This window comes from Actinomycetota bacterium, from assembly GCA_030682655.1.
In the GTDB taxonomy this organism is placed as follows: domain Bacteria; phylum Actinomycetota; class Coriobacteriia; order Anaerosomatales; family JAUXNU01; genus JAUXNU01.
The window spans coordinates 1-57,509 of sequence record JAUXNU010000205.1; the positions used below are offsets into that span (position 1 = coordinate 1).

A 57,509-nucleotide genomic window follows, 5' to 3' on the forward strand; every position below is an offset into this window, starting at 1 on the left:
GCACAGCGTGTCCAATATCTTGCCCTTCTCCTTCTTCATCGCCCGCCGGTACTCCTCGGCGAGCTTCCGTGTCACCGCATGCTTCTCCGCCATCGTCAAAGGCACCTTGCTTGCGCCTCCTCGTCGTCGATCGGCCTGACGACTGCGACGCTACACTTTTCGACGACATCTTTACGTGAGGCAACGAATCGGCTTGGACGACATTTCTGGTGAGGCAACTCGCCCCATCCCAAAATCCCGCAAACTCAGGTACTCTTGACTTGCCGCCACTGTGAGCAATCGAGCGCCTAGCGCTTCTTGAAACGACGCTTCAGACTCCTCGAACGCCGAGGGCATCACGGAAGGATGACCGACTTGAGTCCCACTCCCAACCCCCGCGCCGCACAGCGAAAGACCAAAGCCACCGCGGCTGATGACGCGACACTGGCCCGTTGGAGCCGCCTGGCCGAGGCCAGCAGCAGCCTCGACCCCGAGCTCTACTCCAAACACGACGTCAAGCGCGGGCTGCGCGACGTCAGTGGCCGGGGCGTGCTCGCCGGCCTGACGCAAATCGGCGACGTCGTCGGCTCTGCCCCCGGCCCTGACGGACAGCCCGCGCCCGTTCCCGGACAGTTGATCTACCGCGGTATCAACATCACCGATCTCGTCGACGGCTTCGTTGCCGAAGAACGCCTCGGCTACGAAGAGACGTGCTACCTGGTCCTCTTTGGCAAACTGCCCAACCGCAAGGAGCTGCAGCTCTTCCAGGAACACCTCGCTTCCCAGCGCAAGCTGCCGCGCAGCTTCGTCTACGACGCGATTCTCAGGATGCCGAGCCGCGACATCATGAACGCGATGGCACGCAGCGTCCTGTCGCTGTACGTCCTGGACAAGCGTCCCGACGACACGTCCGTCGAGAACATCCTGCGCCAGAGCATCCAGTTGATCTCAACCTTCCCCATGCTCGCCGTCTACGCCTACCAGACCTACGCGGACGAGTACCTGCGCAAGGGCCTCGTCATCCATCGCCCGGTCGCGCACCTTTCGACAGCCGAGAACATCCTGCACATGCTCCGGCCCAACAGCCGCTACACGCCTCTGGAAGCCCAGGTGCTCGACCTGGCCCTCGTGCTGCAGGCAGAGCACGGCGGCGGCAACAACTCGTCGTTCACGGCGCACGTCGTATCGTCGAGCGGCACCGACACCTATGCCACCGTCGCCGCAGCGCTCGGCTCGCTGAAGGGCCCCCGCCACGGCGGCGCCAACCTCAAAGTCGTCCAGATGTTCGAAGACATCCAGGCAACGGTACAGGACTGGAAGGACGACGACGAGATTGAAGACTACCTGGTCAGGCTCTTGAACAAGCAGGCCTTCGACCAGACCGGTCTCGTCTACGGCATGGGTCATCCGGTCTATTCGATCTCCGACCCACGCACGCTCATCCTCCGCGAGTTCGCCGAGGTCCTCGCCAAAGAGAAGGGCCTGTCCGAGGAATTCCAGCTGCAGGCGAAGGTAGAGATGCTGGCCCCGGCCGTCATCGGCAAGAAGCGGACGGTCTACAAAGGCGTCAGCGCGAACGTGGACTTCTACTCCGGGTTCGTCTACCGGATGCTGGGAATCCCGCAGGAGCTGTTCACGCCGCTGTTCGCGATCTCACGCATCGTAGGCTGGAGTGCGCACCGCATCGAGGAGATGTCGAACGCCAGCAAGATCATCCGGCCGGCGTACAAGAGCGTGGCATCCAAGAGCGAGTACGTCGCCTTGAAGAACCGCCGCTAGGTCCCGACGGATCGGGGGAACCGGGATGAAGGCCGTCGTCGTGTACGAGTCGCTGTGGGGCAATACCGCCGCGGTAGCACGTGCGATCGCCGAAGGCATAGGACCCGACGCGCGTGCCCTCTCTACGGCAGAGGGCACACCCGAGACGATGTCCGATGCCGACCTGGTCGTGGCGGGCGCGCCTATCCTTGGCTTCAACCTGCCCACGGAAAGCATGCGCTCGAGCATCGGCAAGGATCCCCGACACGCAGCCCAGTCCCCGCCAGACCTTTCGCATCCCTCGATGCGCGCATGGCTTGGCAGTCTTCCCGCGGGCCATGGTCTAGGAGCCGCATTCGAGACGCGCATCTGGTGGTCACCCGGCAGCTCGGCGAGGAGGATCGACGCCTCGCTGACGCGAGCCGGCTACTCACGGGCCACCGCCCCTCAACGATTCATCGTCACGGGTGCCTACGGGCCCCTGAAGGACGGCGAGATCGAGCGCGCTCGCTCGTGGGGAAGGGACCTCGCTGCGGCCGTCACCCCTGAGGCATCGACCGCTTAGGACCCCATGTCACCGTCTGGCGATTGCGTTGTGCCCAGGAACGCCTTCTCTCGCCCGTTGGTCGGGTACTTGCTACCTCACGGACGGTTCGATGCCGAACTGACTAGTGGAACAGAATCGCAGCACATCCCGACCCGACGGAGCTCAGAACAGGCCCACCATGCCCCACTCAACGGAGTCTCCTGCAACTGATGAGTTCTCCTCTCACCCCAATCCCCGTATGGCCGCTGAGTCGAGGGTGCAAGCCACGAAACGTCGGCTCACGGCCTGGGTCGCAGGCGGAATGGCGATTGCAGGCCTTGCCGCGATGCCGCTCCTCATCTTCGGTCCTTCAGTCGGCCTGCCGCCGAGTCCCATCGGGGTGCTTTGGACGGTGGCACTCTTCATCTTCGCGCAGGCATGTGCATTCGTGCTGGCAAGCGTCCCGGGGCGCATTGTGGCAGCCACGCTGCTGTCGGCCGGACTCCTCACCGCCGTTCCCGTGGCCTTCCCCTTTCTCATGCCCGACAACCAGACATTCGCGGTCCCCACGCTCATGTTCGCGTCGATTCCCGTGCTCCTCGTGGCCATTGTCCTTGGCTCGAAGTGGGCGCTCGCCGCAGCGTCGCTCGCTGCAGTTGGCCTGCTGGCTCTCGCGCCGTGGCTGGTTGCGAAGGGAGCTGCGGAGCACCTTGTCGCACCTACAGTCATGCTCGTCATCCTGACGATCATCTCGGTCTCCGTGGCTCAGACCGAGTCGCGCCTGCAGACACTGACCGATCAGCGGGCCCGGGAGCTTGAAGACACCAACGCCGAGCTGGTACGAGCGGCACGGGTCAAGAGCGAGTTCCTTTCGAACATGAGCCACGAGCTGCGAACCCCGCTCAACTCGATCATCGGGTTCTCGGGAACGCTCTTTGGCGAACTCGCGGGACCCATAACCGAGGAACAGCGCATCCAGCTCTCGATGATCGACAACTCCGGTCGCCATTTGCTCGAGCTCATCAACGGCCTGCTCGATTTCTCGCGCATCGAGGCGGAAGCGCCGGAGCTCACGATCGACGACGTGGATCTTCAAGCGCTGTGCCAGAATGCGCTGAACATGGTGCGCCCGATGGCCGACGCGAAGGGCCTGACCCTCGAGTCCTCGTACTCCGACTCGGTCGCGCGAGTACGGACCGACCCGACGCGGCTCACCCAAATTCTCCTGAACCTTCTCGCCAACGCGGTCAAGTTCACGGACAGCGGATCGGTTCGCCTGGACGTCTCCAGATTAGGTCCCGAGTGCGTGTTGTCCGTGAGCGATACCGGCTGCGGCTTCCCGGAGGTCGAACGCGAGCGCATCTTCGAGCCCTTCTACCAGGTGAGGCCACTCGAAGGCGGCAAGACCAGCGGCACGGGGCTCGGGCTCAGCGTGTCGCACCAACTCGCCGGGGCACTCGGCGCGCGGCTTGAGGCAGAAAGCACCCCCGACGAAGGCTCGACATTCCGCCTCCTTCTTCCCGTAGAGGGCCCTCCCCGGTAGCCCGTGCTTCGCGTTGCCCGTCGCGACCGAGCCCACAGACTACCCCTGCGAATCACGCGCGAAACCGCTAGGATAGGCGGGGAAGTCCTACTGGGAGGGGCACCGTCAGATGCGCGCCAACATCGTGTTCACGCTCACCGGCCCGGACAGGGTCGGCATCGTCGAAGAGGTCACCGGCGCTCTCCTGGAAGCAGACGCCAATGTGGAGACAAGCCGCATGGCCCGCCTGGGCGGTGAGTTCGCGATTCTCATGTTGCTCACTGTGCCCGAAGCAAGACGAGACGAGGTGGAATCCGCCCTCGCCTACCTTGGCGAGCAGGGGTACACGATCACGACCAGGCCTGCCGGCAAGGCGGTAGGTCAGATCCCGGCGGATCGACACACCCACAAGATCCTGGTCGAGGGAGCTGATCACGAGGGCATCATCCATGAGATCGCCCAGGGTCTGTCCCAACGTGGAATCAACATCGAGTCCATGGAAACAGGAACCACACGCGCGCCCGTGAGCGGAACGCCGCTGTTCACGATGACCGCACTCGTGGCTGTCCCTCCGGAGGTCGACGCCACAGATTGGTGCGATGCGGTGGTATCTGCCGGTCAGTTGGCCAACGTGGACGTCACCATCTCGCCCGCGGACTCTCCGGGTCAGGGGTAGCGCGCCGACTCCGGTCGCTACGCACCCACGGCAGCTGCAAGAGCAGCTGCCACTATCTCACCCTCACCCGGCAGCAGTGTGCGCGCATCTAGCAGCAGGCGGTCCTCGGCGATGCGCGCGACCACGCAGGGCTCGCCGAGACGCAACCGCGACTCGAGCTCCACGACACCGATCTCGCGCGGCGTGATTGCGACGACGACCGTGGGGATGTCGGCGGTCGGCAGTGCTCCCCCGCCTGCGCGCGAGGCGCCATCGGCGAGCTCGACCCCAAGCCGCTCGCCGCATGCCGCCGCGATGGCGCCCGCGAGCGCGCCCGCGCGCTCGCGGACCTCGGACACCGGCGCGGAGAGCATCGCCAGCGTCGGAATGTCTCGGGCCGCCCGCGCCGGGTCCAGGTACGCGCGCAGCGTAACCTCGAGGGCAGCGAGCGTCATCTTGTCGAGCCGCAGCGCGCGCGCCATCGGGTGCGCCTTCAGCCGCGAGATGATGTCGTGGCGTCCCGCGAGAAGGCCGGCCTGCGGCCCGCCCAGCAGCTTGTCGCCAGAGCACGACACGAGTGCCGCCCCCTGCGCGATCGACTCGCCCACCGTGGGCTCGTAGGGAAGCCCCCACTTGCGCAAATCGACGAGCACGCCGCTCCCCTGGTCCTCGAATACCGGAATGCCGTGCGGAGCGCCGAGCTCCACGAGCTGGCCGAGCGTGACCTCCTCAGTGAAGCCGACCACTCGGAAGTTGCTGGAATGCACTTTGAGAAGCAGGCGCGTCTCGGGCGTGATCGCCACTTCGTAGTCGCGCAGGTGCGTCTTGTTCGTGGTCCCGACCTCGACCATCTTCGCTCCGGACTCCGCCATGATGTCGGGGATACGGAACGACCCGCCGATCTCCACGAGCTGCCCGCGGGAAACGATCGCCTCTCCCCCGCGCGCGAGCGCCGCGATGCCGAGCATGACGGCGGCGGCGTTGTTGTTGACGGCCATGGCAGCCTCAGCGCCGGTGAGTCTGCAGATGAGCCCCTCCACATGCACGTGGCGCGACCCCCGCTCCCCGCCCTCGATGTCGTACTCGAGCGTCGAGTAGCCCGAGGCTATCTCGGCGACCGCGGCGGTAGCCTCGGCGGAAAGCACCGACCGGCCAAGGTTAGTGTGCACGATGACCCCGGTCGCATTCACCACGCGCCGCAGCGACCTCTGCGCCTTGAGCGCGAGCAGCGCGATCGCCTCGCGCACGAGGGTCTCCTCGGCCAGGTCGATCTCGTGTCCGGCGAGTACGCGGGCGCGCGCGGACTCAATCGTCTCGCGCAGCGCATCGAGCACGAGTTGGCGCGGATGCGCCTCAAGTGCGGCTGTGACCAGCGGGTGTTTGAGCGCCTCGTCGACCTTGGGCAGACGGCGCAGGGTTTCCTGGATGTCCATGGTGCGATTCTACCGCGTACGTCGGGGTCGGCGCATCGCCGGTCAGGCGGCCACGACTAGCCGATCGTCACGATGTCGTCATCGCCGAGCACGGCCTCGACCGTGCCGGGCATCGTACCCACCTCGCCGACAGCGAGCCTGTCGGCGAGGCCCAGGAAGTCAAGGCACGTCCCGCAAGCTTCGACAACGACGCCGTTCTCGGCCAGAAGGCGCAGGTCGTCAAGTGATTCCGAGTCCTCGCACGCGAGGCGCACGCCGCCGTTGGCGAGCGTGACCGCCGCAGGCCTGTCGGCGCTGCGCGCGACCGAGTAGATGAAGTTGCGCATCAGCGCGCGACCGAGTTCGTCGTCGCCGCAGCCGATGGTGTCGCTCGTGATGAGCAGCCGCTTCGCCACGTCAGTCCCCCTCTACTACGACGATCCGGCCCGGATCGCCCGCTTCCATCCGTCCCACGCACGAACCCGTCTCCCCGCGCGACGCCAGCTCGCCAAGGAGCGCCTCGACCCGCTCGGGCGCGACGGCCATGAGCAGTCCACCGCTCGTCTGCGGGTCGGCGAGCACGCCCTTCCACGCATCGTCGGCCGGGCCCCAGTCAACGTCAGCGTCGAGCGACGCTATCACGTCCTCGGTCCGCCCCGGTCGAACGCCCTGCCGCGAGTACTCGAGCGAGCCCTCGAACACGGGCACCTCGCGCAGTATGACGCGCGCCGACACACCCGACCCGCGCGCCATCTCGCGCAAATGGCCAAGGAGCCCGAACCCGGTCACATCGGTTGCCGCGTTCACGCCTACCGCGAGCATGGCATCGGCGGCGGCCAGGTTGAGACGCGCCATCGACTCGATGACCTCGCGGAGCGAGTCCTCGGTCTCGAGATCTCGCTTGAGCGCCGTGTTCAGCACGCCCACGCCGATGCTCTTCGTGAGCACGAGCTCATCCCCCGCCTGCGCGCCCACGTTGCGCACCACGCGATCGGGATCAGCGGTCCCCATCACCGAAAGGCCGTACTTGGGCTCCACATCGTCGATCGTGTGCCCCCCCACGATGACGACTCCCGCCTCGGCACATGTATCCGCGCCCCCGCGCAGGACCTCGGCGATGACCGCCGCGTCCATGTTGCACGGCCAGGCGAGAAGGTTCATCGCCGTGAGGGGTTTGCCGCCCATCGCATAGATGTCGGACAGCGCGTTGGCCGCCGTGATGCGTCCGAAGTCATACGGGTCGTCCACCATGGGCGTGAAGAAGTCCACAGTGAGCAGAACGGCAGTGTCGCCAAGGAGATACACCGCGGCGTCGTCGGACGTCTCGAAGCCCACCATCAGGGCATCAGACTCTCCGGGTTTCAGCGTACCGAGAACGGCCTTGAGGTCCTCCGGACCCCATTTGGCCGCTCAACCGGCTTTGCTGGACAGCTGTGTGAGACGCACGTGGTCCACTGCGCGGCCGGCCTTTCTCGAAGATCGGGGGTCTAGAGTGACTTCAGGTGCTCGAACGACTCATCGGACGGGAACGGGTCGACGGGCAGGCTGAAGAGGAAGCCTTGCCCGTACTGCACACCCATCTCTCGCAGGGTCTTCAGCTCCTCGACTGTCTCGATTCCCTCGGCGACGAGGTTCACGCCTATCTTGTCAGCGAAGCTCACGAGACTCCCCATGAGACTCGCTCGAACCTCGTCGCTGTCGCACCCACGAACGAGTGAGAGATCGATCTTGAGCCACTCGGGGTGCACTTCGGCAAGGCACTGGAGCGAGCCGTATCCGGCGCCCGCATCATCGACGGCGACATGGAACCCGAGCGCCCGAAGATACTCAAGGGTCGAGCGGAACGCGGGGAAATCGGTGATCGCGCTTCGCTCTGTGATCTCGAGGACGATCCGGTCCGGAGTGATGTGAGACTGCGCGAGCAGCGAGGTCGTCATGATCTCGCGCAGTTCGGGGTCGGCGACCGCGTCGGGCTCGATGTTGAGGAAGAGCAGCCGTCCGGCAGGCATGCTTTCGGCAGCCTCAAGCGCCTTCTTGCGGCACAGCCGCTCGAGCCGCAAGACGAGGTCGGCATCGTAGGCGATCTTGAAGAGCTTGTCGGGGCGTTCGAACTCGCTGCCCTCGGGCCCGCGAGAGAGGGCCTCGTAGCCGATGATCTCCATCGTGTGGATATCGAGCAGCGGGTGCACCACGGTGCGAACCGCCCCGTCGGCGATGATTTCGCGAAGCGCCTCACAGCGCGCGTCGGCGTCCTGCGCCTCACGGTTGCCCGAGTCGGAGAGAGCCTGGTCCAATCCTTCATGTACGAGGCGCTCAAGACGCGTGTTCTCGACGAACGCGATCGTGGAAGCGCCGACGTAGCATCCGAACTTGCGGAACAGGGCCGTCTCCATCTTGGTGGATAGCTCCTCGCGCACACTGTCCTCGACCTTGCGCACGATCATCTGCCGCGCATCCGGGTCCATCTTCACACTGTTGCGCGGTGGCGAGAGCACCACGACGAATGCATTGCCCGAGATCATGAGCTCGGCCACGATGTCGGAGTCACGCAAGACGGTGCCCGTGATGCGCTCGAGCGCGCCCGCTACCTCGCGCATAACGTCGTCAAAGACCTTCCAGCCGTAGATCTCCTCGATCTTGGAGTAGCGCACGACGTTGACGGCAAGCAGAGACACCTCGCCGCGCTCCTCGAGCAGCATCTGGATGCGGGGAAACAGCAGTGGGGTCGTGGGCAGACCTGTGACGGGATCGAAGAGCAGCTTGCGAATCTCCGGGTGTGCCTCGATCGCCTCGGCGAACTCGAGCCAGGACTCAAGCAGGAAGCTGTGCGTCCCAGAGTTGGACGAGTGGTCCATGGAGTTCTCCCCGTCGAATGGTGGTCTCCTTCGGCACGAGTCTACCATCACCTGCGCCAAGACGAGACTCTACGCGTATGTGAGTCTCAACCCGACCGCGCCGCCTGCATCGAGCGGAACGCCGAAAGAGACGCCGGAAACGCTGACCGGCGCCCCTCCACGCACGTCGGATATCGCGGAGACAGTGCGGTCGAAACTGAGGCCCGCAGTGAGCTTGACCGGGGAGTGGTTGAGAAGGAGGACGATATCGTCGGCCTCCCCGGCAAAGAGCGCCACCTCGACGGACGGTTGATCGCACTCGGCAGGCGCGCCGCAGCCCGCTGCCCGGGCCACCGCTCCGTACACCGTGCGAAGCATCGCGCTCACAGGTCCCGGTGTCGCCCACGGATCTCCCTGGGCGATCGCGCGCTCGACGGGAAGTGCCACGTACACGGCACGTCCTTGGCCAAACTGGTTCATGGTCAGAAGCGGGCTGCCTTTGGCATCGGTCGCAACGACCGTAGCGCCGCTGGCGCCAAGCAACGCGAACCCGGGCACCTCGAGCGCCACGTCGAAAGCGGCCAGCGGGCCAAGGACGTCCGGCTGCGCTACCCGGCAACTGATCTCGTCACGACCGCCTCCGTCGCCAAGGAATTCGATGCCGAAGAGCTCCCGCACCGCCGGGTGGGCCTCAGTGCCGCCGTAGGACAGCACGAGCGAGCCGCCGCCTTGGACGAATGCCCCAAGCCGCTCCCAGGTAGAGTCCTCAAGGTTGGCCACCGAGGGGACCACGAGCACGCTGTATGCGCCGAACTCGTCGCTCTCGCGGGCGACCGTCACCGGCAAATGCGCCTCCTTGGCGGCGATGTACGCCTGGAGACACGCACGGGCATCGTACAGGCCCGCAAGGTTCGGCAGCGGCGCGTAGCGCTCGGAGGGAATCATGATCGCGGTGCGCTCCTGCAAGAGCGAGTAGCGACGCAGGTCCACCCGAGCGGCGACTCGCGAGAACGCCGCGACCTCGCCGTAGGCCGCCTTCGGGGTTCCGTCGGCGTCGACGACACCCAGCAGGACCTCGAAGGGGTCGCGGAAGTACGGCTCGCGGCGCTCGGTGTCGAGATCGCGGAAGCGTCGCAGCATCACCCCGGCAGCCCGGTTCATGAGTCCCGAGTACAGCGCTCCGCGGACGTGGGAGGCCTCCTCGGCATGGGACTGGTCAAGCGAGAGCACGCCCACGTCGTCGAGCAACACGGGGAGATTCCGTGCGGCCGATCGCAGCAGGAAGGAGTCGAGATAGGTGGAGGGCCCGGTGGACAGCGGACCTTCGGCGGCGTAGGCCCGGTATGCCGAGGTCACATGGCTGACCGCGATCTCGCAAGCGTCGATCGCGCCGCGCGGGTCCACGCCGGTATGGCGATAGAGCGCCTCCGGATCGACCGAGATCATGATCGGCCGGTCCGGATCGACCTCGCGCACCGCATCGCGCATCGTCGAGACCCACGCCTCGAGCGCGGCAGCGGACCCAAAGCCCGAGCAAAACGCCTCGTTGGTCAGGTCCCACGCGAAGACGGCCGCGTCGGAGCGAAAGCGATTGACGACCTTCTGGACCAGCGCCACTTCGCGCTGGATCAGGTAGCTGTCGGTGCGTGGGTCGCGCTTCTTGCCCCACGGCACATCGAGAAGTTCGGCAAGGCGGTCATCGGCGAAGAAGCACACGATGACCTGCAGCTTGTGGGTGCGGGCACTGTCGATGAGCACCTGCAGCCGCTCCACCGCATCCTCGTTGTACTGGCCGACCTGCGGCTCGATCACCTTCCAGGAGACGTAGAGCCGCACGAGTGCCATACGCGCCTCGTGCATAGCGGCGAAGTCCTCGTCGGGATCGCGAGCGTACCAGTCGCCCCAGCTTTGTGTTTCCGCGTCGAGCGGATAGTAGTTCGCGCCGACCGGGAACAGCGCGTTGCGGCGTGGCGTCTTGCCCGGAGGGGTCGGCTGAGCGGCCTCCACCGTGGGCTTGACGACCGGTTCCGCCTTCTTGGGGGCGGCAGCCTTCACCGGCTCCTCGGCGAACTGCTTGCGAGTGGTGCGACGGTCCTGCGATCCCTTGCGGGTCGGCATCCTCTACGACCTCCCCTCGGTGAACGAGTCGTAGAGCTGCCAGAACAGGCCCTGCCTGCGCGTATCGTGATATGCCGCCCGGCGGATCTCCCAGATCGCCTCGGCGTGACGCCCCTCGGTAAGAAGCACCGCCGCGAGCCCGAAGCGCGCGCGTACGCACGAGGGATCGAGCGCGATCGCGGTCGAGTACGCCTCGGCCGCCTGCGAATACCGCTGCAGGCCAAGGAGCGCCTCTGCGTACAGCACGTGCGGCATCGGCTGCTTGGGGACAGCACGCGCCAGCGCGGCGAACACCCGGGCCGCACTGCGGGCGAGCCCGGAGCGCTTGGAAAACGACACGCCCAGGCAGTAGACCGCGGTCGGGGTGCGCGTGGAGATCGACAGCGCGCGCAGCGAGCACGCCATGGCCTCGTTGACGGCCTCCTGCTTCAGATAGAGGTATGCAGCCAGACCGAGCGCATCCGCATCTTCGGGATCCTCGTCGAGCACGAGACGGATGAGATCGGCCGCCGCGAAGAAGTCCTCCTCGTAGGCGAGGGCGCCCGCGGCATCCAGGCGCGCCTTGCGACTGGCCGGGACCTCGGCCGGATCGGGTGCGGGGTTGCCGTCGTCGTATATGCCGGCGAGCGCAAAGAACAGGTCGTCCTGGCTCGGATCGAGCTCTCCCGCCTTGCGGAATCCAGGAAGGGCGGTGGACATGCCTTCCTTCTGGAGCGCGGCAACCGCCAGGTTGTACATCGCACGCGCCTCACTCGGGCTCAGTTCGAGCGCCCGGCGCCAAGCTTCGATCGCCTCATCGTCAAAGGCCGCCGAGGAGAACGCCTCCCCCAGCTGGACATGGGCGGTAACGAGGTCGGGCTCGACCTCGGCCAGCTCGTGCCAGACCAGGATCGACTGGTCCCACATCCCGCCGCGACGGTCGTACGCAAGTCCGAGCGCGAGGAACGCAGGCGAGCACGATGGGTCTATCTCGATCGCGCGCGACGCGTACGTGATGGCCTCGTCGTAGAAGTCGCCGGCAAGCATGAGTTCGGCAAGCAGGCAGTGGACCCGCGGGTCGCGCTCGTCGATGCGGAGCGCCTGGAAGCACGCGTCCACGGCAGGCTGCACGTGACCCTGGCGGGCGAGGCCTTCGGCAAGCGCGATCTGCTGGGAGCGCTCGGCCACTACGCACCCCCCAGCTTGTCTCGAGCGATTCGGGCGACGAGCTTGAGCGCGCTCTCGGCACCACGCACCACTCCGTTGGCGCCGACCTCCTTGGCGAGACCGGTGTCGGCGACGAAAGGTCCGCCGCACGCGAGCATGATGACACCCTCGTGTCCGGCGGTCTCGAACATCTCGCGAACGCGCGCTACCGCGCGGGCAGTGGCGATCATCTCGGCACAGACGATGACGAGTCGCGAGCCGGTCTCTTCGAGCCGCTCGAGAAACTCGGCCGGACGAACGTCCACACCAAGGTCGACGACACGATGACCGGCGTCCTTCAGCGCAGCGCCGATGATGTTCTTGGAGATGCTGTGGTGGTCGCGATGCATCGAGCCGATGAGCACGGTCACGCCCGTGTCCTGCGCTGTTGCCGGCGGCGTCACGAATGACGTGATCTGCTCGGCCACGACCGACGCCTGCGTGAAGGTGTACTCGTCGATGGCACCCGATGCCCACGCGCCGCCGAGGAGCGACATCGCCGGCGCGAACAGCTGGTCGAACAGGTCGACCTGGGCTACCCCCGATGACCGCGCCTTCTCGATAACACCGATCGCGCTGGCCGGGTCCTGGCTCACGAACGCCTGATAGAGGCGCGCTGCAGCGTCATCTGCCACAGGCGGCACACCTCCCGGCTGTCCCCGTCGAGTCAGCTGTCACGTCTTTGGCCATCCTGTCATCTCTGAGGGCGAGCGGGCACGCGAACTCCCGCGATGCTTCCCGCCGCCGCGACTCTTCTGGTAGCGGTGGTGGGAGTCGAACCCACACGGCCCGTGGGCCAGGGGCTTTTAAGGCCCCCTCCTGTACCAATTCGGATACACCGCCCCGCTGCTTGACACCCGACATGGAACTTATCGGCCCAATCGTGCCCGAACGCAGCATCACGGCCGCTCATTGGCGCTGTCCGAAGGTGTCGAGCAGTATCCCATACAGTATGTCGTGCTCGCTGACGCGCGTCGAATCCAATCCTGCCAAGGAGAGCGCGGTTGCCAGGATGATCGTGCCGGCCACGATGACCGGCGCCCGCCCCGGATGGAGGCCGGGGACCTGCATACGCTCGGCGAGCGGCAGCGATGACAACATGTCGACCATCTCCGAGAGGTCCGACCCCGCTAGCATCGATCCGTGCACCAGCGCGGAATCGTACTCCGCGAGCCCCATTTGGATGGCCGAAAGCGTCGTCGCCGTTCCCGCCAAGGAGATCATCGCGCTTGCACGCTCGCGCGCAGCATCGAAGAAGGGGCGGATCTCCGATACGGCGTATGCCCACGCCTCGTCGAGCTCGGCCGGTGCCGGTGGGTCCGAGCGCAGGAACATCTCGGTGAGCCGGCGCGAACCGACGTCGACCGAACGAGCCTGCTCGACTTGAGCCGAACGTACACCACCTCGCACGCGTGAATCGCCCAAGATGAGCTCGGTCGATCCGCCGCCGACGTCGACAACGAGTAGCCCTTTGCCCGGGAACGAGTAGGCAGCCCCCTCGAATGAGAGGCTCGCCTCGCGGTCCCCGGACACGATCTCGGGTCGCACGCCCGCGGCTTCAAGCCGTCCCAGAAACTCCTCGCCGTTGGCGGCATCACGTGACGCGGACGTGGCGATGGCGCGATGCGCCTCGACGCCGAGCTCGCCCATGCGCGCTGCGTAGCGGGCCATCACGTCTGCAACGCGGTCCATTGCCTCGTCCGAAAGCCGCCCGGTGACGGTCAGCCCCTCGCCAACGTGCGTGATGTCGGTCGAGCGCTCGACCTCCACGATCGCATCACGGGACACGTCGGCGACGAGCAGCCGGACGGTCACGGTGCCGATATCGATCGCCGCAAGGCGGCGTGTTTCCTCGGCCATCAGGGTCCCCACTCTTCGCCAGCCGTCCCGACGAGAGACGCGCACCGGTCGTCGGGACACTCAGCATCTATCTGCCCAAGGACGGCCTCCCCTATCGGATCGGCGATTCCCGCGAGAAACGCCGCGACATGCGCATGCAGGCATTTGATCGCAAGCGGGTCTCTTTGTCCGGCGATGCCTACCGGCGAGCAAGGGTCCGTCCCTGCCAGGGAGCGGCGGAAGCGGTACTCCGCATCAGCATCGCGCATTGCGCCGGCCCGGACAGGGTCTGCAGCGAGCCTTCGCGTCCACGCCGCCACTTCGCCCGAGGACTCCAGCGCCCCGACACGCTCGACCAGCCAGGGGCAAGTGAGCCAGTACAGGGTCGGGAACGGTGTTCCGTCGTCAAGCAGAGGCGACGACGAGATGACACTCGGGCGGCCGAATCCGCAGCGGACATATGTGGACCAGGGGCCGCGCGGGGCGCGTCCGACCTGCGCTTCCACGAGCGCCCCATCGCGAGCGTCGGCGCCTGTGCTCGGCGCGTGCAGATCGATCACTCCCCGACGCCGAACAGCACGTCCAGCACCCGCGGCCATATCCCGTCGCGGGTCGCAGTGGCCTTCGCCGGCGTATCCGGGTCCAGCGTCGGTGTCGCCTCTTCGCCGTCCATGACGACGTACAGGTTCTCGCCTTGCTTCACCAGGCCGAGGCTCTCGCGTGCGACCTGCTCTACCCCTTCCGGCGTCTTGAGCCGATCGACCTGGGCCCGGAGTTTCTGGTTGCGTTCCTGGAGTCCCTCGAGTTCCGTCTCGAGCCGGGCTTTCTCGCGCTGCTCGCGGTATTGGACCTTCGCAACCGGGTAGTACGACCACACCGCCACTGCAAGCAGCGCGACAACGACGAGGGGAGCAAGAACGACCCGCCGGCGGCGGATCTGTGCCTTCGTGGGACGGGACCGACGCGCAGGTGTGGCGGGCTTGGATGTGCGGGAGCGTGCCGAGGACGACCGCGCCCGAGACCCGGTGGTCTGGCGCGATCTCGCTGTAGCCCCTTGCCGCGTAGCTCTCTTCGGTGCCATGACCAGAAGACGTCCTGTGTGAAGGCCAGCGATGTGTGGGGAGACAAGCGTCTCCTCCGCGGCGATAGTACCACATCGCAGAGACGATTTCACCTCGATGTAAGGTCGAGGTCTAGGTAGTTGGGCCACGCTGGCGGCTACGCCCGGGGCACCTCGCGCACGAGGATCAGATCGGTACCCCCGGGAACCCCGCGGGCTACACCAGCGGTCACGGCCACCTTCTCGCCGGCGGCCACCGCACCGGCGTCCCGCACTGCGGCGAGCAGCGACTGGAGCGTGTTGTCCTCGGCAGGCGCGACCGGAGCCACGACGGAGCGTACGCCCCAGACCACGGCAAGCCGACGGGCCACCACTTCGGACGGCGTGACGGCAACGACCGGTGCGCCGGGCCGGTTTCGCGCCACCGCCAGTGCGGTCGCACCTGATTGCGTTGCGGTCACGATGGCAGAAAGCCCCAGGTCATCGGCGAGTTCGCACGCCGCGGCGCTGACGGCGCGGGTGACATCGGTGAGCGCCGAGGTGCGCCTGCGATCGCTCCCGCGCCCGCTCAGAGACTCCTCGGCGGCTGCGGAGATTCGCGCCATCGTCTCGACGCTCTTCACAGGATAGGAACCGATCGCGGTCTCGGCCGAGAGCATGACCGCGTCGACCCGGTCGAAGATGGCATTGGCCACGTCCGACGCCTCGGCCCTTGTGGGCCTCGGCGACGTCGTCATCGACTCGAGCATCTGGGTCGCGACAATCACCGGTGTGCCGGAGTCTCTGCACGCATCGATGATGCGACGCTGCAGAACGGGAACCTCCTCCGGAGATGTCTCCACGCCCAGGTCACCACGCGCCACCATCACGACGTCGGCGGTGGCGACTATCGCCGCGATCTCATCGGCCGCCTCGTGCTTCTCGATCTTGGCGACGATGGGCACGGGCGAAGCGCCCATGAGCTCACGGAGCCGGGAGACGTCATCGGCACTGCGCACGAAGGACTGTGCGATGAGGTCCACGCCGACCTCGAGGCCCCAGGCCAGCACCTCGCGGTCGTAGCCGGTTATCGCGTCTATGCCGAGGTGCACGCCTGGGACGTTGACGCCCTTGTGGCTGGAAAGCGCGCCACCAACGACAACGTCGGTCTGCACCGCGCCGTCACCGAGGCCGGACACACGCAGCTCGATGCGGCCGTCGTCGAGCATGATGCGGTCTCCGATGCTCAGATCGTCCACAAGCCCGGCGTATGTCATGCACGCCCGGTGACTGTCGCCGGTGCACTCTCCGGGCAGCAGCTCGAAGCAGTGGCCGGGCTCGAGGGAGGTTCCTGCGGCCATAGCTCCGACGCGCATCTTGGGTCCCGGCAGGTCCAGCATGACCGCCACGTGCGCGCCCGCCCTGCCTGCAGCCTCCCTGACGGCGACAAGCCTCGCCCCCAGCTCGGAGATATCCGCGTGCGAAGCGTTGAGTCTGGCGACATCGACTCCGCCGGCGATGAGAGCATCGAGTGTGGCGGGGGCGTCACTCGCCGGACCGATGGTGGCGACGATCTTGGTGCGCCTCACGCCCTCCCCCTCTCGTTCGCGCAGTCCAAGCCCTATTCTTGCCCGCTTCTTGGGAGACGAACCATCTGGATCGCGTCGCCCTGACGGCGCACGGTCAGCTCCTCGCGAGCGAGCCTGTGAACAGCTGTTCTCAGGTTGCCGTATAGCCGCTCGACCCCGCGCGGATCGGTGACGACAAGCACGGCCCGGTCACCACCTGTGAGCACGTAGCGAACCAGCCGGGTCGCCGCACCTCGCGGCGAGGGGAAGGGCACGGTCATCTCGCGCGCATCGCGCGCCCATTCCTCCGGAGGTTCGATTCGCGGGGTCCACCGATTGACGTCCGCGACCAAGATGATCGCCCTCTTGCGTTTGGCGGGGTCGGCTTCCATGCTCGTGACGATGTGCAGGCGCACATCGAAGCCCTGGATCGCAGCGCCGCGGGCGAGGTAGGCCCAGTCCATGGTGCCGTCGTCGTCCAGGAGCATGACGACTTTGTCGGTCACACGCACGGCCAGCTCGGTGAGCAGGCGCGACAGCCCCATTCCGCGCCGGGGGGTGAAAGTCACAACCGCGAGGTCGTAGCGTTCGCCGTGAAGCAGATCCTCCACCATGCCCTGCCTGATGGTGAGCTTCGGCGAATCGGCTACGTCGCTCTCGAGCAGCCGCCGCAGCATGCCCGAAGACGGTTCGAGCGCGGTCACGCTTCCCGCGCGCTGCAGAAGCGGCCTCGTGAGCAGACCGGTCGCGGCACCTACTTCGAGGACGGCGCTGCCTTCCGGGACTTCGTCGAGCAGGGCGCTGACAAGGCGTGGGAAGACCCGCTCGGAGCCGAAGTCGATATCGTAGTTGTTCGCCAGCAGCTCACGCCTGGCAAGTGCGCCATCGAGGGGGACTCCGTAGGCATATGGGGCATCATCGGAATCGATTTCGCCTTGTGAGCCATCCCTGTTCATATGACCGGAGAATCTCCTGTCTCGGCTAGCTGATGTTGTAGAACGCGTCCATACCCGGGTAGACAGCGGAGTCGCACAGCTCCTCTTCGATTCGGATGAGCTGGTTGTACTTCGCGACACGATCGGAGCGCGCCGGAGCTCCGGTCTTGATCTGCCCCGCGTTCACCGCCACCGCGATGTCGGCGATGGTCGTGTCCTCGGTCTCTCCCGACCTGTGGGAGATCACGCACGTGTACCCCGCGCGCTTTGCCATCTCGACACACTCGAGCGTCTCCGTGAGCGACCCGATCTGGTTGACCTTGATGAGTATCGAGTTCGCCACACCCATGCTGATACCCTTACCCAACCGCTCTGTGTTCGTGACGAAGAGATCGTCGCCAACGAGCTGCACCTTGTCGCCCAGCCTGTCGGTCAACATCTTCCAGCCGTCCCAGTCCTCCTCGGCCATGCCGTCCTCGAGGGAGACGATCGGGTAGCGCTCCACAAGGTCCGCCCAGAAATCGACCATCTGTGCCGAGGTGAGCTTGCGGCCCTCGCCGGCCAGATTGTACAGGCCGTCCTCGTAGATCTCGGTCGTGGCCGGGTCGAGCGCGAAACGCACCTGCTCGCCGAGGACATAGCCGGCCTTCTCGACAGCGCTGGAGATGACCTGCAGCGCCTCTTCGTTGCTGCCGAGGTTCGGCGCAAAACCGCCCTCATCGCCAACGCCCGTGCCCAGGCCGCGATCGTGCAGGACGCCCTTGAGCGTGTGGTAGATCTCGGTGCACCAACGCAGCCCTTCGACAAAGGTCGATGCGCCGATCGGCATGATCATGAACTCCTGGAGGTCGACGTTGTTGTCGGCGTGCGCGCCGCCGTTGAGGATGTTCATCATCGGGACCGGCAGCATGTGCGCGTTCGCGCCGCCGATGTAGGAGTAGAGCGTCAACTCCGTGGACTCGGCGGCGGCGCGGGCCACGGCCAGTGACACACCGAGTATGGCGTTCGCGCCGAGCTTGGCTTTGTTGGGCGTGCCGTCGAGCGCCAGCATCGTCGAGTCAATCAAGCGCTGGTCGGTCGCATCGAGACCGAGTACCTCGGGGGCGATGATCTCGTTGACGTTCTCGACCGCCTGTCTGACCCCCTTGCCGAGGTAGCGTGCGCTGTCGCCATCGCGCAACTCCACGGCCTCGAAGGCACCCGTGGAAGCCCCGCTCGGGACCGCGGCACGACCGAAGCTGCCATCGTCGAGCATGACTTCGACCTCGACGGTCGGGTTTCCCCGGGAATCCAGGATCTCGCGCGCAAAGACATCGGTTATGTAGCTCATCGGTGCCCAGTCCTCCTTCTGCCGGCCCTGCGGGTGTTCCGCAGGTTCGCGGCGGGTCAGCTCGTTTCCTTCTCCTTGGCAGACTGCCAGAGCTGCTCCATCGCACCCAGGTCAAGATCGGCGATGGCGCTCCCCTGCTCCGCAGCGCTGCCCTCCATGTCGTTCCAGCGGCGTACGAACTTGTCGCACGTGCCGCGCAAAGCCTCTTCGGCGTCGATCCCGTGCTTGCGGGCTATGTTCACGAGCGTGAAGAGGAGGTCGCCGATCTCCTCGGCGGCGTTCGGGGAACCGGGCTCGGCAGCCTGAAGCTCCTCGACCTCCTCATGGAACTTGTCCCACACCTCGTCGACGGTCTCCCATTCGAAGCCCACGCCCACGACGCGGCGCGAGATCTTCTCCGCGCGCACGAGGGCCGGCAGAGCATGCGGGATACCGTCGAGCAGGCTCGCCCGCTCCTTCTCGCCGGCCTTGATGGCGTCCCATTTCGCATGGCCTTGAGCTGGCGTTTCGGCGATCGCGCCCGCAAAGACGTGCGGGTGACGGCGACGGATCTTGTCCACGATGCGCGCGACCACGTCATCTACCGTGAAGTCGCCATCATCAGCGGCGATCTGGGAGTGCAGCACGACCTGCAGCAGCACGTCGCCGAGTTCCTCGGCCAGCTCTCCCGGGTCTCCGGACTCTATGGCGTCCACCGCCTCGTAGGCCTCTTCGAGCATGTGTCGGCGCAGGGACATGTGGTTCTGCGCCTTGTCCCAGGGGCAGCCGTCCGGGCCGCGCAGCACCGAGATCAGCCGCACGAGCTCGTCGAAGCCGACCGGAGTCCCAAGGCGCGACGGTGAGACATATACCGCCGCATCCTCCCCGGTCTCCGCCTCGGCCAAGGACACCACCGTGTGCAGCGACAACGTGAAGAGGTCCTCACAGGTGTCCGCAAGGATGACGCTGTGATCCCCGGGATAGATCGCGGAAAGGCGCTGCGACGCCTTGCGTGCAAGAACGCGGTTGCGCACTCCCGTGACGATCAGATGCGAATCTCGCTGTCCTATCCGGGGGTCGAGGCTTTGCACGTCGACGATGTCGAGATCGGCGGTGAGGTCGATATCGAACGCCATCAGGATGACCTGCAGCGGCGAGAGCGCCGGGTAGATGTCGACCGGACCGCGAGAGCGTGTGAGCAGTCCCGCGAGCAGGCCCTCGCGCAGGAACGGGTAGCCGGCGGTCGCATAGACGACATCGGTCTCCTCGGCCAGGCCAAGGAGACCGTCGACGATTCTGTCGATCGGCAGGTCAGCGGACAGCCCAAGATCGGCAAGGGAGCAGTAGGACTCCACGCCGGCGGCGGTGAGCGCCCGTGCCGTGGCACCCTCGTCGACAGGGACAACGACCCTGCCCGCCTGGAGCACTCGTCGGGCCGTTATCTCCGGCAGTGGCACGTCAGCCTCGTGCGGGAGGCCGACGATCGCTATCGAGCCCACCGATCCCCCTCGCGTCGCGTGCTGTGCGCTACTTGGCCGTCGAGGTCGCGTCCTGCGCCTCCGGCGCTGCCTGCAGCTCGGGGATCAGGATCTCGATGTCAGCCTTCGCGCGCTGATCGTCGAGGAACTTCTGATACGCGTCGGCATTGCGCTGCTGGACGATGATCTGCTCGATCTGGTCCTTGACCTCGTCGATCGGCTTCTGGCGGTTCTCGCGCTTCTCGATGAGCTTGATGATGTGGTAGCCGAAGGTGGTCTTGACGAGCCCGGACATCTCATCTGCCTTGAGCTTCTGCGCGGCGGCTTCGAACTCGGGCACGTACGGCGTCGTCGGCCAGCCAAGGTCGCCGCCCTTCTCCGCCGACACAGGATCCTTCGAATACTGCTTGGCCAAGGACGCGAAGTTGCCGCCTCCCTTGAGCTCCTTCAGGACCTTCTCTGCGGTCGCCTTGTCGCTCTCCTCGAAGAGGATGTGCGCGGCATGCACTGCAGCCTTCTCCTCGAACTGCGACGCGTTGGCCTTGTAGTACTCCTCGATCTCCTTCTCCGTGACAGGCGTATCGGCCGAGATTTGCTTGATGAGCTCCTCGGTCAAAAGCTGGTCGCGGACCTGCTCCTTGAGGGTGTCCTCGGTCATACCGGCCTGGTCGAGAGCCTGGGTGAACTGCTCCGGGCTCTGGAAGTTCTCCTTGAGTGTGTCGATCTGCTTCTGCACGTCCGAGTCGGAGATCTTGATCCCCTTCTCCTCGGCGGCCTGACGGATCAGCACGTTGTTGATCATGTTGTCGAGAAGGCGCTGCTGGAAGTCGAGTAGGCGCCCTTCCGCGTCCGGCCCTGTGAACATGTCCGGATACTGCTCCTTGAGCTTCTCGATCTGGACATCGAGGTCGGACCTCTTGATGACCTCACCGTTGACCTTTGCGGCAACGTCCTTGCTGGAACAGCCCGTCACGGCGAGCACAAGGCTTGTGGCAAGCAACAGGGCAACGACAACACGAAACGTTCTCATCGATCCTCCCAGGGATTCCTACTCGGAGCTGGCTCCGGTCAGTATAGCACCGAGAACATCGAGGGCGGCCCCCGTCACAGAAGCTCCATAGTCGAACGGAACGTGGAGTTTGTGCTCGCGCTCCAAGTAGACCGCACCGCGCGCCGCCAGACGTCCGCGGGCATCGTCGCCTAGCGCGATACCGCCGATCGTCAGGCGGCGTCTGGACACACTCACGCTGCCGGCGCGGGCCTCGGCGGCAAGCGCCCGGATGCGCGCGATATCGACGAGGTTGCGGGCGGGCTCAGGCGCCGCGCCGAACCGTTCGGACATCTCCGCCGCGATTCGGGCGACGCCCTCGGGCGTGACGGCACCGGCGAGCCGACGGTAGATGCGCACGCGTTCGTCGACCGCGGATACGTACTCCTCGGGCAGGAAGGCGGGAACGGGCAGGTCGACGCGGATGTCCGGGTGCGCCGACAGCGGCTCGCCGCGCACTTCGGCCACTGCCTCGCGCAGCATCTCGGCGTAGAGGTCGAAGCCGACGGCGCTCATGTTGCCGTGCTGCTCCGCGCCAAGGAGAGATCCCGCGCCCCGGATCTCGAGGTCGCGCATGGCCACCTTGATGCCGCTACCGAGGTCGGTATGCTCGCGGATCGCCGTGAGCCGCTCGACTGCCTGCTCGGTCAGGGACTGGCCGCGCGGGAACATGAAGTACGCGAACGCCCGGACGTGGCTGCGGCCGACGCGACCTTTGAGCTGGTAGAGCTGGGCGAGCCCCAGCCGTTGGCTGTCCTCGATGATGAGCGTGTTGGTGTGCGGGTTGTCGATGCCTGACTCGACGATCGTGGTCGAAACGAGCACGTCGTAGCGGTTGGCCGAGAACGACTCCATCACGCGCTCGAGCTGGTGCTCGGACATCTGCCCGTGCGCCACACCGACACGCGCCTCCGGTGCGGCCTCGAGCACGCGCGCCGCGGCCTCGTCGATGGACTTGACCCGGTTGGACACGAAGTAGACCTGCCCGCCACGTTCGAGTTCGCGGCGGATCGCTCCCGACACGACGTCGGCGTCGTACTCGCCCATGTGTACCTGGACCGGGAAGCGGTTCGGTGGAGGCGTGTCGATAACGCTCATGTCGCGCACGCCCGACAGCGACATCTGGAGGGTGCGCGGGATGGGCGTCGCGGAGAGCGTGAGCACGTCGACCTGTTCGCGGAGGTTCTTGAGATGCTCCTTGTGCCCGACGCCGAAACGCTGCTCCTCGTCCACGACCACGAGACCGAGATCGCGCGGAGCGACATCGGCCGACAGTAGGCGGTGCGTGCCGATGAGCACGTCGACCGTGCCCTCCGCAAACCCCTTCAGCGCTGCCTTCTGTTGCGATGCGGTGCGAAAGCGCGACAGGACCTCGACGCGCAAGGCGAACGGTGCGAACCGGTCCGAGAAGGTTGTGAAGTGCTGCTGCGCGAGGATGGTCGTGGGGCACAACACCATGACCTGCGCCCCCTCCTGGACGGCCTTGAATACCGCCCGGATGGCAACCTCGGTCTTGCCGTAGCCCACGTCGCCGCAGATCAGCCGGTCCATCGGCTTGTCCGACTCCATGTCCGCCTTCACATCGGCGATCGCCGCAAGCTGGTCGGGGGTCTCCTCGAAGGGGAAAGCCGCCTCCATCTCGAGCTGCCAGGGCGTGTCCGAGGAAAACGCCCGCCCCTCCACTGCCGCGCGTCTCGCGTACAGGTCGACGAGGTCGAATGCGAGCTTGCGGGCGGCCTTTCGCGCCTTGGTGGTCGCCCGCGACCAGTCCGCGGTGTTGAGCCGCGTAACGCGCGGCGCGGAGCCGTCGGGGCCGACATACTTGGTCACGCGGTCGATCTGGTCGACGGGCACGTACAGCCTGTCGCCCTTGGCGTACTCCAGAACAAGGTAGTCCCGCTCTGAGCCAAGGACCTCCTTGCGCTGCATCTCGTGGAAGAGCCCGATGCCGTGCGTGGCGTGCACGACGTAGTCCCCGGGCACGAACCCGAAGGTCAGCTGCGTTGGATCGATGTCGCGCGCCGCACGCCTGGTGCGGGCCGAGCGCGGGTAGATGTCGTCAATGCTCACGACGGCCAGCCGCGCATCCGGCACGACGAAGCCCGCCGGCACGTCCGCCGAGGAAACGTTCACGACCCGCGGCGCGAGTCGAGTGGCACCCGACGCGGACTCCCCGGCACGCTCGGCAACAGTGAACCCGGCAGCGACGAGCAGGTCCGAGATGCGCCGGCGGGTGCGGCGCTCGGGCACTGCGAGCACGACCGCGTAGTCGATATCGAGCAGCGAGCGTAGCCCCGCCATGAAGCGGTCTTCGCCGCCGGCGACCTCGGGGCGACGCGCGACAAGCTCCGCGTCGACGGTGCCGCCCGCGCGCAGCAGCGACAGCATCGTGAGGCGCTGCCGGCCGCCCAGGTCGAGCCTGGCGGCCGGAACGAGCAGCCCGTCCGCATCGGCGTCGGCAGCCTTCGCCGCCAGCGACAGCTCCTCGTGGCGCCGGGTCGCGTCATCCATGAGCGAGCGGGGCTCGGCGACCACGATGAGCGTCTCGGGCGAAAGGTAGTCGGTCAGGTTGCCGGGCTGCTCGTAGAGCGCGCCTAGATAGCGCTCAACTCCGTTGAAGTAGACACCTGACTCGATGAGCTCCAGGTGATGGGCGATCTCCGGGTCGTCTAGGCGCGCTCGCAGCGCCCGCCGTGCGCGACTCGCGGCACGCGAGCCAAGCGCCACCTCTCGACAGCCGAAGACCTCGACACGCCCGGCGTCGCCGATCGTCTGCCCCGTTGACGGGACGTAGCGCCGGAGCGTCTCGATCTCGTCGCCGAACAGCTCGGCCCGCACCGGATGCGTGCCGTCCGACGGGAACACGTCTAGAATGCCGCCGCGAACCGCGAACTGCCCCCGGTCCTCGGCCACCTCAACGCGCTCGTAGCCCATCCGGCTCAGAGTCGCCGCGACCTCGTCGAGATCGAGCGTCACTCCCACCTCGAGCGAGAGCGGGTCAAAGACGTGCGAGCCGTGCGGGGGCAGCGCGCGCACGAGCGAGCGAGCAGACGCCACCACGACCGCCAGGCGGCCCGAGCTCAACGAGTGCAGAGCGCGGGCGCGCCGGCCCACCGCCCCGAGGACGGGTGTTTCGTCGCTCCAGGGCATGTCGCGACGCTCGGGGAAACGCATGACCTCGCCCGGGGCAAGGTAGGTCGCGAGCTGGCGCGCGTAGCGTTCGGCCGCCTCCTCGCCGGCGAGAACGACCAGCGTAGGCCGCGGGCGGGCCACGAACAGCGCGGCCGTCAGCAGCGGGCGAATGATACCCGGCGCGGCAAGCGTGCAGTCCCGCCCCTCGACGACGGCCTCCGAGACGCTCGCGAAAGCACGCGCCGCTCCCAGCGATGCGGCGAGTTGATCGGTGAGCGACACGCGGCGACCTCCTTGGCATGACTTATGCAGCACGACAGCCCGCGGCGGACGTACCGGCGCGGGGCTCAGTTACCCTATCCCCGCACGACAGGACGGTCAAGCGCGCCTGTCGCGAGCAGCCATTCCGGAGTAGACTGGCTTCTCGCACGGCGTCGAAACAAGATCGCAAGGGAGCAATGCATGGCCGAGGAGAACGGGGCCGAACGGACCAGTCTCGAAACCTGCGAAGCCGACGTCGAGGCGCCACGCCCGATCGTCGTCCGACGCACCAGGACGTTCGAGTCCTTCGGCCACCGCGACTTCTCGCTGTTCTGGGGCGGCTCGCTGCTTTCGAACATGGGGTCGTGGATGCAGACGGCGGCGCTCGGCCTTGTCGTGTGGTCGTTCCGCAGCTCCGAACTCGATCTGGGAATCGTCAACTTCATGACCGGTATCCCCGTCCTGGTGCTCGCGCTGCCGGCGGGACTCCTTGCCGATCGCGTAGACCGGCGCAAGCTGCTGATGGCGGTCCAGGCCGTCCTTCTCGTGCAGGCGACCGCCCTTGGCGTGCTCTTCCACACCGGGCACCTCTCGTCGCGCACCCCCGTGCTCTCGCTGGTGTACGTCTCGGCTCTCGGACTCGTCGGCGGCATCGCTTCGGCGCTCACGTTCCCGGCGTGGCAGTCGCTGCTGCCAGACCTCGTGCCCCGAAAATCGCTGCTGAACGCCATCGCGCTGAACTCCGCGCAGTTCCAGGGCGCCCGGCTCCTCGGCCCACTGGCAGCGGGCGGAATACTGCTGTTGGGAGCCGACTACGGACAGGTCTTCTACGTCAACGCGGCGAGCTTCCTGTTCGTCATCGGCGCACTGTGGTTCATCCGGCCACACCCGTCCAACGACGGGCTTCCCGGCTCGCGGGCCCATACTCACGCACGTGTCGCAGACGGTCACCGCGAGGGTCCGTGGGCCACGCTCACGGCGGGGATGCGGTACGCGCGCGCGAACCGCACGGTCGGCACGCTCATCATCACGACGGCCGTGATGACCGTCTTCGGCATGCCTTTCCTGATGCTGCTGCCGGCCATCGCGGACAAGGTCCTCGGGCACCCGGAGGTCGGCTACACCTACCTCATGTCGGCCAACGGTGCCGGTGCCCTCGTCGGGGCGCTCGTCGTCGCAAGCCTTCCGCACACCGTGAAGCGAGAGCGCCTCATCCCGCTCGTGCTCGCTGGCATGGCTGTCTTGCTCATCGCGCTCGGCTTGTCTCGCTCTTTCTGGCTCAGCATGGTGCTCTCCGTCTTCGCGGGAGCCGCATTCCTGGGCACGAACTCGCTCACCAACACGACCATCCAGGCAGCGGCACCGGGACATCTGCGCGGGCGCGTGATGGCGCTCTTCGTCATGTCGTTCATGGGCATCATGCCGATCTCCGCCATCATCTTCGGCGCCATCGGCAAAGCGATCGGGCCCGCGAATGCGGTGCTCGTCGGCGCGGTGGTTCTCCTTGGCTGGGCGCTCGTGCTGATAGCGCGACCGTCGCTGCTCGGGCCGGCCGGTGAAGCGGGGCTGGCGTGAGCGCCGTCGCGAAGCGAGAGAGCGCCGGACGGCGCCGGGAGAGGGCCGCCGAGATCGTCGCGCTGCTGGCCCGGGAGTATCCGCGCGCGCACATCATGCTCACGTTTGAGAGCGACTTCCAGCTGCTCGTGGCAGTCATCCTGTCGGCCCAGACGACCGACATCACCGTGAACAAGGTCACGCCTGCGCTCTTCGCCGCATTCCCGACGGCGAATGCGCTCGCCGCGGCCTCGGTCGAAGAGGTCGAGGCCCTCGTGAAGCCGACCGGCTTCTACCACAACAAAGCCGCCAACATCATGAAGGCAGCCCAGCGGATCGTAGCCGAGTTCGATGGCGTGGTCCCGGACGCGATGGAGGGGCTCACGAGCCTACCCGGCGTGGCGCGCAAGACCGCCAACATCGTGCTCTACAACGCCTTCGGCAAGGCCGAGGGCGTGGCCGTCGACACTCACGTCAAGCGGCTATCGCAACGCCTGGGCTTCTCGGCGCAGACCGATCCGGAGAAGATCGAGCGCGATCTGGCGGCGCTCTTTCCCGCCGAGGAGTGGGGTACGCTCACGTACCGCCTCATCGACCACGGACGGGCGATCTGCGACGCCAAGCGCCCGGTATGCGGAGCCTGCGTCGTGAGCGAGCTGTGCCCGGGCGCGTTCGACGTGAAAGGGTGGCGCGAGAGCGTCTAGCTCTGCGCCACCCCTGCGTTGTGTGAACGGAATGTAGGTCAGTCTCGAGGTGGCCACAAACGGGTCATGCGTGGGTATTCCGCATCAACCTCGCGGTACAGCAACAGATGACTCGGCAGCTGCGTGAGTTGCCAGTCATCAGGACACGGAAGCGCTCTGACTGCGAGCACGAGCAGTTCCCTGACGGTCATGTCGTTGCTGGGGACGAGCACGACCTTTGCGGCCCCATAATCATTCTGAGCAACTTCGTACGCCCCGCGATCATCATCCATGCACCCCATACGGTTCCCCTGGAAGCGCACCCAGTACGGGGCTTGCTTGGCAAATCAGCCGCAAGAGCTCCAAGACGTCGTACTGGCCAGCGGGGACGCCGTCGCAACGGTATTCGGGATCGAGGGGGTACTGGACGTGCCAGTGTGTGTCCGCGAGACCCGTCCCATCCCTGCGCCTGCCTGGATCATTCGGGCCGAAGCCCTTGCTGTTCCAGTTGGGCTTGTAGCGCTTGATCATGTGCGCCTCGGGCTTGAACGGGTCCCATGTGTTGGCGAAGTGCAGGCATCGGAAGTCCACTTCTTCGGGGGCTATTCCCACTCGCCCATGCAGCTGCCTCCAGTGCTTGCGCAATCTGACTCGCGCGGAGTCGTCCGCCTTGCCAACATAGACAAGCGCTCCTTGGTAGTGAAGACCATAGACGCCAGGTCTCTCGCCGACATCGGCCAGATGGCCTTCGTCAAGTGCCACTGGAACAAGTCGTTCGAAATCGGCACACATTTGCTCGAACAACGGTGTCGATATGTCGAACTCGAACAGTCCGCATCCCTCAGAGAACCTATCGGTCAGCGCCATGGCGCGTCTCCCCTCAGACTCCGTTGGCTCGGCGCGAGCCGCGTACTGCATCTTCGACCACACTAGCCGCGACCGAAGGATCCGCTTCGACGTCCGTCGCCCAGAATCTGAGGACAGTCCATCCTTCTGATCTCAGGTGTTCGTTCACCTCTCGGTCCCTCTGCACGTTCCTGCGAATCTTGCCGCACCAGAAATCGGTGTGTGTCGGGAACATGGCCTCCAGGTTCGGCAGCCCGCGTCGGACGTGCTCGTTCCCGTGCCACATGTCGCCGTCGACAAACACCGCAATCCGATACTTCCTGATCACCAAGTCGGGGCGGCCGACTACATCCTTGGCCTGCAGCCGGTAGCGGACACCCCTGGCGTGAAGCTCGCGGCGCAAGGCGAGTTCCGCCTTCGTGTCCTTGCTCTTCACTGCGGCCATCACTCGCGAGGTTGTCGCTGTGTCTCGCATTGCAGCCACGAACTCACAGGCCAGCGCTGGCGCGCATATGCCTACCTACCGCAGCCGCAAGTTCGACCGGAACAGCGTTCCCAATCTGCCTCATGGCATGAGACCGCGCGCCCACGAACTCGTAGTTGTCGGGGAAGGTCTGGATCCGAGCCGCCTCACGAACCGTCATGTAGCGCAGGCGCCCATCTGAGTATCGAATCATGGCCTCGCCCCCGCACACCCCATGTACGCCCGCTTTGATCGTCTTCGAGGGACGGTCGATCTCGGAACCCGTATGACCGGCGTACGATCGTGCACCCGGAATCCCAACATGACTGGACGCGCTGGGTGACTCGACGCCGTCCACAGGCTCAGGGAGCCCACTGATCGCATCCCGCACTGTGCGCCAGGGCAACTGTGCACTGGTAGTCACGCTACGCGTCGCGGCGCGGGCACTTGCGGGTGCTCCAGCGGGAAGAGCCAGACCATGGCGCTCCCAATACAGCCCGGACACCCACTGGTCGTTCAACAAGACCGCCTCAGAATGCGTAGCAAGGAGTGGTGGTATTGGCACGTCGGATAGATCAGCACGAATTGCCATTAGGAACACGCGATTCCTCAGCTGGGGAACACCGAAGTCGGCCGCATTGAGCAGCTGTCGTGTGACGTAGTAGCGCTCGCCCGAGTTCCCGGCCCTCCTGCGCGCCAACCTGTCTCGATGCCGGTGCCAGTCCTCGTCGTCCCCTGGAGCGCAGAGGGGGTCATGAAGCTGCGCCTCGACGTATTCAAAGTATGGAAAGAAGCCACTCCGCAACAGTCCAGCGACATTCTCAAAGAGCACCAACTTCGGCCGGAGATCACGGACCAACGCCAGCGCCGCCGGAAACATGTTTCTCGGGTCATTCATCCCGGCATGGACGCCGCCGAGGGAGAACGGCTGACATGGCGGTCCGCCAGCCACCAGATCAAGCTCTCCATGACCGAGTTCAGATCTGAAATCAAAGTCCCGCACATCCGCCAAGTGGACCGCAGTCACCTTCCACGGCGGAACGGAGCCGTTTCTTGCTTGCCAGAGGGCGGCATTGTGCCCGAGAGTCGCGCATGCCTTTGGCTCGAACTCGACCAGCGCGGCATGCTCAAACCCGGCGGCATGAAGACCTAGTGCCATTCCCCCGGCGCCAGCAAATAGCTCAAGTGACCGTGGGCGCGCAATCGTCTGCGGAGCCGCAGCCGCATTCTCTTGAATCGTCCTGATTCTCATGGTGCCATCGTAAACCAAAGTCCTGACACGGGCCGAACCCCAAACGCTTACGACACGAAGTCGATCTTGCGCGATGCCTTCACGACCACGCCGGGAGTTGTGATGATCTCGCTGGTGTACTCCACGAGGTCGATGTCGCAACCTTCCCCGATTTGCACCCGACCGCCACGCACGACCTTGGCCACGGTGCTCTCGAGGTAGATCTCGTCGCCCTCGATGGTCTCGACGGTCAGTCTCTTGTCGGTCGAGAAGGTGAAGATCGCCGACAGCGCGCTGAAGCCCCTGGGCAACCGGACTGTGATCCGTTCGCCGCCGATTTCCCGGGCACTCGACGCTCCATGGACGCGCATGTCAACGACCCCCGCATTGAGCAGGCCACCTATCTTGAACGCTCCCTCACCGTCGAATACCTCGGCCTCAAGATCATTGCCCACTCTCATGTCACCGCGCAGCTCGACCTCCCTGGCCGCCAGCCCACCATCGATCGCGAGGCGGCCCTTGACCTTGAGAATGCCGATACCGGCACCGCCGTGCACGGTCGAGTCGCCGTTCACGGTCATCTCACCCGCATGCACTTCACGCTTGAAGCTTGCCGATCCGTTCACAATCACAGTCTCGGCCTTCACGGCACCATCGATGTCGCCAGCGCCGTTGACGCGCAGGGTCGAGCAGTCCACGTCCCCGTGCACCGTGCCCGCACCGTTGATCGTCACCGCCCCGAATGCGCCGCCCGAAAGTGATCCGTCCCCGTTGATCTTCATGTCTGATCTCTCCGTCTTACCCATCACTCGCTCCTCCACTGCTATCTGGCCCTCACGGCCAGTTCCTCAACGCTGCCAGACAGCGTCACCCTCGCGACCTCGCGTGCGCCGCTCTCAGTCCTGAGTTCGGCCGAGCTCGAAACCAACAGACACACGCACACGCCCATCTTCCGCAGCACCACAAGATCGCACTCGCGCCCCTCGAACGCCGCGTAGCCCTCCTCGATGGCCTGCAGGACCGAAGGCCCTTCGCCGACCGTGATCTCCCCCGCCTTCAGCAGTCCGTCCAGGACGTACCCGCCAAGGAGATCGCCGTACACCATCTCCTCGGACTCAGGATGCGCCTCACGCCACAGCGTGACCGCCGTCTCCGAGAGGACTCCGCGCTCCAGGACGTCGGCCACCTTCATGACCCCGGAGCCCAAGTCCGGCGTGACGGCCTCGGCGATGTCGTCGAGCGACAGATCGTCGCCCTGCATTCCTTGGATACGCTCGATCCGTACGAGGATCTTGTCCCGGGGGAAGAAGGTCTCCTGGCCCGTGAAGGTCGACTTGCGGATGAACCAGTCCTCCGGAATCAGGTTCTTGCGTTTCCAACGGTAGAGCTGACCGTAGGAGATGCCGGCTACCTGGAGCAGCTCCTTCTTCGATATCAGATCCGAGCTCACGTCGAGCACCTCCTTCGGCTCATGCTTGCGTAACATAACACTGTTCTGCACCGCAAGTCAATCAAGAGCGCCTCTCGCCCGTTGTGCCTGAAGGACCCTAGCCGAAGATCCCGGCGGCGACGGCGCCGATGATGATCGAGGGCAGCATATTGCCGACGGGAAGACGCTTGATGTCGGTCAAGTCGAGCCCGATGCACAAGATGAGCGCACCTCCGGTGGCCTGGATGGCATGGATGACCACCTCGGTCATGTACGGCTGGAGCGCGCCGGCGCCAAGAGCGATGCCGCCCTGGATCACGAGCACCGGCAACGCCGACAGCCCCACGCCGGCGCCGAGCGCGGCGGCCAGCGCGATGGCGGCGAACCCGTCGAGCAGCGACTTCAAGTAGAGCAGAGATGGGTCCCCGAGACCGTCCTGTATGGAGCCGAGCACGGTCATGGCGCCAACGCAGAAGAGAAGCGACGCGGTCACGAAGCCCTCTACGAGCGTGTGGCCCTTCTCGCCGGGCTGCTCGGCCTTGCCGGGCGAGAGGAAAGGCATCGCGCCCACCTTCTGCTGGAGCCAGTGACCGAGCTCCTCGAGCCAGTACTCGATGCGAAGCGCCTCGCCAAGGAGAGAGCCGACCACGAGCGCCCCGACGAGCACGAGCCCCGCGTATGCGCCCAGCTCGCTCTCCCCCATCGCGTTGAGGCCGCCGATGCTCATCGAAGCACCGACGATGATGACGGACAGCCCGATGGCCTTGAAGGCGATCGAGCGGAAGCGCTCGGTGATGAGCCGGCCGAAAGTCAGGCCCAGCGCGGTCCCCACGAGAACCGCAAGCACGTTGACGATGACGCCTGAGCCCGGCATCTCACTCCTTGTCTTCGGGAAGCCACAGCTTCTTGAGTTCCTCGGTGACGCGATTCGCCCCGGCAGGCAAGCCGACAGCTCTCGCAGGATACCGCGCAGAGCGTCGGCGTGCACGGGCCGGCCGCGCGCCTTCGTAGAGCGCCTCTCGCGGGCGCACCTCCGCCCCCGGGCATGCATGCGTGGCGACGCGCTCGGCCAGCTCGCGATCGGAACTCACCAGGCACACCGGCTGCTGCGCTTCCCCGGCGAGCTGCGCCAGCACGTCGTCGGCACTGCGGTCGCGCGAGAAACGCACGCGCACCGTGCCATGGCTGGCCGACGACAAGCCCGCTCCGCCCTCGCCGTCGAACACGACCACGATCTCTCCTTGGCCAAGGAGGTCCGCTCCCCGCACGGCAAGACGAGCCAACAGCCCGTCACGCTGCTCCTCAAGCGAGAGCGACCGCGTCGCCGGGTCGCCCTTGGTGATGTTGTAGCCGTCGATTAGGAACAGCAACGTGCGGACCTGCTCTCACGTGGCGGTCAGGGACGCTGTCGCAGTGCACGAGGGTCCGCGATGGTGGTCACTCTCGGTCGCAGGCAAGTTCAACTCCCCGGACAACCGCTCGCAACTCGCAACGTGCCAACTGGTCCTCCTCTTCGCACGATCCTTGACAGGCGAGCTCGATTCTACTCCAGTCGTGTGACGGACAGCCCCGCGCCAAGCCTGCCGCCCGGGCGGTGCGGGCCCCGATTGAGGGGTAGACACTCCTCAGGTGCACTCGTCCCCCTGGAGGTCTCCGTGCGTGAGCCGACCGGCGCGCCAGAACCGACCGCCTCGGTCGAACCCGTCGCGCTCGACAGACTCGGGCTCGAGCTGGAGTTCCTGTGGGACGGCCTCAATCTGCGTCTGCGATCTGTGCGGAGCGGTCTACCGGGTGGCACGAAGGCCCTGATGCCTGCTCTCACGCACGTGCCGCGCCACCTCGGAACGCAGGTCGGCAATACTGAACGGCTTGGTCACGTAGCCTGAAGCGCCCAGACTGGCGGCCTTCGCCTTGTCGGCGGCACCGCGCAGTGCACTGACAAACACGATCGGGATGTCCCGCGTGGCCTCGTCGCGGCGCAGCGTTTCGCAGAAGAGCCAGCCGTCGATGCCGGGCATCATGATGTCGAGCAGTATGACGTCCGGCATCTGCTCCGTGATCGCACTCATCCCCTCGAAGACGTTGTTGGCGACAGCCACTTCAAGACCATCCAAGGTCAGCGCCATGCTGATCAGGCTGGTTATCTCAGGCTCGTCGTCGATCGTGAGCACCAAGGGTATGTGCGACATCGGTCTTTTCCTTCTCTTTCGTCGAACCCGTCATCCAGGCCGCTTCATCTCGAGAGCCCGCCGGGGACGCGTCCGTGCGATCTGGCCAGCGTTGGGCCGGGAAGGGACGCTTCTCGGCCAGCCGCGATCAGACGCGTCCTCCGGGGAAGACTCGGTCGAAACCTGTGGATTCCATCAGCTCTCATCTACGAACCGCACATCGATTCTCGCCAGGTAGTCCTCCAGCTCTTGCGCGAGTCTCCAGACCGCCGCGGTATCACCCACAACCGCTGCGGTCTCGATCTGACCGCCGAGATCCGTGAGGGCATCAAAGCCATAACCTCCGCCCGATCCCCGCATCTTGTGTCCCACGGTCTGCGCGTCCTCGATGTGCCCGTCGTCAAGAGCCTCGCGGATACGGACCACGTCCTCGCGACGACGCTCCAGATAGCGCGGGATGAGCCCCTCCAACCCGGAATCAATGCAGACTGTTATGCGCTGGCCTTCCACCGGTTTCCCTCCTTCTCGAATCCCTCGATCGCCTCGAGCAGAACCTTCTTGCGAATCGGCTTGGCAAGATGTGCATCGCATCCTGCGGCGAGGCACTTCTCGACTTCCTCACTCAGTGCATAGGCGGTCAGTGCCACGATCGGCATATGTACGCCATCGAGCGGGCGTTCGCGCTCGCGGATGAGCCGGGCTGCCTCGTAGCCGTCCATGATCGGCATCTGCATGTCCATGAACACGAGATCGAACACCTGTCCCGACTCGACTAGGTCAAGCGCTTCGCGACCGTTCTCGGCGAACGTCACGCGGTGCGGCGTCGCGCCCAGGCAAGACTCCAGCAGGAAGCGATTGTCCTCGGAGTCCTCGGCGACGAGGATCTCGAGCGGCGCGATGTCCTTCGCGGGCCGGAGCTTCGTCTCGTCCGCACGATTCCGCGCCGAGACACCATGGGTTGACCGGCGGGGGCCGGGCAGCCCGCGCTCCCACGTACCGCCGAGGGCGTCGGCCAACGCCTGCCGCAGTTCGTTCCTGCGAACCGGCTTCTGAAGGTTGTCCACGAGTCCCAGGCGCTTCCCGCGCTCACCATCGCGCGAGTGCATATCCGAGGACAGCATGATCACCGGCAGGTCGCGGAAGGTCGAGGTCGCACGCAGCTCCTCAAGGAACGCGAAGCCGTCCATCCGGGGCATCTGGTAGTCAAGAACGATCGCATCCCAGGTCTCGCCCGCCTTGGCAGCCCGGCGCACCTGCTCCAGGCCGTCTGCACCGTCGCTTGCCTCCCCGACAAGCACTCCCCACGTAGACAGTGTCTCGCGCAGGATGAGCCTGTTCGTGGCGTTGTCGTCGACAACCAGAATGCGGGCACCCTCGCGCAGGTCGGGAGGCGCGTTGACGGCGCTCATCGGCGCTTCGGCTACCTCGAGCTTCACGGTGAACGTGAAGGTCGTGCCCTTGCCGGGGCGGCTCGCGATCTCTATCGTGCCGCCCATCACCTCGACGAGGCGTCGCGAGATCGTCAGGCCGAGGCCCGTGCCACCATACTTGCGTGTCGTGGAGGAGTCGGCCTGCGTGAAGCTCTCAAACACCGCACCTAGCTTGTCTTCGGCTATGCCGATTCCCGTGTCGGTCACCGAGAACTTGAGAGCGCCGGGGTCATCCGACAACGGGTCCTGCTCCACGGCCACGTATACATGCCCGCTCTCGGTGAACTTGACCGCATTGCCAAGGAGATTCAGCAGCACTTGACGAAGCCGGTCCGGATCACCGACGACCCATTCCGGAGTCCCCGGCTTGACGCGATATAGGACCTCGAGGCCCTTCTCGGCGGCCTTCATGCCGACGACCGACGAGGCGCCCTCCACCATGTCGTAGAGATCGAACGGAACAGGGTCAAGATCGAGCCGATTCGCCTCGATCTTGGAGAGGTCCAGAATCGAGTTGATGAGGATAAGCAACGACTCTCCAGCCGACTCGAAGATGTCGATGTAGCGTGCCTGCGCCTTCGTAAGCTCCGTCTCACGCAACAGCTCTGCCATCCCGATGATCGCGTTCATCGGCGTGCGGATCTCGTGACTCATCGTGGCCAGGAAATCGCTCTTCGCTCTGTTCGCTGTCTCCGCCGAGAGCTTCGCCTCTTCGAGAGCTGCCTGCGCTTCTTTGACCTGCGTGACGTCCTGCTGGATTCCGACGTAGCCCGTGATGCGGCCATCGATCCCCCGCATCGGCGAAATAGTGAGCGCGGCCCAGAAGCGACTCTCGTCGGCGCGCTTGTTGATGACCTCGCCGCGCCAGATCTTCCCGGCCGCTACGGTCGTCCACAGGTCCTCGTAGACCTCCTGAGGCGTCTCGCCCGACTTCAGGATTCGTGGGTTCTTCCCGCGCAGCTCCGCCGTGGAGTAGCCGGTCAACCGTCCGAACTTGGGATTGGCGTACCGGATGTCGCCGTCCGGGTCGGTGATGATGACGCCCACGGGGCTTTGCTCGATCGCCAGAGACAGCTGCTTGACCTTGGCCTCGGCCGCCACCCGGCGGCGAGCCGCGGCGATGACGTCGGCTACGATGCGCAGGACCATTATGTTGTCGAGCGACCACTCCTTCGTGCTGCGGATGGAGTCGAACCCGAGGAACCCGACGGTACGACCTACGACGACCATCGGAACGACCAGCAACGATTGGACCCCGGCTGCCTGGAGGGCCTCTCGCTCGCAGCCGGGGAGGCCCGTGTCTGCGGCCACATCCGGAACGTGCACGTCGTATCCGTTCATGAGATTGCCGGCAAGGTGAGAGTACTTGCTCACGGGCACGCGTCGCATGAAGGACTTCCTGGACGAAATCCCCTCGTCGCACCATTCGAAGACGTTCGACATGGTCTCGCCGTCTTCGGCGAAGTCGAAAAGGTAGGCGCGATCGACGCCGGCATATGTTCCGATCCCGGTCAGGGCGCTTTCGACAAGCTCACCGATGCTCGCTTCGTTGGCATCCACGAAGGCCATCGTGGTCTCCGCGATGAGCTGGCTGAACAGCGCGTGCGCCTCCGTCTCCTGTTGCGCGCTCACGCTTGCGGTCACATCCCGGGCGAAGATGATCAGTGCGTCCTTGCCGTCGTACTCGTACGCGAGCGCCTTCGCCTCGACATCGATCTCGCGACCTTCGGCATGGCGAAAATGGCAGCTCTGCGGCTCGGGGACGGCACTCTCGTAGCACTCGCGAAGCATACCGGCGAGCACGTCCGGCTCGATGACGGCAAGATCCGCAAGCGGAACGCCGCTCAGCGATCCACCCTCGCGACCGAGCCATGTGCATGTATAGGGACTCGCCGACAGGATGAGTCCTTCGTGTGCATCCACGACAAGAATCGCCTCGGGGGCGTTCTCGAACATCGTCCGGAAACTACGCTCCGACAGGGACACGCGGGCAGCCATGGTGCGCGTGATCTGCACGACGACGTACAGGCCGAGAATCAAGCTGCTGATCGCGAATGAAAGCAGAATGCCGAGTAGCCGGTAAAGCGACCGCGACGCGTCCACGGTAGCTGCGTCCATATCCGCGCCCACGAATGTGACCGTGGTGTCGAAACCAGCGTCCTCGATGGGAGCAAACGCCGTGTACCACGTCTTGCCGTCCGCCTCCAGCGGCCCGAGCAGGTGCGGGTTGCCGTCGGCGAGCACCGCGTGTTGTTCCTTCGCGATCCCGGAGAGAATCGCGCTGATCGAGCCGATATCCGGGCCATCGACCGACGCGTAGGCAACCTCGACCACGCGGCCGTCCTCCAGCCGAACGACACGAAGATCCGTCAGGCTTTCGGAGGCGAGGAGCAGGTGGTTGAGGTGGTCTTCGATTGTGATTGCGTGAGACTGGACCGCTCTCGTCGCTGCAGGCGCATCCTCAGCCCCGTACTCCGGTGCGATCGCCGAGGCGGCCATGCGCGCCTGCGCCCGAAGTGAATCGAGCAGCTTGCGCTCGCCCTCCTGACCCATGATGTCGGTGACCGCCCAGCCGAGGACTAGCATGAGTGCGAGCGAGAGTCCGAGTATGCGGCGGGCGATACGGTCGTAGCGCTCGTCGACCACCGTGGAGCTCTGGCCGAACCGCAAGGCGTAGCCTCCGAGCCCGACCATGAGGAACAGTGCGAATGCGGACCGTGCCGCGACAAGCCAGGCGAAGGCCTCCATGTCGCCCGGCAAACGCATGAGTGCGCAGGCAGCGACGCAAGTACCCATGTATCCCACCAGGCTGACCGCTACGTGGATAGTGGTCGCCTGTTGCTTGGCCGTCTCATCTCGCGTCGTCTGAACGAGTTCACGGGCGACAAACAGGGCTGCGCCCAGCAGCATGAAGTTGCCCACTTCGCGGCCGAAACCGAGAAGACCCGCACCGGGAATGAGACCGACAGCGATCGCCGCAACGAGCCACCGGACGCCGACACGTCGTGCGCCGGCACGTTGCCGCTCGGAGGACAGCCCGAACTCCATGAGAGCCGCAAACGCGGCAGCCGCGGCAAGAATGTCCAACCAGAGGATCCACGGGTTCGAAACGAAGGGCTCCGCAAGCGCTACATACCACTGGTCGACCGTTCTGAGTACCGCAAACGCAGCGAGCCACAGCCACTGGAAGCGCTTGTTGCCGGCCTGGCGCAACGCCACTCCGTGCGTGGCGATGATGAGCAGCGCCACGCCGCCCAGGAAAGCGATGTAGTCGACATAGTCGAGTGGGAAGACCCGGCCCATGGGGTACCTCACACCTTCGACAGACCGTTCATCCTCGACAAAAGGTCTGCGGTGCCCTTCGTGCACCTAATGAGTCCATCGGGCTGGCGAAGACCAAGGGTTAGCAGACGGCGACGAACGGCACGTACACGCCACCGGTCGCATGACGTGGCCCGCAGGTCGGAGTCGGTTTCAGAGGCGTGACGACCACCCCTGCGCACGCCCTAGAGAGCGCCCAGGAGACTGTCGACGTCTTCCTCGGTGGTGTCCCAGGACGTGACCCAGCGCACCTCACCGCGCGCTTCATCCCAGGTGTAGAAGCGATAGGCCTCCTGGGAGCGGGCAAGCTGCTCGCCACCCAGCAGTGCGAATACCTCGTTCGCGTCAACGCTTTGGGTGATCTCGATGCCCCTGTCGCGCGCACCGTGAGCCAGACGGGCCGCCATCGCATTTGCGTGCACCGCGCACTCGCGCCACAGATCGCCCTGGAGCATCGCCACAAACTGCGCCGCAACGAAACGCATCTTCGACGGAAGCTGCGCGGACTGCTTGCGCACATACTTCGCAGCTGCAGTTCGAGCAGCCCCGAAGTGAACGACCGCCTCCCCCATCAGCATGCCGTTCTTGGTGCCACCGAAGGACAACACGTCCACACTGGCGCCCGCCGTGATCTCCCCGAGGCTGCAGCCGAGCGAGACTGCTGCGTTCGCGAGCCGGGCGCCGTCGACGTGAAGCACCATGCCGTGCGCGTGAGCCAAGTCGGCGAGGGCACGGGTCTCCTCGGGCGTGTAGACGGTTCCGAACTCGCTGGCCTGCGAGATGGAGATCACGCGCGGCTGGGCGTGGTGCTCGAAGTCGAATCCGGTCAGATGGGGTCGCACGAGGTCCGGAGTCAGCTTGCCGTCGGGCGTGGCGACCGGTACGAGTTTGACGCCCGCGATGTGCTCGGGAGCAGCACACTCGTCGACGTTGATGTGCGCCGTCTCCGGGCAGATCACGGACTGGTACGGCGTGGCCACACTCGCGAGCGAAACCACGTTGGCTCCGGTGCCGTTGAACACCAGGTGCACGTCGATATCGTCACCCAGGTGAGAGCGGAACAGCTCGACCGCGCGGGCGGTGAGTACATCGTCGCCGTACGCCGGAACGTGACCCGTGTTCGCCTCGGCGATCGCGGCGAGAACCGCCGGGTGCACCCCGGCGTGGTTGTCAGAGCCGAATCCCCTGCGCGTGTCTGACATCTGCGATTCCTCCTGTCCTAGCCGAAGAGCCGGTCGCACTCGGCGATGTAGTCTTGCAGCCGCTGCGGGAGCGTGTCTGCCGGACCCGGCTCGGGCAATGCAGCGGAGTTGTAGGTGTTCCAGAACAGCACGCTGGACCCTCCGAGTTCGCCGCGCGACGCATCGGCCGTCAGCGCGGCGAAGGCCTTGCCCGTGTACGTCGTCTCGAGCCTATGTCCCGCCTGCCCCATGTCGGCGACCGCCTGCATCGTCTCGGGAGTCACGACTCCGTATCCTGGTTCGCACCAGTCATCCCGTAGCGTCAGGCTCAGGTCCCCGAAAGCGAGAGCCGGGAAGTCCGCGTCCGCCTCCCGGAGCAGCGCGACCGTCTCCTCGGCTATTGTGCGGGCGAACGCCACATTGGCGACCTCGGACGGCGTCACGCGAATGGCCTGTATCGTTACGCGGTTCCAGCCGACTGCCGCACACCCGATCGCCAGTCCGACGGCGGTGCCGAGCGTGCCGCCCGCAACGTAGATGGTGCCCGGTTCGGCCATCTCATCCGCCACCTCGAATGCAGCGTTCACGTAGCCGGCCGCACCGAGCGCGTTCGTACCGCCCATCGGGATCACGAGCGGCTCCACGCCGTTGGCCGCCTCGAGCGCTCGCTTGACCCTCACAGCCTCCCGCGCGCCGTCCCAGCCCTCCACCAGGTGGATCCGTGTCCCGAGCCCGGCGTGCGCCAGCAGCGTCGCGCGAGCGTACGGGGTCGGCGCCTGAGGCGAGAGCACGACATGCGGCTCGAGACCGACCGCTCGGGCATGGACCGCGGTCGCAAGCGCGTGGTTCGACCCGTAGGCGCCGAATGTAATGACGGCCCTGCGCTCCTCGGCTAGCGCTTTGCCAAGGAGAAACTCGAGCTTTCGGACCTTGTTCCCGCCGTACGCGCGCGACGTGAGGTCATCTCGCTTGATCCAGAGCTCGCCGACTGAGAGCGCGGACTCGATGGTCTCGAGCGGAGTCGGCAGGTCGCAAAGTGCGACACGCGACAGCCCATCGATGCCGGGGAAGCGCTCGACAAGCGAGATGGTCACAGGATCTCCGATCATACGGGGCGCACACGGAGGTCATCGTACCTCAACGTTTCCCCGGACACGCGGCGATGTGCCCGGTGACATGTCGGGTAGATACTCCACGACCCCCCGCGTCGAGAGGAGCCCGCGCATGGCGACGTGCGACCACTGCGACAACGTCGATCTGACTCTCCCCGCGGCGGTTCACGTCTGCGAGGGCTGCGTCACCTCCGGCGACACCTGGGTGCAGCTGCGCGTGTGCAAGACATGCGGGTACGTGGGATGCTGCGACTCCTCGGCAAACCAACACGCCCGGGGCCACTACCACACGGCGGAGCACCCGATCATGGGCCCGGCCGATGGGGGCGGATGGCTGTGGTGCTACCCGGACGACAGCTACATCGACAACGACGGCAATCTCGTCTGACCACACAGGGCCGCTAGCCGGGGCGCCGCTCCCGCAACACGCGCCACAGCCTGTACTCCACCAGTCCCAGCAGCAGGCCAACGAGTCCCACCGGAAGCTTCCAAAGCTGCGGCTCGTGCGTGCGTCTGAAGCCGGGCTCGAGAAGCTCGATCGAGTCAGCGTGGACATCGAACTCACCACCGTGCGTGATGCACGAGACGTTCACGGTGCCGCGCACCCTCACGATGTCCCCCGTGTGAACGTGATCGCCGTATACGCCGACGGTCTCGGCCTGCTCGTTGGTGAGCCATACGCCAACGCCAACGCCTCCGCCAAGGACGTTCACCCACCTGTGGTCGGCGCCGGCCCGCAAGGACTCGCCGATCGCCTCTCCCTCGATGGTGACTGGCGTGCCGTCGAGCGCGCGGTCGATCGCGATGAGTTGTGCGGGGCTCATGGCGTTCGCATCGGCGGCAACCGCCAACGGAGTCGTCACGGACAGGACTCCGCTGAATACCAGGATCGCGAACAGGAAGCGTGTCCGTCTGGAGGTCATCACGAGGCACGCGCCCTCACGCGCCGCGGCAGAACGGCCAGCACGATCTGCGCCACGAGAGCGAGCACGGCGATGAACTCAAGGCGACCTGCCCACATCTGCACCATGTATACCAGCTTGAGCCCGAGGGGCATGGCCGACGACGTGATGCCGGTCGACAGGCCCACGTTGGCCGTAGCCGAGATCGATTCAAAGAGCGCCTCACCGGCGCCGTAGCCGTAGGCCGCGCCGATGAGCCCGCCGGAGACGTACGTGATGGCGTACATGATCACGACGATCGCCGCCACGGTGGTCATCTCAGGCGTTAGGAACCGCTCCCCGAGGTGGTGGTACCGCGTTGTTATCACTGCGCTCCTGGGGGCAAGCGAGCGCTTGACCTGCAGCACCACCGCCTTCATCACGGTACCGATGCGCAGGGCCTTGATCCCTCCCGCCGTGGATGACGCCGCGCCTCCAGCGGCCATGGCCAGCAGGATCGCCGCGAATGCGGGGCCGCCGTAGTCGGCCATCCACTGGTTCACGTATATGGTCTGGTGCCCCGTCCCCGTGTGTGCGGAGATGATGTGGTAGGCGCCCTTTCTCACGGCGGCGAAGGAGTCAGGAAACGCCTCTGTTGCGGCAAAGCCGATGGCCGTCAGAGCGGACAGCAAGAGGATGTTCACGGCCAGCACGCGCGTCTCGATGTTGCGCCACAGCTCCAGCCGGTCCCCGCGCCAGACCTGCGCATGCAGGTTGAAGTTCATAGTGCCGGCGATCATCAGAAAGACACTGACGATCTCGAATGCGTAGCTGTGGTAGTACATGGCGTTCATCGACTGCGGCCCGAACCCGCCCGTGTCATAGGCGGCCACCGAAATCCAGAAGGCGTGGAGGAACCCCCGGCCCGGATCCATACCCAAGTAGCTGTTGACGCCAAAGAGGGCCATGGTGCCGAGACCCACATACACCGCGGTCACGAACCAGATGAAGCGCGTGGTGTAGAGCACGTTCGGCAGGATCCGCTCGTCCCGCCCTTCAGCTTCGTAGAGAGAGAACGCTCCGCCACGCATGCCTACCGCCAAGGACAAGGCCGCGACGACGATGCCCTGCCCGCCGATGAGGTGTGTAAGGTGACGCCACATGTTGTGCGCAAGCGCCATGTGATCCAGATCGACGACGACCGTCAGTCCCGATGTGGTCAGCCCTGAGACAGCGTCGAAGGCCGCGTCGATATAGGACAGGTAGTTGCCGGACATCGCGAGCGGGACCGCCGCCACAGCGGAAGCGGCCATCCACCCGAGCGCGGTGAGTACGAGCGCATGCCCGCGGGTAACCCGCGTCTCACGCGTCTGGGTCAGCGCCAGCGCCCCGCCAACGGCGACCGAGACGCCCATTCCCACGAGATAGTCGAGGGCCGCATCCCATTCACGAAACAGGAGCGCAGTCACGAGGGGAACGACCATCACGAGGCCGATGCCCACCACGAACACCCCGACGAAGTGCAGGACTACCCTCGTGTCGGCCAATCGAGTCCGCATCCACATGGCCGCAGACCCCTAGAGGATTCGAACGAGGACGGCGACAAGAACCGCAACCGCCAGGAAGAACCCCGCGAACGCGACGAGTTCGATGGCGAGCCCACCGAGCCAGTGCTTGAAAGGGCTTTGGAGACGATGTACCTGCATGGACCGCCCATCTGACGCCGAGGGGTCGGGGCCTGCCCGGCCTCTCACAGGATAGACGTGCAGCCAAGGAGGAACAACCCGGAGCCGGATGCTACGGCAGCGGGGTCTCGTCGTCGGGACTCTTGCCAGCTCCGCGCACGATCACGAAGACCCCCAGGACCACCAAGCCGGCGCCAAGGATGAACGGGAACACGTCTTCAACGTTCCCGAACGACTCTGCCAGACCCACAAGAAGCAGGATGCTTCCCGGGATGAGGGGCCACCACGACCCCCGGGGGCCACGTCTGGTGAACACACGGTCGATGATCCAGATGAGAAGGAAGCCGGCACCAAGGCCGATCACGACAGGCTCGCTGAGGGCACCCGCGATCGACGTCTCCTCGGCCAGCAGACCTGCCCCCAGGCCGAGAAGGATGCATCCGGGAATGAGAAGCCCGTACGCCCGGTAGATGAAGTGCGCGGTCAGGAACGCCGCTCCGAGCGACAGCAGCACGACCGAGCCGCCGACCTGCTCGAAGAACTGCATCGCAAGGAACGCCAGACCCAGTGCGATCAGCACGAGCCCTCCTGTGAGAGAACCACGCTTCTCGTGCATGGGCTCCTCCTTGCGCTGCCAGATGAGGTACGTGCAACACCGCGAGCGGTTGTATGATGTCATGGTACCCGAGGCAGGAGGAACCGATGCGCGCCAACCGGCTAGTCATGGTGATCGGCGTGGCACTGATTGTTGCCTGCTTGTTCCTCGCGGGTTGTTCGGAGAAGACCCCGGTGCGAGGTGTGTCAACCGATCCGGAGCCGCCAGCTGAGTCCACGTCAACGGAGATCCCTCATGGTGGCGACACCGTCGATGTTCTGGTCTACTTCTCGCGCGATGAGGTGATCGCGGCTTCGACGCGGGCGGTCCCGCGCACGACCGCGATGGCTCGTGTGGCCCTCGAACAGCTGCTCCAGGGCGCGAACACGGCAGAGAGCGACATCGGGATGACCTCGGCCATCCCGGCGGGAACGAGACTGCTGGGAGTGACGGTCAGTGGCGGCCTGGCAACAGTGAACCTCTCGCGCGAGTTCACATCGGGAGGCGGCTCGCTGTCGATGCAGCTACGCGCGGCGCAGGTGGTCTACACGCTCACCCAGTTCCCGACCGTGGAGACTGTGGCCTTCGAGGTCGAAGACAAGCCGGTGCAAACACTCGGCGGAGAGGGGCTGGAGGTCGGGCCCTCGGTAGGCCGGGCTGACTTCGAGAACGTCACGCCGGCGATCCTCGTCGAGAGCCCCACGCCGGGCGCGAGGGTGTCGAGCCCGCTGCGCCTGACCGGGACGGCGAACGTCTTCGAGGCCATGTTCGTGGTGACTGTGACCGCACCGGGCGGCGAGATCGTGACCGAGCAGGCCGTGCAGACCACGTCGGGAACGGGCACGCGCGGGACATTCGACGAGCCGGTGGAGTTCGACATCGCCAGCGACGGGGCGGGGACGGTCATAGTCTACGAACCCTCTCCCAAGGACGGTGCGCCCACGAACATGGTCAGGCTCCCCGTCACGCTCGTCACCGCTCCGTAGCGGCTAGTCGCGACCGCGCTTGGTCCGGCCGCGCTTCGTTTGTGCCTCGCTCTTGCGTGCGCGCGCCTCACGATGGACCGCGAGCTGGTCGAGCTCGTCCCGCAGACGGTGATAGCTCTCCAGACGCAGCCCGTGCAGGTCTCCGCCGTCGACTGCGGCCGTGACCGCGCAACCGGGCTCGGTGACGTGGGTGCAGTCCCTGAACCGGCACTCCTCGGCCAGTCGCGCGATATCGGAGAAGGCAGCGGCAAGACCCTGCTCGGAGTCCCAAAGCGCAAGAGCGCGCATGCCCGGCGTGTCGACAAGCACTCCCGACCCGGGCATGAGCACGATCTCCCGGGCGACGGTCGTGTGGCGGCCCTTCCCGTCGGCCACCCGGACTTCCGCAGTCGCCTGGACGTCCTTGCCGACCATCGCGTTCACCAGCGTCGATTTCCCGACGCCTGACGCGCCGAGGAGCGCGATCGTCGCGTCGCCGTCGGCGTATGCCATCAGCGCGTCGACACCCTCGCGCGTCACACCGCTCACGACGTGCACGTCCACACCGTGAGCGATAGCGCGCACAGCCTCGCGGGCAGGTCCCGCATCGCGGCACAGGTCGGCCTTCGTGAGCACCACGACAGGGCGGGCGCCGCTTTCCCACGACAGGACCAGCTCACGCTCGAGCCGCCTGAGATTCGGCCCGTCCGGAACGAGCGATTGCACGATGAAGACCGCGTCGATGTTGGCGGCGACCACCTGTTCCTCGGCTTGCCCACCAGGATCCTTGCGCGTGAACGCCGAGGAGCGCGGCAGTATCGCCTCGATGAGAGGCAAGTCATGGCCGGGGGGCCGCGCAATCGCGACCCAGTCCCCGACTACGACTCTGCTCCCGGCACCGGTGGTGCGCATGAGGTGAACTGCCACCTCGACCCGCTCGGTCCCGGAATCGGACGTCACCAGCGGCATTCCGCGATCGACGCGCACCACGCGAGCCGGGAAGAACCCGTCGTCCCGCATGGAACCGAACAGGTCCTCGACCCGCTGGCTGTAGCCCAGGCGCGCTAGCGTGTCGCGCATGTCACCCGCGCCGGTCATCGGCCTCCGTATCGCCCTGTGCTCATCACGCGAAGAAGCGTAGCACGCTTCGGGCACGGCTACCTCACGGTCACGACGCGCGCAAGTTCCTCAGCGTCCACGAAGAACGGACGGTCAGGACTCGTCTCCTTCGCTTCCATGTCGAAGTCGAATTCGCCCTTCTCGCCCCGGTCGGCGTGGACGGCCACGATCACGGATGCGGCGTCCGTGTCGAACGGGACTTCGAGCGAAGTGGTCTCGCCCTTCTCCACGCCCGCCAGTCCGACGCGCTCACCAGGCATGCCGTCCTCGTCGATGTGCACGACGATCCAGGCATCCTCCGGTGCCACGACGCGATCGATGGTCAGGGAGGTCGCTCCCGGCTGCCCAGCCGCAAGCTCAAGCTTCGCATTCTCCGCGGAAGCTACGTAGCCCCACACGCCCATCTCGGTGCCTTCGTCCGCCTCATCTGCCGAGGAGCAGGCAACGAGACCCACTGCTGCAAGCGCCAGAAGGGCCAGCAGCGCGATCCTCCTCATGCTGTTCATCTTCGTTCCTTTCCGGGAATCGGGAGGAGCACAGGCGTGCTCCTCCCGGTCGGGTGTGCTATGCGGCGTTCCGCGCAAAGCTCGGGCGGAAACGCCTGAGAAGCAGAGAACTCGTGACCACGCTGACACTTGAGAGCGCCATTGCCGCGCCCGCCAACTCTGGACGGAGTAGGCCAAGAGCGGCGATCGGGATGCCAAGCGTGTTGTAGCCGAGCGCCCAGAAGAAGTTCTGGTGGATCTTGCGCATCGTGCGGCGCGAGAGCTCGATCGCTGTCACGACGTCGCGCAGGTCGTTCTTGATGAGCACGATGCCGCCGGTCTCCATGGCGATGTCGGTGCCCGCTCCCATCGCGATGCCGACATCGGCTTGAGCTAGCGCCGGGGTGTCGTTGATGCCATCGCCGACCATGGCCACGGTGAGGCCACGGGATTGCAGCTTCGCGACTTCCTCGGCCTTGTGCTCTGGCAAGACCTCGGCTAGCACGTTCCCCGGCTCGATTCCAGCCTGGGCCGCAATGGCCTCGGCGGTCCGGCGGTTGTCGCCCGTGATCATGAAGACCTGGACACCCATCTGCGCAAGCCGCGTCACAGCCTCGGCACTGTTGTCCTTGAGCGTGTCGGCCACAGCGATCATTCCTGCAAGCCTCGACGAGTCGAGGCCTACGAGCATGACCGTCTTGCCTTCGCTCTCCAGAGCTGCGATGCGCTCTTCGAAGCGTCTGGTGTCGATTCCTTCGCGGACCATCAGCTTGCGGTTCCCGAACGCGACGCGCATGGTGCCCACGGTGCCTTCGACGCCGTGGCCGGGAACGGCCGAGAACCCTGTCACGTCGGCGAGCTCGACGCCGGTGGCCTTCGCGTGCGCGACAATCGCCTCGGCGAGCGGGTGCTCGGAGTTGCGCTCCAGCGCAGCCGCGAGAGCGAACACCATGTCGGGATCGGTCTCCTCGGCCAGCTCGATGTCGGTGACTACGGGCGTACCGTGCGTGAGCGTGCCGGTCTTGTCGAACACGATCGCTTGGATCTTGTAGGCGGTTTCGAGCGCTTCTCCGCTCTTGATGAGGATGCCGTTCTCGGCGCCCTTGCCGGTACCGACCATGATCGCCGTCGGTGTGGCCAGACCGAGTGCACACGGGCACGCGATCACGATGACCGCGGTACCTGCGAGCAGGGCCTTCACGAATGGCGCGGCGCCTGCGTAGAAGGACGGATCGACGAAGTTCGGGACTGCGAAGAGCCACACGAGGAACGTGACCAGCGCTGTCGCCACGACTGCGGGAACGAACACCGCGCTTATCCGGTCAGCGAACCGCTGGACGGGGGCTTTGGACCCTTGCGCGTCTTCGACGAGCTTGATGATCTGCGCGAGCGCGGTGTCGGCACCGACCTTCGTGGCGCGGAACTTGAACGAACCGAGCTTGTTCATCGTGGCGCCGATGACGCCGTCGCCGGGGTTCTTCTCCACGGGAATGGACTCGCCGGTGAGCATCGACTCGTCCACCGCGGAGCGGCCCTCGGCAATCACACCGTCGACCGGGATCTTCTCCCCGGGACGCACGACAACGAGATCGCCGGCGATGACCTGCTCAACGGGAATGTCGACCTCTTCGCCGCCGCGCACGACACGAGCGCTCTTCGCGGCGAGCCCCATGAGCTTCTTGATGGCATCCGACGTCTTGCCTTTCGCGCGCGCCTCGAGCAGCTTGCCGAGGATGACGAAGGTGATGAGCAGGGAGGCGGTCTCGTAGAAGACCGGCTCGGCGTGCAGCGACGGGAGCAAGGTGGCCGCGAGGCTGTAGAAGTACGCCGCGCTCGTGCCGATGGCGATGAGCGTGTCCATGTTCCCGGTCCTGCGCTTGAGCGCGTGCCAGAGGCCGCGGTAGAACTGCGCGCCCGCGATGAACTGAACCGGCGTCGCGAGCGCGAGACCGAGGAACTTGCCCACGATCATCGGCTCCCACGCGCCACCAAAGGTCTCAGCAAGCCAGGTCGCGGCGGCAAGCGGCCAGGACATCATGAACGGCGGGACCATGAACAGCACGAACAGCGGGATCGAGAACACGAGTGAGAACAGGAACAGATTGCGCTCGTGACTCCGGTGCGCAGCCTGTGCCACGGCCTGTGCGTCCTCGGCGGGAGCACCGGGGGCAATGTCGACTTTGACGACGGCGTCGTAGCCGGCCGCCCGAATGGCTCCGATGAGATCGTCGATGCCAAGGACCGTCGGGTCGAACTCGATCGTCGCGCTTTCGGCGGCCAAGTTGACGGCTGCCGAGGAGACGCCCGCAACGCGTTGCAGGGTCTTCTCGATGACCGCAGAACAAGACGAGCACGTCATGCCGATGAGGCCGACTGTCGCCGTGCCAGTCGCGGTCACAGCCTCTGGCTTCGCTGCCAACAGCGGCGTCGCGCCGTAGCCTGCCGCTTTGACGGCGGCCGCGATCGCAAGCTCGTCGGTGATGGCGGAATCGAAGACCACCGTCATCTTCTCCGTGGCCAGGTTCACGTTGACTCGCGCGACCCCAGGTAGCCCCGAGATGACCTTCTCGATGACGGCGGCGCACGAAGCGCAGGTCATCCCTGTCAGCGCGAAAGACGCTTCCTCTAGCGCGGCGTGTGTGTCGGACGAACCGTCCACAGGCGCGCAAGGGACTTCGTCGGGCAGTACCGGGCAGGCGGTCCCGCCCTGGATTGGAGTGTGAGCTGTGGTCATGATTGTCTCCTTACTCGACCACGATGGTGCCGAAGACCATCTCCATGCCGCACGAGAACGAGTACGTCCCCGCTGTCAGTGCAGGCAGATTGATCGTCTTGGAACCGGAATTGAGATCCTCGTAGAACCCGAGGTCCTTGGAGAGCACTTCGCCTGTGCACCCGCTCGACTGGCTGAACGTGATCTCAGCAGGGATGTCGGCCACGAGCTTGATGGTGTTGGGATCGTAGTAGCCTTGCGAGACGTCGACGCTGATACGCTGGACGTCGCCCTCGACGGCTGCGGAGCCCTCTATCGGCTCGCTGGGTCCGCCACCACCGCAGCAGGCGCACGCCGCACCTGGACCCGTGGGATCGGACTCCGACGGCACCCCGGTGTCGTTGTAGGCAACCTGCGCCGTCGCGGCACCCGCACCGCCGACCCGAAGCTCTGCGAAACGCGCTGAGGCGAACCGGTAAGACGCGAAGAATACGACCAGGACAAGCCCTGCAACGATGGCCCAGCGGCCGAACGAAGTGCTCGCCTGAGTGCTGTTGTTCTGCATATCTGCACTACCTTTCTCGTTTGTCATCATGCGAACGCGCCCCCGAGAACGAGACCCATCATCACAGCGACACCGATGGTCGCTCCAACAGCGATCAGTTGCATGGGGGTGAAGCCGAAGAGGGACGCCGGAGCCGGGGTAGTCTGTCCCGCACCGGTCTTCCGGTTCCTCCCGGCCGTGGCGGCAACCGGCTTGCGGCGCATCATGAAGATGAGCCCACCTGCTATGCCGGCAGCTCCGAACAAGACGGGGACCGTGTTCTGGCCCACCGCCGAGGCCCCGGCGCCGCCAACAGAGAGCTGACCCGACATCATGCCCATGCCGCAGGTCAGGGTGTAGGAGCCGGCCTTCGCGGCGGGCAGGTCGACGATCGTCGTCGCGAACGGCTCCAGATCGACGAGCACGCCGAGCTGCGGCACCGCAAGCTGGTCGGAGCACGCGCTTGCCTCCTGCCTGTCAACGACAAGCCGGACGGGCTGGTCCGCGGGAATGCTCACGACCGACGGCTGGAACTGCACGTTGGCGATGGTAAGGGGAACCTCGACCACGCCATCGGCGCCGGCCTGGTACTCCTCGGCAGGTGTCGTCTGCTGCGTAGGCCCGCCAAGGACAGCCTGCCTGATGCTCTGGGCCGTGACCGGCGAGCCGAGGAGCATCGCGCCCCGGTTCAGATACACGAGGCCGAAGGCAAGCACGACGACCGCAAGCGCGACCATCGCGCGCTCCTTGAGGCGCTTGGGGATCAAGCTGGATGCGGTGCCGAAGACGAGCATGAGCGGAGCGGTCCCAAGGCCGAACGCAAGCATCGCGAGCGCTCCGGCGCCCGGGCTCCCGGCGGCGGCCGCATTGAGTTGCGCGGCGATCAGGGGAGCACACGGGAAGAGACCCGTGAGAAGCCCGAATGTGACCGGTGTGCCGAGCGAACTCACGCCGGCTTCGGCGTCGGTGCGCGCCTTCTTGCCTACGCGCGACAGCGCGGTCACGAGGAACTTCGGGGGCTTCGGGGTCAGCCGGGCCGCCCAGGGAAACTTGCCGGTCATGCCAAGGGCAAGGACGATCATGAACAGGCCTGCGGCGACCATCACGTAGGGCCGGATGGCGTCGAGGTTGAGTGCGGAGCCAACGGCCCCGAGCACAAGCCCGACGAGCATGTAGCTCAGTATCTTGGCCGCCTGATATGCAAGATTCGGTGTGATTCGCGCAGCCCAGGTATCGTCCTTGGCGCCCTTGAGCGCGTACGACACCACCATCGGGCCACACATGGACACGCAGTGCAGGCTAGTGACGAGCCCAAGCGTGAACATCGGTAGCAATAGGTCCACGGTCCCTCCTCGCGGGATCGAAGGTGCACAGGTACCCGCAGCGGCGCTTTCGCCGTGCGGTCAGCGAGGAGGTGGGTCTAGATCAGGAGGCGGCCCCAGAGAGGGTCGTCAGGTGGCCGAGGAGGCTCGTCCACGGTGGCGAGCGTCCACAAGGGGCGCCGCGCCATCACAGGTGCCTTGAAGTAGGCCGCGAATACGGCGACGGCGAACATCATCACCAGGAACTGGGCGAGGACGCCCGAAGCGGCGTCCGACGGGAAGTACATATGGTCGCAGTTCAGCAGCGACGTGAGCCCGCCCATGCCCATGTGGTGACCGTCGGCAACGGGTCCACACAACGCCATCATGCACATGGGAATCAGGACGACGACGATCGCGACGGCCGAGAGAACGGCGATCGGAGCATAGCGTGCATCTCGGAGCTTGCGGATCATTGGATCCCCCGTCAGCTGTTCCTGGGCGTCTCAGAGCAATGTTCGTGCCGATTCGACCACCGAGACCACAGTCTCTGACAAGAGGTTGCGCAGAACCCGAACCCGGCGTGTGTTCCGAGAGCCTCGCGCACGCAGTGTGATCTCCTGGGCAATCTCCACACTGTTCGCGCGGCAGAACTCGCGAAAGTCGAGGAGTGTCGTGTGGTGAATGTTCGGCGTCTCGTGCCACGTGTAGGGGATAGTCCTGGACACGGGCATTCTACCCCGAAACGCCAGGTATGCCCGAACGCGCCAGTGCGCGAAGTTGGGGAACGAGATGATTCCATGGCGTCCCACCCGCAGCATCTCGCGCACGACCAGTGCGGGTCGACGAACGACCTGCAGTGTCTGTGAAAGGATGACGACGTCGAACGCGCCGTCGGGAAAGTCCGCGAGCCCATCATCGAGGTTGGCCTGGACCACGGCAAGCCCGCGTGCGACGCACGCAGCAACGCTCTCGGCGGCGAGTTCCACGCCCCGGACAGTGCACCCGTGCACGTCTCGCAAGTACACGAGGAGCGCTCCGTCCCCACAGCCGAGATCGAGCACGCGGGAACCCGGAGGCACAAGGTCGGCAATCAACAGCAGGTCCCCTCTGAGCAGCTCGGAGGTTGTCACGCTACGCACCTCCCATCCGGGCGCCCACTTCGAGAAACGGCGTGATCAACCGGCCCTGCGCTTCGGGTTCGAGCAGAAACGCATCGTGCCCGTACGGGCTCTGTATCTCGGCAAACGCAACCTCCGCGCCCACCTGCTGCAGCGCGCGCACGATCTCGCGGGACTGGTACGTGGGAAACAGCCAGTCGCTCGAGAACGAGATGATCAGGAACCGGCTGTCGATACCCGCGAGTGCATCGGCAAGCGAACCGACGTTTCCGCACAGGTCGTAGTAGTCCATCGCCTTCGTCATGTACAGGTAGGTATTCGCGTCGAAGCGCTCAACAAACTTCCGACCCTGGTGTGCGAGGTAGCTCTCCACCTCGAACTCGGTGACGAAGTCGAAGGCGTGCGCATCGCGATCGCACAGGCGCCTCCCGAACTTCGCGCGCATCGACTCGTCGGACAGGTACGTGATGTGACCAACCATGCGGGCGACCCCGAGGCCGTTATGCGGCTGTCCGTGGTCGTGGTAGTGCCCGCCCCGGAAATCGGGATCGCCGAGGATCGCGGTCCGCCCGACCTCGTTGAACGCGATCGCCTGAGCCCCGAGACGCCACGTGGAGGCAATTGCCATTACCGCATCGACCTTGTTCGGATAGCGCTTCGCCCACATAAGCGCTTGCATTCCGCCCATCGAACCTCCCACGACGCACGCGAGCCGCTCGACGCCGAGCACGTCCAGAAGTGCCACCTGCGCATCTACCATGTCCTCGATGGTCACAAGCGGGAAGTCGAGCCCGTAGGGCCGTCCGGTCGCAGGGTTCGCGGAACCCGGTCCGGTGGTGCCGGAGCATCCTGCCAGGACGTTGGCACACACGACGAAGTGTCGGTCGGTGTCAATCGGCTTGCCGGGACCGACCATCATATCCCACCAGCCGGGCGCGTCGTCGCCGCTACCGTCCGGTCCTCGCGCCACGTGTGCGTCACCCGAGAGCGCGTGGCACGCGAGCATAACGTTCGAGTCGTCTTCGGCGCGCGTCCCGAACGTCTCGTAGGCTACCTCGACGTGTTCAAGTCGACGACCCGAAGACAGCGTCAGGCCATTCGCAAGCTCGACCAGACGCGGGCCGGACGCGTTTCGAACGCGTCTACCGGTCACGGTGTCCATCGATCACACCCGACCTAGCGCCTGGTCGAGATCGGCAATGATGTCCTCGACATCCTCTATCCCGACAGAGATCCGCACGAAATCGGGGCCGATCCCCGCACGCTCAAGCTCTTCGGCGGACAGCTGGGAGTGCGTCGTCGAGGCCGGATGGATGATGAGCGACTTGGCGTCACCCACGTTGGCGAGATGGCTGAACAGCTCCACCGATTCGATCAGCGTGCGCCCGACTTCCAGGCCGCCCTTGACGCCAAAGACCACGACGCCGCCGTAGCCGTTCGCGAGGTAGGTGTCGGCGTTCGCTCTCGTTGGGTGATCGTCGAGCCCGGGGTACGTGACCCACGCGATCTTCGGATGCGTCTGTAGATAGCGAGCAACGCTGAGAGCGTTGTCGCAGTGCCGTTGCACTCTCAGTGAGAGCGTCTCGACGCCAAGGAGGAACTGCTGGGCGTTGAACGGAGACAGCGACGCACCGAGATCTCGCTGGAGTTGCACCCGGGACTTGATGGCGAATGCGACGTTGCCGAGGCCGGGGAAATCGCCGAACACGTCCCAGTACTTGAGGCCGTGGTAGCTCGGATCCGGATCGGTGAAGCCGGCGTGACGCCCGCCAGACCAGTCGAACGTGCCTCCGTCGACGAGCACGCCGCCGATCGAGGTGCCGTGCCCGCCGATCCACTTGGTCAGCGACTCTACCACCACCGCCGCGCCGTGCTCGATGGGACGGCAAAGATACGGGGTCGCGAAGGTGTTGTCCACGACGAGCGGTATCCCGAGCAAGCCAGCGGCATCTGCCAGTCCCGCAAGATCCGGCACGTCAAGCCGGGGGTTGCCGATGGTCTCAACGAACCACGCCTTGGTCGTTGCGTCACTCGCGGCGGCGAACCCGTCGGTATCGGTCGTCTCCACGAATCGCACGTCGATGCCCAGACGACGGAAGGTGTGAAGGAAAATGTTCCAGGTGCCGCCGTAGAGCGAGGTGGAGCTGACGATCGAGTCCCCGGTCTCGCAGACATTGAGCAAGCCGAGCACTTCGGCAGCGTGCCCCGACGCAACTGCCAGCGCAGCCGTCCCGCCTTCCAGCGCCGCGATGCGCTGCTCCAGCACGTCGTTGGTAGGGTTCATGATGCGCGAGTAGATGTTGCCGAACTCACGCAGGCCGAAAAGATCGGCCGCGTGTCCGGTATCGCGGAAGTTGTACGCGACGGTCTGGTAGATGGGGACGGCGCGCGACCCGGTGGTCGGATCGGGGGACTGGCCACCGTGGATGGCAACGGTGTCGAATCGGGGTGCGGTCGAATCGCTCATGGTGGCGCCTCGCTTTCGGTTCTCGATTGGCGAAGAGGAACAGATGCCCGCCGGCTAACTCCCGGCAGGGAGCAGTGTCCGCCCAGATCCAGCGCATACGCGCCGAGACCCGGGCCGGGTCATCATCATGTCCATCATCGTCACGAGCACCGATGCGGTAGCCATGAGCCTTCGATCACACCTCCTTCACCTGTCGCGATTGGCGGTCCTCATGCAAGGACCGTACCGATTCGTGAAATCATAGCGAACTCCTTGGCAGTATTCACGCACGAGTCTGATGCGGAATCGCGGGCCCAAGAGCTGCGCTACACTTGCCGGAGACCCTCCCCGACACCCGGAGATCGCCATGAAGAAGCGCCTCGGTCCATCCGATCGTATCTATCCGATGCCGAGCCCGCTTGTCGTGGGGGGCACGATGGAGAAGGCAGACACCATGGCCGTGGCGTGGATCGGCATCGCGAGCGGCGCCCCTCCGAGCATCGGGATGGCTCTGCGCAACACGCGCCACACCCTCGAGCTGATCCGCGAGACCGGCGAGTTCACCGTCAATATCCCGTCTGCTTCGCAGGCTGCGGTAGTCGACTACTGCGGCATCACGAGCGGGCGCGACCACGACAAGTTCGCCGAGACCGGGCTGACCCGCACACCGGCAGCCGTGGTCGCAACGCCGCTCATCGAGGAATGCCCCTACAACCTCGAATGCCGCGTCACTCACGAGGTGGAGGTCGGCGAGTACGTCTTTGTTATCGGCGAGGTGGTCGAGACCCATGCCGAGGAGAGTGTGCTCGACGAGACCGGCGCCAAGGTCGATGTCGATCTGCTCGACCCGCTCGTCTACATCGCGGGCAGTCGCGACTATCGCAGGCTCGGCGAGAAGATCGCCGACGCGTTCTCCGTCGGCAAGACGCTTCGAGACGGTGGCGACACGAAGTGAGCGCAAGCGAAGCCACAGTGCGTGACGCACGTCCCGAGGAGGCCGTCGCGATCGCAGCGCTCATCCGTATCGCGTTCCAGTCGCAGGCCAAGCTCTACGAAGACGACACCCTCCCGCCGCTCTTCGAGACCGCCGAGACCGTCCGCGCCGCAATGACCGCCGGCATCGTGCTCGTCGCCGAGGAGAGCGGACGCATCGTCGGCTCGGTACGCGGCGACCTTGCCGACGGGACGTGCCGGGTCGGGCGTCTGGTGGTGGAACCGGACGTGCAGGGCCAAGGAGTCGGCCGTGTACTCGCCTCGGCGATCGAACAGCGCTTCGCGGGCGCAAGACGCTTCGAGATCTTCACCGGGCATCGCAGCGCAGGCCCACTGCACCTGTATACGAGCCTGGGGTACGCCGAGTTCAGACGCGAGAACGTGGGCGAGCGCCTCGACCTCGTCTTCCTGGAGAAGACGGGCCCCGGCGCCCGCTAGACGTTCGTCCTGGTACTGCTACTCGAGACCCCGGCGCATGATCTGCGTCATCGCACGCAACTTGCCGACCTGCTGCGAGCGGTGCCTCTCGAGCTCGGACTTGCGGCTCGGATCCAACATCGCGTCGACGTAATCGGCAAGCTCAGAAGGCTTGAACGGCTTGGTCATATACTCGCCGCTGCCCGAATCGAGCGTGTCGAGCTGGTTGTCGAGATCGCCCACGGCCGACAAGAACACGATCGGAATACTCTTGGTGGCCGGGTCGGCCTGCAGGCGCCGACGAACCTCGTGTCCGTCCATCCTCGGCATCATGATGTCGAGCACGATAAGGTCGGGCTTCTCGAGCCGGACCTTGTCGAGCGCCTCTTCACCGTTGTGTGCCACGACCACGTCGTAGCCACGCGCACTCAGGGTCGCGCTGACGAGCTTGACGATCGACGGCTCGTCGTCAACGGCCAGAATCCTCTTTGCCATGCTCCCACCCCTTCGTCTACGCGCCGTCGAGAACCTCCGCGACAACATCGCCGAGGACGCTAGGCGTGAACGGCTTGCATACATACTTGGTCGCGCCGCGGCCTATTCCTTCTTCTTGCTCGTAGACCTGGCTCTTTGCCGACAACATTACAACCGGGATGCCCGCCGTGTCCTGGTCGGCCTTGAGCTTCTCCAAAGCCTCGAATCCGGTCATCACCGGCATCATGACGTCCATCAGAATCAGGTCCGGATGGTGCTCCTTCGCCAGCGAGATTCCGGTCGGCCCGTCCGACGCCTCGAGTATCTCGTGACCACGATTCTGAAGCGAGAACGACACGAGGCGCCTGATATGCGGTTCATCGTCGACCACGAGGATGCGCGCCATCAGCTACTCTTCCTTGCCAAGGAAACGTTCGATGCTCTCGACAAGATGTTCCGGCAAGAAGGGTTTGCTGACCTGCTCGGCCGCGAGCTTGACGATGTCGATGTGCTTCTCGTCGATCCGGTGGGCCGTCATGACGACGATCGGTATCTCCCTGGTCGCGTCATGACTCTTGATTTCCTGAATGACCTCATACCCGTCCATGACCGGCATCTGAAGATCGAGCAGTATCAGGTCGGGCTGCCGTTTCTCGACAGCCTGCAGCGCCTCGGCTCCGTCGTATGCGCACTGCACGGCGAACCCTTTGGCCCGAAGCATCGTCGACAGCGTGTCCACGATGTGTCGATCGTCATCCACCACGAGAACGACCGGAGAGTCCTTCGAGCCCACGAGCTCGTCAACGACTTTCACGAGACGGGCGTGGTCAATCGGCTTCTCGAGATAGTCTGCGGCACCGTGGCGGAGGCTCTTGCCTTCGTCGCACACGATCGAGAGCACAACGACCGGGACATCCCGCGTCGCTGGATGGTCTTTGAACTCCTGGAGGAGTTCAAAGCCGTCCGCGTCGTCGAGCATGACGTCAAGGGTGATGAGACGTGGCTTCGCGGTCTCGGCGACGGCCAAGGCCTCCTTCGCCGAGTGGGCCTTCACGACATCGTAGCCCCGCTTCTGGAGGTACTTCTCGATGAGGTCGGCGATCTCAGGGTCGTGGTCGACCACGAGTACGGTCCCTCCGACCACAAGCGGCGCCTCGACAGATGGCGTTCGCACCAGCTCGTCCGGCGCGACCGGCAGGCTGAAGCTGAATGTGCTCCCCTCGCCGGCGACGCTCTCGACCCAGATCGAGCCGCCCATCAGCTCGACGACCGTCTTGCAGATCGAGAGGCCAAGACCTGTGCCGCCGATCTCGCGAGTGAGAGTCGAGTCGACCCGGAAGAACTTGGTGAAGAGCTGAGCCTGGTCCTCTTCGGAGATGCCGATTCCGCTGTCCGAGACCGATATCACGACGAGGTCGCCGTCACGGCCGACACCGATCGTCGCAGCTCCGCCGCCGGGAGAGTACTTGATGGCGTTGCTCACGAGGTTCATCATGACCTGCCCTACCCGGTCGCGGTCGCCCGCAACGCGCGGCAGATCGTCGCCCACCTTGGCCGAGAGTTCGACGTTGGATTGATCCGCATAGGTGCGAAAGGTATCTAGCACGCCTTGGACGATCTCCGGCAGCTCAAGCGGTTCGAGCTTGAGGTGCACGCGGCCCGACTCCATGCGGGAGATGTCGAGCAGGTCGTTGATGAGCTCGACCAGCCTGTCGGAGTTCTCCTGCACGATCTGGAGGAACTCACGCTGGATG

The 57,509-nt window shown here is 65.5% G+C and carries 54 protein-coding genes, 1 tRNA gene and 1 pseudogene (1 of these 56 running past the window's edge); 10 read left to right on the forward strand and 46 right to left on the reverse strand.

The features are described 5' to 3' along the window. Nucleotides 1-423 precede the first annotated feature (423 nt). The 4 genes from Q8K99_13360 (at nt 424) to Q8K99_13375 (ending at nt 4,461) form a co-directional block, all read left to right on the forward strand. Nucleotides 424-1,758, forward strand: coding sequence for a citrate/2-methylcitrate synthase (locus Q8K99_13360; protein MDP2183540.1), 1,335 nt, complete (start codon nt 424-426; stop codon nt 1,756-1,758). 25 nt (nt 1,759-1,783) lie between these two features. Beyond that, entirely contained in the window at nt 1,784-2,302 is a 519-nt protein-coding gene (locus Q8K99_13365) for a flavodoxin (GenBank protein MDP2183541.1), read from the forward strand. A 160-nt stretch (nt 2,303-2,462) separates the two neighbouring features. Next, nucleotides 2,463-3,806 (forward strand): HAMP domain-containing sensor histidine kinase, encoded by a 1,344-nt coding sequence (locus Q8K99_13370; GenBank protein ID MDP2183542.1) that lies wholly within the window; start codon nt 2,463-2,465, stop codon nt 3,804-3,806. A 109-nt stretch (nt 3,807-3,915) separates the two neighbouring features. Beyond that, nucleotides 3,916-4,461, forward strand: a complete 546-nt coding sequence (locus Q8K99_13375; GenBank protein ID MDP2183543.1) for an ACT domain-containing protein — start codon at nt 3,916-3,918, stop codon at nt 4,459-4,461. A 17-nt stretch (nt 4,462-4,478) separates the two neighbouring features. Here the strand turns inward: Q8K99_13375 and selA are convergent, their stop codons facing one another. From selA to mfd, 17 genes and pseudogenes are all read right to left on the reverse strand, one after another. Beyond that, the gene (selA, locus tag Q8K99_13380; protein ID MDP2183544.1) at nt 4,479-5,873 is read right to left on the reverse strand and encodes an L-seryl-tRNA(Sec) selenium transferase; all 1,395 of its coding nucleotides are present in this window, start codon (nt 5,871-5,873) and stop codon (nt 4,479-4,481) included. Nucleotides 5,874-5,929: 56 nt separating this feature from the next. Further along, nucleotides 5,930-6,268 carry a sulfurtransferase-like selenium metabolism protein YedF gene (yedF, locus tag Q8K99_13385; protein ID MDP2183545.1) on the reverse strand — a complete coding sequence of 113 codons (339 nt, stop codon included), beginning with the start codon at nt 6,266-6,268 and terminating at the stop codon, nt 5,930-5,932. Nucleotide 6,269: 1 nt separating this feature from the next. Continuing rightward, nucleotides 6,270-7,250 (reverse strand): annotated as a pseudogene (gene selD / locus Q8K99_13390) (selenide, water dikinase SelD). Between the two features lie 89 nt (nt 7,251-7,339). Then, a complete protein-coding gene (locus tag Q8K99_13395; protein ID MDP2183546.1) occupies nt 7,340-8,707 on the reverse strand; it encodes a bifunctional diguanylate cyclase/phosphodiesterase in 1,368 nt (455 codons plus the stop codon). A gap of 69 nt (nt 8,708-8,776) precedes the next feature. Beyond that, nucleotides 8,777-10,804, reverse strand: coding sequence for a cellulase family glycosylhydrolase (locus Q8K99_13400; protein ID MDP2183547.1), 2,028 nt, complete (start codon nt 10,802-10,804; stop codon nt 8,777-8,779). A gap of 3 nt (nt 10,805-10,807) precedes the next feature. Continuing rightward, nucleotides 10,808-11,971 (reverse strand): tetratricopeptide repeat protein, encoded by a 1,164-nt coding sequence (locus Q8K99_13405; GenBank protein MDP2183548.1) that lies wholly within the window; start codon nt 11,969-11,971, stop codon nt 10,808-10,810. Continuing rightward, nucleotides 11,971-12,624, reverse strand: a complete 654-nt coding sequence (locus Q8K99_13410; protein ID MDP2183549.1) for a cobalamin-dependent protein — start codon at nt 12,622-12,624, stop codon at nt 11,971-11,973. The genes Q8K99_13405 and Q8K99_13410 overlap by 1 nt, the downstream gene beginning before the upstream one ends. Nucleotides 12,625-12,745: 121 nt before the next feature. Beyond that, nucleotides 12,746-12,832 (reverse strand) — tRNA-Leu (locus Q8K99_13415). 66 nt (nt 12,833-12,898) lie between these two features. Beyond that, nucleotides 12,899-13,849: a Ppx/GppA phosphatase family protein gene (locus tag Q8K99_13420; protein MDP2183550.1), complete on the reverse strand. Its 951-nt coding sequence runs from the start codon at nt 13,847-13,849 to the stop codon at nt 12,899-12,901. Continuing rightward, nucleotides 13,849-14,388 carry a DUF501 domain-containing protein gene (locus Q8K99_13425; protein ID MDP2183551.1) on the reverse strand — a complete coding sequence of 180 codons (540 nt, stop codon included), beginning with the start codon at nt 14,386-14,388 and terminating at the stop codon, nt 13,849-13,851. Before Q8K99_13425 ends, Q8K99_13420 begins: the two co-directional genes overlap by 1 nt. Further along, on the reverse strand, nt 14,385-14,909 hold the full coding sequence (locus Q8K99_13430) for a septum formation initiator family protein (protein ID MDP2183552.1): 525 nt from the start codon (nt 14,907-14,909) through the stop codon (nt 14,385-14,387). Before Q8K99_13430 ends, Q8K99_13425 begins: the two co-directional genes overlap by 4 nt. Before the next feature lie 137 nt (nt 14,910-15,046). Beyond that, nucleotides 15,047-16,456 (reverse strand): pyruvate kinase, encoded by a 1,410-nt coding sequence (gene pyk, locus Q8K99_13435; GenBank protein MDP2183553.1) that lies wholly within the window; start codon nt 16,454-16,456, stop codon nt 15,047-15,049. Nucleotides 16,457-16,488: 32 nt separating this feature from the next. Then, entirely contained in the window at nt 16,489-17,391 is a 903-nt protein-coding gene (locus Q8K99_13440) for a class I SAM-dependent methyltransferase (GenBank protein ID MDP2183554.1), read from the reverse strand. A gap of 25 nt (nt 17,392-17,416) precedes the next feature. Further along, nucleotides 17,417-18,700, reverse strand: a complete 1,284-nt coding sequence (gene eno, locus Q8K99_13445; GenBank protein ID MDP2183555.1) for a phosphopyruvate hydratase — start codon at nt 18,698-18,700, stop codon at nt 17,417-17,419. Nucleotides 18,701-18,756: 56 nt separating this feature from the next. After that, nucleotides 18,757-20,178 (reverse strand): nucleoside triphosphate pyrophosphohydrolase, encoded by a 1,422-nt coding sequence (mazG, locus tag Q8K99_13450; GenBank protein ID MDP2183556.1) that lies wholly within the window; start codon nt 20,176-20,178, stop codon nt 18,757-18,759. 28 nt (nt 20,179-20,206) lie between these two features. Next, a complete protein-coding gene (locus tag Q8K99_13455) occupies nt 20,207-21,187 on the reverse strand; it encodes a peptidylprolyl isomerase (protein MDP2183557.1) in 981 nt (326 codons plus the stop codon). A gap of 18 nt (nt 21,188-21,205) precedes the next feature. Further along, nucleotides 21,206-24,619 (reverse strand): transcription-repair coupling factor, encoded by a 3,414-nt coding sequence (gene mfd / locus Q8K99_13460; GenBank protein MDP2183558.1) that lies wholly within the window; start codon nt 24,617-24,619, stop codon nt 21,206-21,208. A gap of 180 nt (nt 24,620-24,799) precedes the next feature. On the opposite strand from mfd, the gene Q8K99_13465 reads away from it, so the two are divergent. Both Q8K99_13465 and nth read left to right on the forward strand, forming a co-directional pair. Beyond that, a complete protein-coding gene (locus Q8K99_13465) occupies nt 24,800-26,173 on the forward strand; it encodes an MFS transporter (protein MDP2183559.1) in 1,374 nt (457 codons plus the stop codon). After that, nucleotides 26,170-26,856, forward strand: a complete 687-nt coding sequence (gene nth / locus Q8K99_13470) for an endonuclease III (GenBank protein MDP2183560.1) — start codon at nt 26,170-26,172, stop codon at nt 26,854-26,856. Before Q8K99_13465 ends, nth begins: the two co-directional genes overlap by 4 nt. A gap of 38 nt (nt 26,857-26,894) precedes the next feature. On the opposite strand, the gene Q8K99_13475 is transcribed toward nth, so the two are convergent. The 13 genes from Q8K99_13475 to Q8K99_13535 form a co-directional block, all read right to left on the reverse strand. Continuing rightward, on the reverse strand, nt 26,895-27,128 hold the full coding sequence (locus tag Q8K99_13475) for a hypothetical protein (protein MDP2183561.1): 234 nt from the start codon (nt 27,126-27,128) through the stop codon (nt 26,895-26,897). Beyond that, on the reverse strand, nt 27,121-27,702 hold the full coding sequence (locus Q8K99_13480) for a hypothetical protein (protein MDP2183562.1): 582 nt from the start codon (nt 27,700-27,702) through the stop codon (nt 27,121-27,123). The genes Q8K99_13475 and Q8K99_13480 overlap by 8 nt, the downstream gene beginning before the upstream one ends. A gap of 13 nt (nt 27,703-27,715) precedes the next feature. Further along, on the reverse strand, nt 27,716-28,156 hold the full coding sequence (locus Q8K99_13485; GenBank protein ID MDP2183563.1) for a very short patch repair endonuclease: 441 nt from the start codon (nt 28,154-28,156) through the stop codon (nt 27,716-27,718). A gap of 13 nt (nt 28,157-28,169) precedes the next feature. Further along, nucleotides 28,170-29,303, reverse strand: coding sequence for a DNA cytosine methyltransferase (locus Q8K99_13490; GenBank protein MDP2183564.1), 1,134 nt, complete (start codon nt 29,301-29,303; stop codon nt 28,170-28,172). Nucleotides 29,304-29,443: 140 nt separating this feature from the next. Continuing rightward, entirely contained in the window at nt 29,444-30,181 is a 738-nt protein-coding gene (locus Q8K99_13495) for a polymer-forming cytoskeletal protein (protein MDP2183565.1), read from the reverse strand. Nucleotides 30,182-30,198: 17 nt separating this feature from the next. After that, nucleotides 30,199-30,825, reverse strand: a complete 627-nt coding sequence (locus Q8K99_13500) for a YhbD family protein (GenBank protein ID MDP2183566.1) — start codon at nt 30,823-30,825, stop codon at nt 30,199-30,201. Between the two features lie 97 nt (nt 30,826-30,922). Then, nucleotides 30,923-31,678, reverse strand: coding sequence for a DUF554 domain-containing protein (locus Q8K99_13505; GenBank protein MDP2183567.1), 756 nt, complete (start codon nt 31,676-31,678; stop codon nt 30,923-30,925). Between the two features lies 1 nt (nt 31,679). Then, a complete protein-coding gene (locus Q8K99_13510; GenBank protein ID MDP2183568.1) occupies nt 31,680-32,174 on the reverse strand; it encodes an NYN domain-containing protein in 495 nt (164 codons plus the stop codon). A 414-nt stretch (nt 32,175-32,588) separates the two neighbouring features. Continuing rightward, a complete protein-coding gene (locus Q8K99_13515) occupies nt 32,589-32,993 on the reverse strand; it encodes a response regulator (protein MDP2183569.1) in 405 nt (134 codons plus the stop codon). A 174-nt stretch (nt 32,994-33,167) separates the two neighbouring features. Next, a complete protein-coding gene (locus Q8K99_13520; protein MDP2183570.1) occupies nt 33,168-33,482 on the reverse strand; it encodes an Hpt domain-containing protein in 315 nt (104 codons plus the stop codon). Continuing rightward, nucleotides 33,464-37,705 (reverse strand): response regulator, encoded by a 4,242-nt coding sequence (locus tag Q8K99_13525; protein MDP2183571.1) that lies wholly within the window; start codon nt 37,703-37,705, stop codon nt 33,464-33,466. Before Q8K99_13525 ends, Q8K99_13520 begins: the two co-directional genes overlap by 19 nt. Nucleotides 37,706-37,908: 203 nt before the next feature. Next, on the reverse strand, nt 37,909-38,925 hold the full coding sequence (locus Q8K99_13530) for a low specificity L-threonine aldolase (protein ID MDP2183572.1): 1,017 nt from the start codon (nt 38,923-38,925) through the stop codon (nt 37,909-37,911). A gap of 17 nt (nt 38,926-38,942) precedes the next feature. Beyond that, nucleotides 38,943-39,998: a pyridoxal-phosphate dependent enzyme gene (locus Q8K99_13535; GenBank protein ID MDP2183573.1), complete on the reverse strand. Its 1,056-nt coding sequence runs from the start codon at nt 39,996-39,998 to the stop codon at nt 38,943-38,945. Nucleotides 39,999-40,128: 130 nt separating this feature from the next. Between Q8K99_13535 and Q8K99_13540 the strand changes: the two genes are divergently transcribed. Continuing rightward, entirely contained in the window at nt 40,129-40,404 is a 276-nt protein-coding gene (locus Q8K99_13540) for a UBP-type zinc finger domain-containing protein (protein ID MDP2183574.1), read from the forward strand. Between the two features lie 13 nt (nt 40,405-40,417). Here the strand turns inward: Q8K99_13540 and Q8K99_13545 are convergent, their stop codons facing one another. From Q8K99_13545 to Q8K99_13560, 4 genes are all read right to left on the reverse strand, one after another. Further along, nucleotides 40,418-40,939 carry a hypothetical protein gene (locus Q8K99_13545; GenBank protein MDP2183575.1) on the reverse strand — a complete coding sequence of 174 codons (522 nt, stop codon included), beginning with the start codon at nt 40,937-40,939 and terminating at the stop codon, nt 40,418-40,420. Beyond that, complete coding sequence (locus Q8K99_13550) at nt 40,939-42,462, reverse strand: potassium transporter TrkG (protein MDP2183576.1); 1,524 nt, start codon at nt 42,460-42,462, stop codon at nt 40,939-40,941. The genes Q8K99_13545 and Q8K99_13550 overlap by 1 nt, the downstream gene beginning before the upstream one ends. A gap of 12 nt (nt 42,463-42,474) precedes the next feature. Further along, nucleotides 42,475-42,603 (reverse strand): hypothetical protein, encoded by a 129-nt coding sequence (locus tag Q8K99_13555; protein MDP2183577.1) that lies wholly within the window; start codon nt 42,601-42,603, stop codon nt 42,475-42,477. 91 nt (nt 42,604-42,694) lie between these two features. Continuing rightward, nucleotides 42,695-43,198, reverse strand: coding sequence for a hypothetical protein (locus tag Q8K99_13560; GenBank protein ID MDP2183578.1), 504 nt, complete (start codon nt 43,196-43,198; stop codon nt 42,695-42,697). Between the two features lie 86 nt (nt 43,199-43,284). Between Q8K99_13560 and Q8K99_13565 the strand changes: the two genes are divergently transcribed. Beyond that, on the forward strand, nt 43,285-44,163 hold the full coding sequence (locus Q8K99_13565; GenBank protein ID MDP2183579.1) for a Gmad2 immunoglobulin-like domain-containing protein: 879 nt from the start codon (nt 43,285-43,287) through the stop codon (nt 44,161-44,163). A gap of 3 nt (nt 44,164-44,166) precedes the next feature. On the opposite strand, the gene rsgA is transcribed toward Q8K99_13565, so the two are convergent. The 9 genes from rsgA to Q8K99_13610 form a co-directional block, all read right to left on the reverse strand. Next, nucleotides 44,167-45,240 carry a ribosome small subunit-dependent GTPase A gene (gene rsgA / locus Q8K99_13570; protein ID MDP2183580.1) on the reverse strand — a complete coding sequence of 358 codons (1,074 nt, stop codon included), beginning with the start codon at nt 45,238-45,240 and terminating at the stop codon, nt 44,167-44,169. Nucleotides 45,241-45,299: 59 nt separating this feature from the next. After that, nucleotides 45,300-45,758, reverse strand: a complete 459-nt coding sequence (locus tag Q8K99_13575) for a hypothetical protein (protein MDP2183581.1) — start codon at nt 45,756-45,758, stop codon at nt 45,300-45,302. 67 nt (nt 45,759-45,825) lie between these two features. Then, nucleotides 45,826-48,480, reverse strand: a complete 2,655-nt coding sequence (locus Q8K99_13580; GenBank protein ID MDP2183582.1) for a heavy metal translocating P-type ATPase — start codon at nt 48,478-48,480, stop codon at nt 45,826-45,828. 10 nt (nt 48,481-48,490) lie between these two features. Beyond that, nucleotides 48,491-49,024, reverse strand: a complete 534-nt coding sequence (locus tag Q8K99_13585; protein MDP2183583.1) for a cupredoxin domain-containing protein — start codon at nt 49,022-49,024, stop codon at nt 48,491-48,493. Nucleotides 49,025-49,050: 26 nt separating this feature from the next. Further along, on the reverse strand, nt 49,051-50,346 hold the full coding sequence (locus Q8K99_13590; protein ID MDP2183584.1) for a sulfite exporter TauE/SafE family protein: 1,296 nt from the start codon (nt 50,344-50,346) through the stop codon (nt 49,051-49,053). 77 nt (nt 50,347-50,423) lie between these two features. Further along, nucleotides 50,424-50,780 (reverse strand): hypothetical protein, encoded by a 357-nt coding sequence (locus tag Q8K99_13595; protein MDP2183585.1) that lies wholly within the window; start codon nt 50,778-50,780, stop codon nt 50,424-50,426. A gap of 30 nt (nt 50,781-50,810) precedes the next feature. Next, complete coding sequence (gene metW, locus Q8K99_13600) at nt 50,811-51,437, reverse strand: methionine biosynthesis protein MetW (protein MDP2183586.1); 627 nt, start codon at nt 51,435-51,437, stop codon at nt 50,811-50,813. A 1-nt stretch (nt 51,438) separates the two neighbouring features. Next, complete coding sequence (locus tag Q8K99_13605) at nt 51,439-52,587, reverse strand: homoserine O-acetyltransferase (GenBank protein ID MDP2183587.1); 1,149 nt, start codon at nt 52,585-52,587, stop codon at nt 51,439-51,441. 3 nt (nt 52,588-52,590) lie between these two features. After that, complete coding sequence (locus tag Q8K99_13610) at nt 52,591-53,892, reverse strand: PLP-dependent transferase (protein MDP2183588.1); 1,302 nt, start codon at nt 53,890-53,892, stop codon at nt 52,591-52,593. 346 nt (nt 53,893-54,238) lie between these two features. Between Q8K99_13610 and Q8K99_13615 the strand changes: the two genes are divergently transcribed. Both Q8K99_13615 and Q8K99_13620 read left to right on the forward strand, forming a co-directional pair. Beyond that, a complete protein-coding gene (locus Q8K99_13615) occupies nt 54,239-54,826 on the forward strand; it encodes a flavin reductase family protein (GenBank protein ID MDP2183589.1) in 588 nt (195 codons plus the stop codon). 17 nt (nt 54,827-54,843) lie between these two features. Then, nucleotides 54,844-55,302, forward strand: a complete 459-nt coding sequence (locus tag Q8K99_13620) for a GNAT family N-acetyltransferase (GenBank protein ID MDP2183590.1) — start codon at nt 54,844-54,846, stop codon at nt 55,300-55,302. Between the two features lie 18 nt (nt 55,303-55,320). Here Q8K99_13620 and Q8K99_13625 read toward each other — a convergent pair whose 3' ends face one another. The 3 genes in view from Q8K99_13625 to Q8K99_13635 are tightly spaced (at most 16 nt apart) and all read right to left on the reverse strand, a layout consistent with a single transcriptional unit that may run on beyond the window. Further along, on the reverse strand, nt 55,321-55,776 hold the full coding sequence (locus Q8K99_13625; GenBank protein ID MDP2183591.1) for a response regulator: 456 nt from the start codon (nt 55,774-55,776) through the stop codon (nt 55,321-55,323). Nucleotides 55,777-55,792: 16 nt separating this feature from the next. Beyond that, nucleotides 55,793-56,161 carry a response regulator gene (locus Q8K99_13630; protein ID MDP2183592.1) on the reverse strand — a complete coding sequence of 123 codons (369 nt, stop codon included), beginning with the start codon at nt 56,159-56,161 and terminating at the stop codon, nt 55,793-55,795. 3 nt (nt 56,162-56,164) lie between these two features. Next, on the reverse strand, nt 56,165-57,509 hold the 3' portion of the coding sequence (locus Q8K99_13635; protein MDP2183593.1) for a response regulator. It continues 1,001 nt past the right edge of the window; 1,345 of the gene's 2,346 nt are visible here — the last part of the coding sequence; the start codon falls outside the window, past its right edge; its stop codon occupies nt 56,165-56,167.

Excerpts from the sequence above, each read along its gene's own strand:
- Q8K99_13540 (MDP2183574.1), top strand. The coding sequence starts at position 40,129 with ATGGCGACGTGCGACCACTGCGACAACGTCGATCTGACTCTCCCCGCG.
- Q8K99_13560 (MDP2183578.1), bottom strand. The coding sequence starts at position 43,198 with ATGCACGAGAAGCGTGGTTCTCTCACAGGAGGGCTCGTGCTGATCGCA.
- Q8K99_13545 (MDP2183575.1), bottom strand. The coding sequence starts at position 40,939 with ATGACCTCCAGACGGACACGCTTCCTGTTCGCGATCCTGGTATTCAGC.
- Q8K99_13485 (MDP2183563.1), bottom strand. The coding sequence starts at position 28,156 with ATGCGAGACACAGCGACAACCTCGCGAGTGATGGCCGCAGTGAAGAGC.
- Q8K99_13375 (MDP2183543.1), top strand. The coding sequence starts at position 3,916 with ATGCGCGCCAACATCGTGTTCACGCTCACCGGCCCGGACAGGGTCGGC.
- Q8K99_13515 (MDP2183569.1), bottom strand. The coding sequence starts at position 32,993 with ATGTCGCACATACCCTTGGTGCTCACGATCGACGACGAGCCTGAGATA.
- Q8K99_13480 (MDP2183562.1), bottom strand. The coding sequence starts at position 27,702 with ATGGCGCTGACCGATAGGTTCTCTGAGGGATGCGGACTGTTCGAGTTC.
- Q8K99_13610 (MDP2183588.1), bottom strand. The coding sequence starts at position 53,892 with ATGAGCGATTCGACCGCACCCCGATTCGACACCGTTGCCATCCACGGT.
- Q8K99_13550 (MDP2183576.1), bottom strand. The coding sequence starts at position 42,462 with ATGTGGATGCGGACTCGATTGGCCGACACGAGGGTAGTCCTGCACTTC.
- Q8K99_13565 (MDP2183579.1), top strand. The coding sequence starts at position 43,285 with ATGCGCGCCAACCGGCTAGTCATGGTGATCGGCGTGGCACTGATTGTT.
- selA (MDP2183544.1), bottom strand. The coding sequence starts at position 5,873 with ATGGACATCCAGGAAACCCTGCGCCGTCTGCCCAAGGTCGACGAGGCG.
- Q8K99_13430 (MDP2183552.1), bottom strand. The coding sequence starts at position 14,909 with ATGGCACCGAAGAGAGCTACGCGGCAAGGGGCTACAGCGAGATCGCGC.
- Q8K99_13595 (MDP2183585.1), bottom strand. The coding sequence starts at position 50,780 with ATGATCCGCAAGCTCCGAGATGCACGCTATGCTCCGATCGCCGTTCTC.
- Q8K99_13495 (MDP2183565.1), bottom strand. The coding sequence starts at position 30,181 with ATGGGTAAGACGGAGAGATCAGACATGAAGATCAACGGGGACGGATCA.
- Q8K99_13365 (MDP2183541.1), top strand. The coding sequence starts at position 1,784 with ATGAAGGCCGTCGTCGTGTACGAGTCGCTGTGGGGCAATACCGCCGCG.
- Q8K99_13505 (MDP2183567.1), bottom strand. The coding sequence starts at position 31,678 with ATGCCGGGCTCAGGCGTCATCGTCAACGTGCTTGCGGTTCTCGTGGGG.
- Q8K99_13475 (MDP2183561.1), bottom strand. The coding sequence starts at position 27,128 with ATGGATGATGATCGCGGGGCGTACGAAGTTGCTCAGAATGATTATGGG.
- Q8K99_13630 (MDP2183592.1), bottom strand. The coding sequence starts at position 56,161 with ATGGCGCGCATCCTCGTGGTCGACGATGAACCGCATATCAGGCGCCTC.
- Q8K99_13525 (MDP2183571.1), bottom strand. The coding sequence starts at position 37,705 with ATGGGCCGGGTCTTCCCACTCGACTATGTCGACTACATCGCTTTCCTG.
- Q8K99_13585 (MDP2183583.1), bottom strand. The coding sequence starts at position 49,024 with ATGCAGAACAACAGCACTCAGGCGAGCACTTCGTTCGGCCGCTGGGCC.
- Q8K99_13615 (MDP2183589.1), top strand. The coding sequence starts at position 54,239 with ATGAAGAAGCGCCTCGGTCCATCCGATCGTATCTATCCGATGCCGAGC.
- Q8K99_13440 (MDP2183554.1), bottom strand. The coding sequence starts at position 17,391 with ATGAACAGGGATGGCTCACAAGGCGAAATCGATTCCGATGATGCCCCA.
- Q8K99_13370 (MDP2183542.1), top strand. The coding sequence starts at position 2,463 with ATGCCCCACTCAACGGAGTCTCCTGCAACTGATGAGTTCTCCTCTCAC.
- Q8K99_13490 (MDP2183564.1), bottom strand. The coding sequence starts at position 29,303 with ATGGCACTAGGTCTTCATGCCGCCGGGTTTGAGCATGCCGCGCTGGTC.
- Q8K99_13395 (MDP2183546.1), bottom strand. The coding sequence starts at position 8,707 with ATGGACCACTCGTCCAACTCTGGGACGCACAGCTTCCTGCTTGAGTCC.
- Q8K99_13420 (MDP2183550.1), bottom strand. The coding sequence starts at position 13,849 with ATGGCCGAGGAAACACGCCGCCTTGCGGCGATCGATATCGGCACCGTG.
- eno (MDP2183555.1), bottom strand. The coding sequence starts at position 18,700 with ATGAGCTACATAACCGATGTCTTTGCGCGCGAGATCCTGGATTCCCGG.
- Q8K99_13455 (MDP2183557.1), bottom strand. The coding sequence starts at position 21,187 with ATGAGAACGTTTCGTGTTGTCGTTGCCCTGTTGCTTGCCACAAGCCTT.
- Q8K99_13580 (MDP2183582.1), bottom strand. The coding sequence starts at position 48,480 with ATGACCACAGCTCACACTCCAATCCAGGGCGGGACCGCCTGCCCGGTA.
- Q8K99_13530 (MDP2183572.1), bottom strand. The coding sequence starts at position 38,925 with ATGTCAGACACGCGCAGGGGATTCGGCTCTGACAACCACGCCGGGGTG.
- Q8K99_13575 (MDP2183581.1), bottom strand. The coding sequence starts at position 45,758 with ATGAGGAGGATCGCGCTGCTGGCCCTTCTGGCGCTTGCAGCAGTGGGT.
- Q8K99_13555 (MDP2183577.1), bottom strand. The coding sequence starts at position 42,603 with ATGCAGGTACATCGTCTCCAAAGCCCTTTCAAGCACTGGCTCGGTGGG.
- rsgA (MDP2183580.1), bottom strand. The coding sequence starts at position 45,240 with ATGACCGGCGCGGGTGACATGCGCGACACGCTAGCGCGCCTGGGCTAC.
- Q8K99_13605 (MDP2183587.1), bottom strand. The coding sequence starts at position 52,587 with ATGGACACCGTGACCGGTAGACGCGTTCGAAACGCGTCCGGCCCGCGT.
- Q8K99_13465 (MDP2183559.1), top strand. The coding sequence starts at position 24,800 with ATGGCCGAGGAGAACGGGGCCGAACGGACCAGTCTCGAAACCTGCGAA.
- Q8K99_13625 (MDP2183591.1), bottom strand. The coding sequence starts at position 55,776 with ATGGCAAAGAGGATTCTGGCCGTTGACGACGAGCCGTCGATCGTCAAG.
- Q8K99_13400 (MDP2183547.1), bottom strand. The coding sequence starts at position 10,804 with ATGCCGACCCGCAAGGGATCGCAGGACCGTCGCACCACTCGCAAGCAG.